Annotated in this window: 44 protein-coding genes and 1 tRNA gene (2 of these 45 running past the window's edge); 26 read left to right on the top strand and 19 right to left on the bottom strand. The window is 61.7% G+C overall.

The window, feature by feature from the left end; all coding sequences use genetic code 11:
* From AC0IW7_RS07075 to AC0IW7_RS07090, 4 genes are all read right to left on the bottom strand, one after another.
* On the bottom strand, positions 1-10,388 hold the 5' portion of the coding sequence (locus AC0IW7_RS07075; RefSeq protein ID WP_471816691.1) for a leukotoxin LktA family filamentous adhesin. The gene continues 7,609 nt to the left of window position 1, outside the view; the window shows 10,388 of its 17,997 coding nt (coding positions 1-10,388); the start codon lies at positions 10,386-10,388; the stop codon falls past the left edge of the window.
* 122 nt (positions 10,389-10,510) lie between these two features.
* Positions 10,511-11,218, bottom strand: coding sequence for a response regulator transcription factor (locus tag AC0IW7_RS07080; protein WP_122491974.1), 708 nt, complete (start codon positions 11,216-11,218; stop codon positions 10,511-10,513).
* A gap of 723 nt (positions 11,219-11,941) precedes the next feature.
* Positions 11,942-12,571, bottom strand: a complete 630-nt coding sequence (locus AC0IW7_RS07085) for a response regulator transcription factor (RefSeq protein WP_122491976.1) — start codon at positions 12,569-12,571, stop codon at positions 11,942-11,944.
* The gene (locus AC0IW7_RS07090; RefSeq protein WP_471816694.1) at positions 12,568-14,988 is read right to left on the bottom strand and encodes a PAS domain-containing sensor histidine kinase; all 2,421 of its coding nucleotides are present in this window, start codon (positions 14,986-14,988) and stop codon (positions 12,568-12,570) included. Before AC0IW7_RS07090 ends, AC0IW7_RS07085 begins: the two co-directional genes overlap by 4 nt.
* A gap of 137 nt (positions 14,989-15,125) precedes the next feature.
* Here AC0IW7_RS07090 and AC0IW7_RS07095 point away from each other — a divergent pair, with 137 nt between their 5' ends.
* Positions 15,126-16,190 carry an alpha/beta hydrolase family protein gene (locus AC0IW7_RS07095; protein ID WP_471816696.1) on the top strand — a complete coding sequence of 355 codons (1,065 nt, stop codon included), beginning with the start codon at positions 15,126-15,128 and terminating at the stop codon, positions 16,188-16,190.
* Positions 16,191-16,401: 211 nt separating this feature from the next.
* On the opposite strand, the gene AC0IW7_RS07100 is transcribed toward AC0IW7_RS07095, so the two are convergent.
* From AC0IW7_RS07100 to AC0IW7_RS07110, 3 genes are read right to left on the bottom strand one after another with little or no spacing between them, the layout of a single operon-like run.
* Positions 16,402-17,175: a TerB family tellurite resistance protein gene (locus AC0IW7_RS07100; protein ID WP_471816698.1), complete on the bottom strand. Its 774-nt coding sequence runs from the start codon at positions 17,173-17,175 to the stop codon at positions 16,402-16,404.
* Positions 17,175-17,846 (bottom strand): N-acetylmuramate alpha-1-phosphate uridylyltransferase MurU, encoded by a 672-nt coding sequence (murU, locus tag AC0IW7_RS07105; RefSeq protein WP_471816700.1) that lies wholly within the window; start codon positions 17,844-17,846, stop codon positions 17,175-17,177. Before murU ends, AC0IW7_RS07100 begins: the two co-directional genes overlap by 1 nt.
* A complete protein-coding gene (locus tag AC0IW7_RS07110) occupies positions 17,843-18,868 on the bottom strand; it encodes an aminoglycoside phosphotransferase family protein (protein WP_471816702.1) in 1,026 nt (341 codons plus the stop codon). The genes murU and AC0IW7_RS07110 overlap by 4 nt, the downstream gene beginning before the upstream one ends.
* A 126-nt stretch (positions 18,869-18,994) precedes the next feature.
* On the opposite strand from AC0IW7_RS07110, the gene AC0IW7_RS07115 reads away from it, so the two are divergent.
* The 12 genes from AC0IW7_RS07115 to AC0IW7_RS07170 all read left to right on the top strand — a co-directional run bounded on the left by AC0IW7_RS07115 (position 18,995) and on the right by AC0IW7_RS07170 (position 33,506).
* On the top strand, positions 18,995-21,715 hold the full coding sequence (locus AC0IW7_RS07115) for an LPS-assembly protein LptD (RefSeq protein WP_471816704.1): 2,721 nt from the start codon (positions 18,995-18,997) through the stop codon (positions 21,713-21,715).
* Positions 21,696-22,988 (top strand): peptidylprolyl isomerase, encoded by a 1,293-nt coding sequence (locus tag AC0IW7_RS07120; RefSeq protein WP_471816706.1) that lies wholly within the window; start codon positions 21,696-21,698, stop codon positions 22,986-22,988. The genes AC0IW7_RS07115 and AC0IW7_RS07120 overlap by 20 nt, the downstream gene beginning before the upstream one ends.
* Positions 22,985-23,971 (top strand): 4-hydroxythreonine-4-phosphate dehydrogenase PdxA, encoded by a 987-nt coding sequence (gene pdxA, locus AC0IW7_RS07125; protein WP_471816708.1) that lies wholly within the window; start codon positions 22,985-22,987, stop codon positions 23,969-23,971. The genes AC0IW7_RS07120 and pdxA overlap by 4 nt, the downstream gene beginning before the upstream one ends.
* Positions 23,972-24,046: 75 nt before the next feature.
* Entirely contained in the window at positions 24,047-24,862 is an 816-nt protein-coding gene (rsmA, locus tag AC0IW7_RS07130; protein ID WP_122451613.1) for a 16S rRNA (adenine(1518)-N(6)/adenine(1519)-N(6))-dimethyltransferase RsmA, read from the top strand.
* Between the two features lie 37 nt (positions 24,863-24,899).
* Positions 24,900-25,280, top strand: coding sequence for a Co2+/Mg2+ efflux protein ApaG (apaG, locus tag AC0IW7_RS07135; protein WP_471816710.1), 381 nt, complete (start codon positions 24,900-24,902; stop codon positions 25,278-25,280).
* The gene (locus tag AC0IW7_RS07140) at positions 25,280-26,104 is read left to right on the top strand and encodes a symmetrical bis(5'-nucleosyl)-tetraphosphatase (RefSeq protein WP_471816712.1); all 825 of its coding nucleotides are present in this window, start codon (positions 25,280-25,282) and stop codon (positions 26,102-26,104) included. The genes apaG and AC0IW7_RS07140 overlap by 1 nt, the downstream gene beginning before the upstream one ends.
* Positions 26,101-26,430, top strand: a complete 330-nt coding sequence (gene glpE / locus AC0IW7_RS07145; RefSeq protein WP_471816714.1) for a thiosulfate sulfurtransferase GlpE — start codon at positions 26,101-26,103, stop codon at positions 26,428-26,430. Before AC0IW7_RS07140 ends, glpE begins: the two co-directional genes overlap by 4 nt.
* Positions 26,431-26,710: 280 nt before the next feature.
* Positions 26,711-28,633, top strand: a complete 1,923-nt coding sequence (locus AC0IW7_RS07150) for a PrkA family serine protein kinase (protein WP_122451616.1) — start codon at positions 26,711-26,713, stop codon at positions 28,631-28,633.
* 135 nt (positions 28,634-28,768) lie between these two features.
* Positions 28,769-30,040 carry a YeaH/YhbH family protein gene (locus AC0IW7_RS07155; RefSeq protein WP_471816716.1) on the top strand — a complete coding sequence of 424 codons (1,272 nt, stop codon included), beginning with the start codon at positions 28,769-28,771 and terminating at the stop codon, positions 30,038-30,040.
* Positions 30,041-30,049: 9 nt separating this feature from the next.
* Positions 30,050-31,615 carry a SpoVR family protein gene (locus AC0IW7_RS07160; protein WP_471816718.1) on the top strand — a complete coding sequence of 522 codons (1,566 nt, stop codon included), beginning with the start codon at positions 30,050-30,052 and terminating at the stop codon, positions 31,613-31,615.
* A 76-nt stretch (positions 31,616-31,691) separates the two neighbouring features.
* Positions 31,692-32,213 (top strand): DUF4136 domain-containing protein, encoded by a 522-nt coding sequence (locus AC0IW7_RS07165; RefSeq protein ID WP_471816720.1) that lies wholly within the window; start codon positions 31,692-31,694, stop codon positions 32,211-32,213.
* Between the two features lie 54 nt (positions 32,214-32,267).
* Positions 32,268-33,506 (top strand): multifunctional CCA addition/repair protein, encoded by a 1,239-nt coding sequence (locus tag AC0IW7_RS07170; RefSeq protein ID WP_471816722.1) that lies wholly within the window; start codon positions 32,268-32,270, stop codon positions 33,504-33,506.
* Between the two features lie 61 nt (positions 33,507-33,567).
* Here the strand turns inward: AC0IW7_RS07170 and folK are convergent, their stop codons facing one another.
* Positions 33,568-34,086 (bottom strand): 2-amino-4-hydroxy-6-hydroxymethyldihydropteridine diphosphokinase, encoded by a 519-nt coding sequence (folK, locus tag AC0IW7_RS07175; protein ID WP_471816724.1) that lies wholly within the window; start codon positions 34,084-34,086, stop codon positions 33,568-33,570.
* Positions 34,077-34,433, bottom strand: a complete 357-nt coding sequence (gene folB / locus AC0IW7_RS07180) for a dihydroneopterin aldolase (RefSeq protein ID WP_471816726.1) — start codon at positions 34,431-34,433, stop codon at positions 34,077-34,079. The genes folK and folB overlap by 10 nt, the downstream gene beginning before the upstream one ends.
* A 74-nt stretch (positions 34,434-34,507) precedes the next feature.
* Between folB and plsY the strand changes: the two genes are divergently transcribed.
* On the top strand, positions 34,508-35,077 hold the full coding sequence (plsY, locus tag AC0IW7_RS07185) for a glycerol-3-phosphate 1-O-acyltransferase PlsY (RefSeq protein ID WP_471816728.1): 570 nt from the start codon (positions 34,508-34,510) through the stop codon (positions 35,075-35,077).
* 3 nt (positions 35,078-35,080) lie between these two features.
* Here plsY and tsaD read toward each other — a convergent pair whose 3' ends face one another.
* Entirely contained in the window at positions 35,081-36,106 is a 1,026-nt protein-coding gene (gene tsaD / locus AC0IW7_RS07190; RefSeq protein WP_471816730.1) for a tRNA (adenosine(37)-N6)-threonylcarbamoyltransferase complex transferase subunit TsaD, read from the bottom strand.
* A gap of 198 nt (positions 36,107-36,304) precedes the next feature.
* Between tsaD and rpsU the strand changes: the two genes are divergently transcribed.
* The 5 genes from rpsU (at position 36,305) to AC0IW7_RS07215 (ending at position 44,732) form a co-directional block, all read left to right on the top strand.
* Positions 36,305-36,520, top strand: coding sequence for a 30S ribosomal protein S21 (gene rpsU, locus AC0IW7_RS07195; protein ID WP_002551877.1), 216 nt, complete (start codon positions 36,305-36,307; stop codon positions 36,518-36,520).
* Between the two features lie 318 nt (positions 36,521-36,838).
* Complete coding sequence (dnaG, locus tag AC0IW7_RS07200; RefSeq protein WP_471816732.1) at positions 36,839-38,845, top strand: DNA primase; 2,007 nt, start codon at positions 36,839-36,841, stop codon at positions 38,843-38,845.
* Positions 38,846-38,912: 67 nt separating this feature from the next.
* A complete protein-coding gene (gene rpoD, locus AC0IW7_RS07205) occupies positions 38,913-40,763 on the top strand; it encodes an RNA polymerase sigma factor RpoD (RefSeq protein ID WP_122491993.1) in 1,851 nt (616 codons plus the stop codon).
* Positions 40,764-40,904: 141 nt separating this feature from the next.
* Positions 40,905-44,639 (top strand): EAL domain-containing protein, encoded by a 3,735-nt coding sequence (locus AC0IW7_RS07210; protein ID WP_471816734.1) that lies wholly within the window; start codon positions 40,905-40,907, stop codon positions 44,637-44,639.
* Positions 44,640-44,655: 16 nt separating this feature from the next.
* Positions 44,656-44,732 (top strand) — tRNA-Ile (locus AC0IW7_RS07215).
* 77 nt (positions 44,733-44,809) lie between these two features.
* Here the strand turns inward: AC0IW7_RS07215 and AC0IW7_RS07220 are convergent.
* The 5 genes from AC0IW7_RS07220 to AC0IW7_RS07240 form a co-directional block, all read right to left on the bottom strand.
* On the bottom strand, positions 44,810-45,610 hold the full coding sequence (locus tag AC0IW7_RS07220; protein ID WP_471816735.1) for an amino acid ABC transporter ATP-binding protein: 801 nt from the start codon (positions 45,608-45,610) through the stop codon (positions 44,810-44,812).
* A gap of 9 nt (positions 45,611-45,619) precedes the next feature.
* Positions 45,620-46,279, bottom strand: a complete 660-nt coding sequence (locus tag AC0IW7_RS07225; protein WP_471816737.1) for an amino acid ABC transporter permease — start codon at positions 46,277-46,279, stop codon at positions 45,620-45,622.
* A gap of 10 nt (positions 46,280-46,289) precedes the next feature.
* The gene (locus AC0IW7_RS07230; RefSeq protein ID WP_463550804.1) at positions 46,290-46,940 is read right to left on the bottom strand and encodes an amino acid ABC transporter permease; all 651 of its coding nucleotides are present in this window, start codon (positions 46,938-46,940) and stop codon (positions 46,290-46,292) included.
* Positions 46,928-47,896: an agmatinase gene (gene speB / locus AC0IW7_RS07235; RefSeq protein WP_463550805.1), complete on the bottom strand. Its 969-nt coding sequence runs from the start codon at positions 47,894-47,896 to the stop codon at positions 46,928-46,930. Before speB (AC0IW7_RS07235) ends, AC0IW7_RS07230 begins: the two co-directional genes overlap by 13 nt.
* A 70-nt stretch (positions 47,897-47,966) precedes the next feature.
* Positions 47,967-48,818: a transporter substrate-binding domain-containing protein gene (locus tag AC0IW7_RS07240; RefSeq protein ID WP_163016475.1), complete on the bottom strand. Its 852-nt coding sequence runs from the start codon at positions 48,816-48,818 to the stop codon at positions 47,967-47,969.
* A 270-nt stretch (positions 48,819-49,088) separates the two neighbouring features.
* On the opposite strand from AC0IW7_RS07240, the gene gcvA reads away from it, so the two are divergent.
* The 3 genes from gcvA to AC0IW7_RS07255 all read left to right on the top strand — a co-directional run bounded on the left by gcvA (position 49,089) and on the right by AC0IW7_RS07255 (position 51,044).
* Positions 49,089-50,054: a transcriptional regulator GcvA gene (gene gcvA / locus AC0IW7_RS07245; RefSeq protein ID WP_471816739.1), complete on the top strand. Its 966-nt coding sequence runs from the start codon at positions 49,089-49,091 to the stop codon at positions 50,052-50,054.
* A gap of 189 nt (positions 50,055-50,243) precedes the next feature.
* Positions 50,244-50,444 carry a YjfB family protein gene (locus tag AC0IW7_RS07250; protein ID WP_471816741.1) on the top strand — a complete coding sequence of 67 codons (201 nt, stop codon included), beginning with the start codon at positions 50,244-50,246 and terminating at the stop codon, positions 50,442-50,444.
* A 99-nt stretch (positions 50,445-50,543) separates the two neighbouring features.
* Complete coding sequence (locus AC0IW7_RS07255) at positions 50,544-51,044, top strand: hypothetical protein (RefSeq protein ID WP_122492006.1); 501 nt, start codon at positions 50,544-50,546, stop codon at positions 51,042-51,044.
* A 60-nt stretch (positions 51,045-51,104) separates the two neighbouring features.
* Here AC0IW7_RS07255 and AC0IW7_RS07260 read toward each other — a convergent pair whose 3' ends face one another.
* The 3 genes from AC0IW7_RS07260 to AC0IW7_RS07270 all read right to left on the bottom strand — a co-directional run bounded on the left by AC0IW7_RS07260 (position 51,105) and on the right by AC0IW7_RS07270 (position 53,405).
* Positions 51,105-51,263 (bottom strand): YqaE/Pmp3 family membrane protein, encoded by a 159-nt coding sequence (locus tag AC0IW7_RS07260; protein ID WP_074939855.1) that lies wholly within the window; start codon positions 51,261-51,263, stop codon positions 51,105-51,107.
* 82 nt (positions 51,264-51,345) lie between these two features.
* Positions 51,346-52,305 (bottom strand): agmatinase, encoded by a 960-nt coding sequence (gene speB / locus AC0IW7_RS07265; protein ID WP_471816743.1) that lies wholly within the window; start codon positions 52,303-52,305, stop codon positions 51,346-51,348.
* An 11-nt stretch (positions 52,306-52,316) separates the two neighbouring features.
* A complete protein-coding gene (locus tag AC0IW7_RS07270; RefSeq protein ID WP_471816745.1) occupies positions 52,317-53,405 on the bottom strand; it encodes an extracellular solute-binding protein in 1,089 nt (362 codons plus the stop codon).
* Between the two features lie 169 nt (positions 53,406-53,574).
* On the opposite strand from AC0IW7_RS07270, the gene AC0IW7_RS07275 reads away from it, so the two are divergent.
* The 4 genes from AC0IW7_RS07275 (at position 53,575) to AC0IW7_RS07290 (ending at position 57,149) form a co-directional block, all read left to right on the top strand.
* Positions 53,575-54,474, top strand: coding sequence for a LysR family transcriptional regulator (locus AC0IW7_RS07275; protein ID WP_471816747.1), 900 nt, complete (start codon positions 53,575-53,577; stop codon positions 54,472-54,474).
* Between the two features lie 80 nt (positions 54,475-54,554).
* Positions 54,555-55,115, top strand: coding sequence for an NADPH-dependent FMN reductase (locus AC0IW7_RS07280; RefSeq protein WP_122492010.1), 561 nt, complete (start codon positions 54,555-54,557; stop codon positions 55,113-55,115).
* 188 nt (positions 55,116-55,303) lie between these two features.
* Positions 55,304-56,059, top strand: coding sequence for a COG4705 family protein (locus tag AC0IW7_RS07285; RefSeq protein WP_471816749.1), 756 nt, complete (start codon positions 55,304-55,306; stop codon positions 56,057-56,059).
* Positions 56,060-56,489: 430 nt separating this feature from the next.
* A complete protein-coding gene (locus AC0IW7_RS07290; RefSeq protein ID WP_471816751.1) occupies positions 56,490-57,149 on the top strand; it encodes an endonuclease in 660 nt (219 codons plus the stop codon).
* A 159-nt stretch (positions 57,150-57,308) separates the two neighbouring features.
* Here AC0IW7_RS07290 and AC0IW7_RS07295 read toward each other — a convergent pair whose 3' ends face one another.
* Positions 57,309-57,671: the end of an acyl-CoA dehydrogenase C-terminal domain-containing protein gene (locus tag AC0IW7_RS07295; protein ID WP_471816753.1), read on the bottom strand. It continues 1,416 nt past the right edge of the window; the window shows 363 of its 1,779 coding nt (coding positions 1,417-1,779); the start codon falls outside the window, past its right edge — the gene reads right to left on this strand; its stop codon occupies positions 57,309-57,311.

The raw sequence follows: 57,671 nt of genomic DNA on the forward strand, positions 1-57,671 counted from the left end.
TCGACCACACCGCCCGACCCGGACACCACGTTGAAATCGGCGCTGTCCGGTTTGATCACGTCACTGCGCGCGCTTTGCTCGTAAGCGCGGGTGGTCACGTAAGAGCCGCCCACCAAGTCGCTGGTGGTGGTCAGGTTGATGCTGTTGGTGGCGTGCGCGCCGCTGGCGCCGAGCAAGGCGGCGTTGATGCTGTTGACGAAGCTGTTGAAGGTCGACAGGTGATACGAAGCCAGATTCACCGCGCTGAACGAGGCGGCCGTGCCGCTATCCCCTACGGCATACAGCGCCGCTTTGGTGGTGCTGTTGTCCCAGGTTTTTGCCACGGCTGCCGCGCCGCTGACCAGGCCGCCTTGGCCCGATACCGAGCTGGCCAGGTTATCGACGCTGGAGTTGGCCGATACGTTGAGCGCCCCCAGGCTGCCGCTAAACACGCCGTTGACCAGCGCTTGGGTGCTGGTGTCGGCGGTGGCTTGGGCCACGGTGGCGCCCACGGCCAACAGGCCGGCGGCGTAACCTTCGGCGGACGCGCGTTGCACCACGTCGGTGCCGGCGGCGAATGTCCAGTTACCGCCGCCCACGCCGACGAAGCGGGTGCTGTTCTGGCTTTGCAACAGGCTGGTGCTTTCGTTGCGGGCGCTGGCGACCACGGCGTTGGCCGACACGCCGACGCCGCCGCTGACGCCAAAACCGTGAACATTGACGGTGTCGTTGGTGCCGTTCTGGGTGATCACGCTATTAACCGTTGCGCTTTTGCCTTGCAGCAGCGCGCCGCCGCCAAAGGTCACGCTGGTGCTGGCCTTGGCCAGCGCATCAATCACCGACGCCCCGGCGGACACCAGGCCGCCCAATGCCACGCTGAGGCTTTCGGCCTTCAGCTGCGGGCTGGCTTCGGCCTTCACCGTCAGCGCGTTGCTGGCCGTGACGCTGGCGTTATTGCCCACCGATACGGTGGCGCTGCTGAGGTCTTTGGCGGTGATCACCGCCGCGTTCACACCCACCAGCAAACCACCGGCAGCGCCTTGCGCCTTGAGGGTCACTGGCGCTTGCGAGGTGGCCGAGAGCGACACATCGGTGCCGCTCAAGGTCGAGCTGGCCGCCACGTTGGTGGTCACGCTGCTGTTATGCGCCGCCACACCCAGCACCAGCCCGGCGCCGCCGAGGCCGCCGGCTGTTACACCGAGGGCTTGCACGTCGAGCGCTTGTTTGTCGCTGGCCGAGGCGTTCAACACGCCGCTGCTGGAGACAGTGCCGCCGAGGTTGGCGTTGACCAGGTTGTTCAGCGTCGCCACACCAATGGCCGCGCCCAGACCAATGCCCAGGCCGCCGGTGCCGGTGATGGCTTTCACCGTGACCGCTGGCGAGGTGTTGAGGTTTTGCGCCACGGCGTTGAGCGTCAGGCCGTTGGTGGTCAGGCTGCCGCCCAGCACTTCGGCGATTACCCGAGCGTTGGACAAGGTGTAGGCGATGCCCGCGCCAAACGCGGCGCCGCCAACCACGGCGCTGCCCGCCAGGTTGCTGGAATAGAGCTTGTCGCTGGCCGTGACGCTGCTGGCGCCGTTGACCTTGACCGTGCTGGCGCTGACGCGGGCAACGGTTTCCTGCTTGTAATTGGTGTTCTGCAGGCGCGACTTCACCGCCACGTTGCTGGTGGCCGTGTTCAGGCGCGTGGTGTCGCTGCTGTTGCTGGTGGTGGTCAGCGTGGCGCGGTCGCCGTTGGCCGGCTGATTGACCGTTTGGTAATCGAGGTTGGCGTTGCTGTGCGAGCCGAGTTTGTCGCTCAGGCTCAAGGTGCCGTTGCCGCCGTTGTCGAGTTCGTCCAGCGGGTTGCTGCCTTCCTGCGTCAGCACGCCGGAACCGAGCAGCAACAGGCCGATGCTGCCGCCCAACGCCGAGTTGCCCGAGAGGCTGGCGGTTACGGTTTTCAGCGTGGCATCCACTTCGCGCTGGGCGTCGACGTTCAACTGGTTTTTCAGGTACGCGGTGCTGTTGAGCAGTTGCGCGCGGGTGGCGCTGTTGGCCACCAATACGCTGGCCGCTGCACCGACTGAAGCGCCGGCGCCGGCCGCCACCGAGCCGCCCACCAACAGCGCATCGAGACGGTCTTTGGCGGTAATGCTCAGGCCACCGGCATAGGTAGAGCTGGTGCCGATATCGGCGTAACCGACGCCGGCTTCGGTGGTGTTTTCCAACATCACCACGGCGGTGGAACCGGCCATGGCCGCGCCGCCGCCCGAAGCGCTGGTGGCGGTGGCGAGAATGCCGGTGTTGGTGCTGGCGTCCACATCGACCTGGCCGCTGCTGGCCACGGTGGTGCGTGCGCCGCCGCTGGCCTGTTCGCCGATCCAGGCGCGAACCAGGCTCTGGTTGCTGGCATAACCGACGCTGGCGCCAGCGCCGACCGCGCCACCGGACAAGGTGGCGACGTTTGGCGCCAGGCGGTTCAGCGATGCCGCGTTGAGCTTCAGCGAACCGACGTCGAGTTTGCTGCCAGTGTTCACCAGTGCTTGCGTGCTGCCTTTAAGAATCAGCACGCCGCCGCTGCCGGCCACGCCAACAATGCCGCCGCCCAGGGTGGTGACGATGTCGCTTGCCGCTTGTGTCGAGTTGGCGCGGACCAGCGTTTGGCCACGGCTGTTGACGGTGGCGTTGCTCAGGCGCGCGGTGGTGGCGCGGTCCATGATCACCGTGTCGATAGCCGCTGCAACGGCTGCGGCGCCCAAGGACACCGCGCCGCTGAACACACCGCCAAAGGTGAAGCTGTGGCTGGACGCGGCCACGCTGACTTGCTGCCCGGCAATGGCGGCGCTGGCGTTGCCGGCGTCCTGGTTGATCTTGGCGTCGTCGATGTACGCCGTGGTTTTACCGCTGACCAGGCTGGTGTTGCTCAGGCCGGAGACGGCAGCGCTGGCAATCGGCACCAGCGACACCGCCGTGCTCAGGCTCAACTGGCCGAGCTGCTGCAAGGAGCCGGCGCGAACGGCGATGCCGTGCACGGTTTCCAGGCCGGTTTTCAGGTCCAGCACCGGGTTGAACTGTTCGGCATCGGCCCAGGCGTTAACGTCGGGCGCGTTGCTGAGAATGCCGTTGTCCACCGACAAGCCGTTGCTGCCGCCGCCCAAGGCGTCGACCCGCGTGGCCGCGCCAGCAATGCCAGCCTCGGTGGTGCTTTCCAGTTGGTTGACCGACACCAGGCCGGCCACGGCGGCTGTGCCGCTGCCGGCAACCACCATGGCGCCGGAACGGATCACGTCGCGGTTGTTGGCGAGCACGCCCACGTCTTCGCTGGCCTTGACCAGCGCGCCGCCGTTAATCAGCGCCTTGGCGGCGGTCTGAATCAGGTTGGTGGCGATACCCGCCGACACCGCGACGGTGCCGGAGAAGCCGGCCGAGATCGACGCCGAGTTGATCGCCGCGTCGGAACCGGCCGTTACCAGCAGTTGCTTGACGGTCCAGGTGCTGAGGTCTTTGTGGCCCGACAGGCGCGCTTCAATCTGGTTGGTGATGCGGTTGACCGCTGCTGCCACGCCGACCGCGACGCTGCCTGCGCCGACCGCGCCGCCGGCCAGCGAGTTAATGGTCGACGCGTCTTTGGCGGTAATCGCTACGTTATCGGCGCTGCCTTTGCTGGTGTCGATGGCCGCCGTGGTGACGGCGCCAATCAGGTTGGTGGTGTTGGAGAACACCGCCGCGCCCGTGCCGGCACCGGCGCCGCTGAGGGCCAGGGTGTCGATTTGCGCGGCGGTCAACGCCGACACAGTGAGCTTGGTGAAATTGGCGTTGGGGTCCAGGGTCAGGCTGCTGTTTTCGATCAGCGCCTTGCGTTCCTGGGTGATCTGCGTGACCGCCACGGCGCCAGCGCCCGCACCGTTGCCGGCGCCTTGCACGTTGCCGGCCAGGGTTTTCACGGTGGCCGTGCCGTCTTCGACCAGCACGTTGACGGTGTCAGCGCCGGTCAGGGTAACGCCGCTGAGCGTTGCCAGGTCTTTGCCTTGCAGCAGGTTCACGGCCACCGAAGCGCCGACGGCGGCATTGCTCGAACCGCCCGCGCCAACGGCGGCAGAACGCACGGTCATGGCGCCGCGCGCTTGCACGTCGAGTTGCTCGGCGATGGTCAGGGTGCTGCCGGAAATGCGCGCGTCGCGGGTCAGGGTAATCAGGCTGTTGGCGTCTGCCGCGCCCACCGACAAACCACCGCTGCCGGTGATGGTGGCGGCCAGGGCGTTGATGGTGCGATTGCCTTCTACGCGCACATCCAGCGAATTGGCGCTGAGGCTGCCGCCGATAACGGAGGCAGTTTCAGTGCCTTTGAGCACGCTGGTGGTGACCGCGCCGTTGACGGCGATATTGCCGCCGCCACCCGCCGTGACGGCGATGGTGTTGATTTCCTGATTGGCGCCGGTGCGCACCACGGCGTCATCGAAACCGGTCACGGTCGAGCCGTTGATGGTGGCGGTGCGGTCGGCGTTGATGATGTTCACCGCCGAGGCGGCGCCGAACGAGCCGTTGCCGCCATAGGTCACGGCGCCGGCCAGCGAGCCGATGGTCAGGCCGTTGCCGCTGCTGGCTTTGACGCTGAGGTCGGCGCCGCCGGTTTGGGTCACGGTGCTGCCGGTGATGCCGGCATAGTCCTGACCCAGAATGACGTTGTTCACCGACGAGATATTCACCGCACCGCTGCTGGCGCCGGCGCCGCCCACGGCGATGCCGTAGATTTCGCCGTCCAGGCCGCTGAGTACGGTGAGATCGCCGCTGAGGTTGACCGTGCTGTTGCTCAGCAACGCGCTGCGGGTGCCGCTCAACTGATTGTAGGCGAACGCGGCGCCAATGGCTGCGCCGCCGTCGGCCAGGGAAATATTGCCCGCCGCCGACCAGATGCTGTTACTCAGGCCCGGCTGGCTGGCGTACACGCTGAGCGCTTTGGCGGTGAGGGTGCTGTGATCCAGCAGCGCCTCGGTGGCGCCCGCGATGCGGTTGTAACTCACCGAACCGGTGAGCGCGGTGCCGCCGGAACCCGCTGCGCCGGCTACGGCCACGCTGCCGATCTGACTTTGTTGCGCGGCCACGATGGCCGCGTTGCCGCTCAGGGTGGCGGTGACATACGCGAGCTGCGCCTGCACGGTCTGTTCGATGTCGGTCAGCGCCACAGCGCCGCCGATGGCGCCTTTTCCGCCGAAGGAAATCGCGCCGGCCAGCGAGTAATAACCGCCGGCTTTCTGTGCCGACAAATCAAGCGTGCCGGCCTGGATGCTCAGCGGTTGCGCGGCGCTGCCGAGAATCTGTGCTTTAACGGTGCCACGGTCGACCACCGCAGTGCCCGAACCCAACGACGCGGCTTTGCCGGAACCGGCAACACCGACCGCAGCGGCCAACACTTCGGTGGCGTTATAGGCGGCCACTTTCAACGCGCCTGTGAGGTTGGTGCTGACGTTGGCCATGCTCGCCAGGTAATCGCTACCGGCGTAGATCAAACCAAACGCGGCGCCGCCTGCGCTCTTGCTGCCAATGGCCACGGAACCGGCGATGCCCAGAATCGCTTCGCCGGACACCTTGCCGTCGAACAGCGAGTGGGTGGTGCCGTCGTACTGGCCGTCGTTATCGGAATCGCTGCCATCGGTGGTGGTGGCGTTAACGTCGATGCTCGACAGGCTGTCTTCGTAGCCGAGGTCGGCGCCCGCCAGGGTACCGGCGGCATTGGTGTCGAATTTGCTGTCCAGGTCGGTAAGGCTGGAGACGCTGCGCGCCTGCACATTCACCGCACCGCCAGTGAGGCTGGACGTTTTCAGACTGCCGCCGCTTGGCGTGTAGCCATCGACGCGGGCAGTGACTTGGTTGTCGAGCACACCGGCGAAAATCGACGCGGCGCCGGATTCGCCCGAGGTCGCGGCTACGCCAAGGGCGGCGAGCAAGGTTTGCGTGGCGCTGTAGGCACCGACATCGAGCGTGGCGAACGCGCTCGCCGTGCTGCCCAGCCATTCGGCTTTGATGGTGTTGGCGATGTAGGCCAACGTCACCGAGGCGCCGACGGCGCTGCCGCTAGCGCCTTTGGCGCCGGCAAACGCACCGCCACCAATCAGCGAACGCGAGCGATCGTAAGCCAGCACTTGAACCGTACTCGGCGCACTGGCGCGGCCGGCGATAGTGCTGTTTTGCACCCGCGCCACGGTGCTGTTGGTGAACTGCCCGTACGAGCCGGAAATGGCTTTCGCATCGTTGGAAACCGAACCCGCTGTCGCAGCGGCCAGGCCCAGGCCCATGGCGATCAGGTCGCCATCGGTGGCGGCGTACACCTTGAGCAGGTCGTTGTTATTCAGGGTGGCGTTTACCACTTCGGCAGTGGTGACGTTGGCCAGGGCGTTGGCGGCAATGGCGCCGGCCAATGCGGAACTGGTTTGCGACTGGTTGCCGTTTTTCGCCAGGGTAATGGCGCCTGCGCCTGAGCCGGCGAACTGGTGCGTCTGGTTCAGCGCCAGCACGTTGACCTTGCTGCCTTTGACGGCCGGGTCGCGTGGGTCGAGCACGATATCGCCGAGGCGCGCGCGGGTGGTTTGCCGCGACACGTTGATGCTCACCGAGCCGGCCACGGCCAGTGACGACTGCGGCACCTCACCGGTACGCGTCGGGTCGTCGTCGAGCATGTTTTTAACTTGGTTCCACTTGGCTTTGGCTTCGCTCAGCACATCGCCTAGCCCCTGCGTGATGGCGCCGAGCAAGGAGGTGGCCTTGCTGGCGGCGCCGCCCGAGGCGTCTTGGTTCGCGGTGGCGGCGTCCTGCTTTTCCTTGTCTGTACGCGCCACGGCGCCGGCCAGGGAAAACGCACCGCTCTGCCCGCTGGATACGGCCTGCATGTCCAGCTCATCGACATTCCAGGTCGACGACACACCCAGCACGCCAGGAATGCTCAGGGCGCGCCACTGGCGGTTGTCGCCAATCAGCGCCTGCACGTCGGTCTTCACATAATTGACCGCGATACCGGCACCCACGCCGGTGTCTTCGGAGAAGCCCAGTGCGCCAGCGGCGCTCCACAGGCCGAGGATGTGCTTGGCATCCATGTCGACGCGATCAGCTTTCACCGTGGCGCCGTTGTTGATCGAAGCATTCACCGTAGTGTCGATCAGGGCCAGCACCAGCGAGCCATTGCCCGCCGCGCTCGGGCCTTTGCCGGCCGACGGGCTGATGCCGATGAGCAGGTCTTTTTCCTTCGCCGCCACCGACACGCTTTTGCTGGTGACCTGCGTGCCGGCGCCAATGCCGGCGACCGCCGAACTGTCGTGCAGCATGATGTTCAGGCCCGCGCCGACCGCGCTGCCTTTCTCGGATTTGGAGCCAAACAAGGCAATGCCGAAGTTGCCCGCCACGGCCAGACGCTCGACGCGGTTTTCGGCCAACAGGCTGACCGGAGCCGCCCAGTTGTTGCTGCCGTTGGCGGGCGTGGTGTTGCTCCAGTTATCGGTTTGCAGCGTCCACAGTTTCAGCAGGTTGCCGGTGGGGCCGAGGTCGCGCCACAGCTCGCTGCTCCACGCACCGGTGCCGGTGGTGGTGAGGCTGCTGTTGTCGCCGACCCAGGCGGCAGCGTTGATGTCGTTCTTCATCACCGACACGGCGCCGGCCAGGCCGAGCTTGTCGGCATCGCCGGTGGCGTTGGCGTATTGGCTCGGCAAGTCGCCTGGGCTGCTCACGGCCTTGGCCATGTCTTTCAGGCCGTTGTACCAATCGCTCAGCGAACTCCACTCGTTCTGGCTACCAAACGACACGGCCGCTTTGTCGTTGATCGGCACTTCGTTTTTGGCGCCCACGCCGATGTGGCTGGCTTTGACGGTGACGTTGTCGCCGATCAGCGCCTTGGTGGTTTGCTGCAACTGGCCGTAAACCATGGCCACGCTCATGGAGCGCGCGGCGGTGTCTTTTTCTTTGACGTTGGAATTGATCGCGCTGGAGGCCGTGTTGCGCAGGCTGGCCTGGTATTGCAGGGCTTGCACACTGACGTCGCCACTGACATCCACGCTCAGCGAGTTGCTGCTCGCCGCGCCCAACAGCGCTTGCGCATTGTGCTCGGCCAGGGTGATCGCGACCGCCGAACCGACGCGCAGTTTGCTGCCATTGGTGGGCTGCGCTTCGTCGAGGGTAATGCCCAGCAGGCTGGTGATTTTCGGCGTGATAAAGCTGATCGAGGGGTTGGTCAGCTTGGAAACCAGGAAGTCGAACGAGCCCTTGCCCACCTTCACTTCGGCCTTGGTGGCTTGCTCGTAAATGATGTCGACGGCGCTGACGTTAAGGTTGCGGCCCTTGCTCAGGTCGGCATTGAACTGCGCCTGGGTGCTGCTCTCGAACATCGACAAGGCCAACGCCGGACCGCCGCTGGCGCCCAGGCCGATGGCGTCGAACGACACGTTGTTTTTCAGAGTTTGCTCGGCCACCGCGCGGGCGGTGATGTCGCGGGTGACGTCAACTTGCGCGCCCTTGTTCACCGTTACGTGGGTGTCGAGATCGGTCACGCCCATGCCAAAGGCAAAGCCCATAGTGGTCAGTGCATTGCCGGCAGCGTCGTGGCTGTTGACCGCTTTGGTGTCCAGGTCGAGGGTGTTGTCGCTGCTGGCTTCGAGCAGCAAGTCATTGCCGGCGGTGAGCTTGGCACCGCTGGCTACTTCCACTGAGGTCTCGCCTTTCAGGCTGCCGTAAGTCAGACCCAGACCAAACGGAATCAGGCTGTTCAGGCCTTCAACTTTGCCGTTGATATTGCTGTCGATTTGCCGGGTGCTTTCGGCGGTGACGCTGAGGTTATTGCCTGCTTTGAGATCGGCGCTGGTCGCGACTTTGACGGTGGCGTCGGAGCTGACAATTTGCAGGCCGATGAAATCTTGCAACGCCAGCAGCTCGCTGAAGTTCGCCGGGTTGGCCGCCAGCATCGACTTGAAATCGTCGCGGTTGTAGGTGTTCAGCGAGTCATACAGCGTGCCGAACGCCGACACGTTGTCCAGACTCAGCAGGCTGCTGGCCCACAAAGGTTTGATGATCGCCTTGCTGCGCGCATCGATGACGATGTCGCGGCCACGGATCAAGCCGCCGACATTCACGCTCGCGGTGGCGGTGGTCCAGCCGGCCAACTGCTGGTCGGTGGCGAAGGCTTGCACGGTCACGTTGCCGGCCTTGCTGGCGTCGGTGCTGTGGCTGGCGTCGAGGGTGGAGCCGCTTTCCAGGGTGACGCTGGCAACGCCCAGGCCGCCGGCAAAAATGGCCCGCGGGGTGGACGGCAACAAATTCAGGTTGGCGGCGGTGGTGTTGTCGTCACCGCAGAAAGTGCAGCTGATGTCGCTCAGCGCTTGCACGGTGATGTCGCCCGCCTTGCCGGCGCCACTGGCGGTGGTGCTGACTTTGGCGCCGCTGGCCACGGTAATGCTCGGCGCTTCGACGATCACGTCACCGGCATCTTTGCCGGCCGCGCCGCTGGTGTTGACCAGCGCGCCGTTCTTCAACTCGACCTTTTTCGAGCTGGCGATTTGCACGTTGCCGCCCGAGTTGTCGGCCATTAGCGCGGCCAACTCACCGCTGACCTCCACGCCGTTCTCGCCGACGATTTTGATCGAGCCATTAGCTTGCGCCAGACCGGTGCCGACGCTCACGCCTTGCAGGTTCACGGTGTTGACGAACACCGTTTCGGCCGCCGAGGTGCCGGCTTGCAGCGAGGCGCCGGAAGCGACCACGGCCGAGGCGGCGAACAAATTGATCGAGCCGGATGTGTTGACCTTCCCCTTGATTTCCACCGTGCCGCTGCCGCCATCGAACTGGCCGGTAGTCAGCGCCGTAACGGCGGCCGTGGCTTCGGCACTGGTGCCACCGTGGGCGATGGTGGCGAGGTTGCGCATGTCGGTGGCGGTCGGCGTGGTGACCACCAGACTGCCGACGTTAACCACACCGCTGGCCCCGACGACCAGACCGTTAGGGTCGGCAAAAATGATGTTGCCGCCAATCTTGCCGGCCGAGATGCCGTTGAGCGTGCCGTTGATTTCGGCCTTGGCGTTGTGCACCAGGTTGACCAGATTCGCCGCGCCCGTGGGCACGTACAAATTCACCGTGTTGCCCTGGCCGACCACAAAGTTGCCGAAGGAGTTGAAGCCGGTATTGCCATGCACCGTGGCGGTGGTGATGTCCGTCACCGTGGCGCTGGTGTTAGCGATGTTGGTCGCCGTGGTCATGCCCGACACCGAACCGATGCCGGCACCAAAGTTGCCGTCGTGCACGGTAATGTTGTTGCCAGCGGCGGTCGCCCATGCCGGTATCACGCCGAGGCTGGCGAGCAGCGCGGCGGTGATACGGTTGGGTTGGAAGCGCGGTCCCAAACTCGCGGCTACAGCCTGTGCTGCAGGGTGCTGGGGGGAATTACGCTTAACCATGACGACCTCGCTGTCGGGAACTTTCCACAACAGGCATTGTCGGTCGGGCGGTCAAACGTGAACTAGTCGTGGTCGTTCATGCTTGTGAACAACCGTTGACAGCCGTCAGCGGCCAGGCGCCATCAGTTTGACATCTCGCCTTGCACCGCCAGCTTATAACCCCGGCCGTAGACGGTCTGGATTAGTTGCGGGCGGTTGGAATTGAGCTCCAACTTGCGCCGCAGCCGGGCCACCAGCGTGTCGACGGTGCGCAAATCCCCGGAGTCTTCGCTCTCAAGACCATGGCGCAAACAGGCGAGCAAATCGTTGCGATTGACCGGCTTGCCCCGCCGCTCGATCAAGCCCACCAGCAAGGCAAATTCGCCCGCCGTCAGCGACACATCGCTGCCCTCTTCGTCGCTGATTCGGCGGCGCAGCAAATCGACTTTGTAAGTACCGAGCAGCACATCCTGATCCGTCTTATCGCCCTGACGGCGACGCAGCAGACTGCGAATTTGCGCGAGCAACACACGCAGGTTGACGGGCTTGGTGATATAGCAATCGGCCCCGGTTTCGAGACCGGCCACGCGGTCGAAATCGTCGTCACGCACAGTGACCAGGATGATGCCGATTTGCGGGCTTTTACTGCGCAGCTGGGCGGCGACGGTAAGGCCGTCGATATCGGGAAGGCCGATATCGAGGATCACGGCGGCGGGCTGATGCCGCTCGAACAGGCGCATGCATTCATGGCCCGAAGGGGTGCTGAGCACTTCATAGCCGGCGTTGACCAGATACAGCGAAACCATCTCGCGGATTTCGGGTGCGTCTTCGACGACCAGGAGTTTTTCCATGCTGAGTGCGCTCGGCTTGTTGTTATGGGGCGCGATTGTGGGGGGTTAGGGGGGAGAAATACTAGATGCGCTGATCGGGGCGGTTGCGCGCGCCTCAACGCTTGTTCTCGTCCGGGATCTGCCAGACGCACCCAGATTCCCGAAAACACATCCGTCATCCTCGCGAACGCGGGGATCCAGAATTTTTCGGCGTATAGACATGTTTGACTACAGAGAATGTACGGCCTGGCTTTCGAATTCTGCGCACCCCTCACGCCTGCGCTCGGCACAAAACTCTGGATCCCCGCTTTCGCGAGGATGACGGTGGTTTGGCCAATCTGCCGGACATACGCCTATTCCCGCACATACATTCGTCATCCTCGCGGACGCGGGAATCCAGAATTTTTCGGCGTACAGACATGTTGGACTGCAGAGAATGTACGGCCTGGCTTTCCAATTCTGCGCATCGCTCACGCCTGCGCCCGGCACAAAACTCTGGATCCCCGCTTTCGCGAGGATGACGGAGGTTTGGCCAATCTGCCGGACCTACGCCTATTCCCGCACATACATCCGTCATCCTCGCGAACGCGGGGAGGACGGATGTATGTGCGGTGTGAAGATGGCTAAAGACGTTGGTCGCAGTATTCCCGTAGGAGCCAGCTTGCTGGCGAACCCTGCAAACGAAGGTCGCGAATTGCTTATCCACCGTTCGCCAGCAAGCTGGCTCCTACAAGAGCAGCGCGGCTAGACCAACTTATGCTCCATCGCATACTTAACAAGATCCGCCACAGACGCCGCGTTCAGCTTCTGCATCAACCGCGCTTTATGCGTGCTGATGGTCTTGTTGCTCAGCGCCAACTGCTGCGCAATGTCGTTAACGTTGGCGCCCTGTACGAGCCGTTCGAACACGGAAAATTCCCGTTCCGATAGCCGCGTGTGCAAGGGCCGCGAGTCGGTCAGGCCGACTTCAAACACCATGCGGTCGGCCAGCTCCGGGTCGATGTAACGCCCACCGGCCGCCACGCGGCGAATAGCGGTGAGTAACAGCGCCGGGTCGCTGTCTTTGGTGGCGTATCCGGCGGCGCCGGCTTTCAGGGCGCGGGCGGCCATCTGCGCTTCATCGTGCATGGAAAGCACGAGAATGGCCGGCGGATTGCTCAGCGCGCGGATGCGCGGAATGGCTTCCAGACCGTTGACGCCCGGCATGGAGATGTCGAGCAACACCACTTCGCATTCGGTATGCCGCAGGGTTTCCAGCAACTGCTCGCCATTGCTCGCTTCGCCGGCGACGCAAAGGTCTTTGGCCAGGCCGATCAGTTGCTTGATGCCTTCTCGAACGATGGTGTGGTCTTCGGCGACCAGTACACGAATCACGGTTCAATCTCCTCGTTGCGTGAGGCCAAGGGAATGCGCACGGTCAGGGTGGTGCCCTCGCCGAGTTGGCTGTCCAGGCGCAAGGTGCCGCCCATCATCAGCACGCGCTCGCGCATGCCAACCAAGCCAAACGAGGCGCTGCGTCCGGGCGTGGCGACAAAGCCGACGCCATCGTCGGCGACGGTCAGGCACAGATCGCCCCCTTCGCGTTCCAGCCGCAGCTCGACAGTATGCGCCTGGGCGTGACGCATCACGTTGGTCAGCGCTTCCTGAAGAATGCGGAACAGGCCGATGGCTTTGGCGTCGGCCAGGGTCGGCAGGTTGTCGGGCACTTGCACGATGCAGGGAATTTGCGTGCGCGCTTCGAAGCGCTGGGCTTGCCATTCGATGGCCGAGGCGATGCCCGCGTCGAGGATCGGCGGACGCAAGGCGGTGGCCACGTCGCGTACCAATTGGAAGAGGTTGGCGATCAGCTTTTTCATGCTGTTGAGACGGTCCTGCAAACCGGGATCGAGCTCGGCGTAGGCCAACTCGCACATGGAGGTTTCCAGTTTCAGCACGGTGAGCACTTGGCCCAATTCGTCGTGCACTTCGCGGGCGATGCGGGCTTTTTCTTCTTCGCGCACGCTTTCCAGGTGGGCGGACAATTCCCGCAGTTGGGCGCGCGAGCCGGCCAGCTCCAGTTCAATGCGTTTGTTGTCGGTGATGTCCCAGGCGATGCCGTCCCAGACCACGCTGTTGTCGTCCAGGCGCCGGGCGATGGCTTTGATGTCGGCCCAGCGCTGCTCACCGTCGCGGGTGAGGATGCGCCCTTGCCAGTGCCAGTCGCGGTCGTGGGCGAAAGCTTCATCTTGCGTGCCGTGGTAGCTGGCTTTGTCTTCGCTGTAGACCAGGCTGCGCAGGCCTCGGTCGGACGCCTGCAACACGGCGGCCGGGTAGCCGACCATGCCTTCGCTGCCGTCGCTGATAAAGGCGAATTCCACGTCGGCGCCAACGTGCGCGCGCTCCAGGCGAAACACCATGCCCGGCACGTTGGCCGCGATGCCTTGCAGGCGCGCCTGGCTTTCTTGCAGCGCGGCCAGGGCGCGACGGCGCTCGGTGACGTCGGTGATGTACACCACCAGGTATTCGGCTTGGCGAAAACGCAGAAAGCTCAGCGACACATCGGCCGGCAAGGTCGTGCCATCGGCGCGCAGCAGCGAGCTTTCGAAGCTCAGCGGCTCGCCGTCGCTGCCCCGTGCCCGCTTCCACAGGGCCAGCCAGCGATCCATGTGCAGGTTTGGGTCGAAGGCGGCCAGCGGCAGTTCAACCACGCCGCCGGCCGGGTAGCCGAGCAATTGTTCGGCGGCGCGGTTGGCGTAGCGCACGTGGCTGTCCCAATTGACCCAGAGAATGCCAACGGTGCTTTGGTCGATGGAAAACTGCGTCAGGCGCAGCGCTTCTTCGGCCGCTTGGCGCAGGTCCAGGGCGTGCCGGGCGCTGAGCAGGTCACGCTCCAGACGGCGCACTTGCCGACGCAGCCAGAATAGGCACGCCACGGCGCCGGCCAGCAGCACGGCGAACAAAGAGGTGAGGTTCTGCCAGAAACCTGGCGACTCGCTCAGGCGCGGGTATTTGATTTGCACCCAACGGTTGTGCAATTGGTCGAGCTGTTTGGGCGAGAGCCCGGCCAGGGCTGTGTCGATGATGGCCGAAAGCTGCGGCCAATCGCGGCGGGTGGCCACACGCAGCAATTGCGGAAAGCCAATATCGCCGACCACGGCCAGCTCGGCGAACTCGGCCTCGCCGGAAAGACGACTGAGCTGGGCTTCGTCGATGACCACGTATTTCACGCGCTCGGCCAACAGATTGCGCAAGGCTTGGCGCTCGTTGTCGGCGCCTTGCAGGTTGAGGTTGGAATAGGAGCTGCGCAGGTAGTCGGCCACCGCACTCGGCATACGCACGGCCACGGGGTCGTTGCTGCCTAGCTGCTCGAAGTCCACCGCAGCGCCGCCCACGCGCGCGCCCACCACCAGTTGCGGCACACGCATGTAAGGGTCGGTGAACAGCCACTGGCGCAGGCCGGCCGGGGTTTGCATCTGGCCGGGCGCGATGTCGAACAAGCGCGCCTGGGCGGCGGCTTCGAGGGAGGGTTGGTCGGGGTAGGTTTGCCAGATCAGGTCGACGTGCAGCGCGGCAGCGAGGTCGTTAGCTAGGTCGATATGGGCCCCGGATAACTTCTGTTGGCGGCGGTCCATTTGCGCATAGGGCGCTTGCAGCACCACGCCGACGCGCAGCTGCTTATGGGCCTCGAGCCACGCTTGCTGTTCGCTGCTCAGCGCCAGCGAGGGCGGGGCATCGCTGAGTGCCAGGCCCGGCACCAGACCCAGCAAGACCAGCAATGCGCAGAAGAAAGAGCGGAGCAACGGACGGCACATCCAGCGAAAACCTCGGGGAGGGAACAACGAGCCGGCCTACCTTACTCCAGCCGGCGCACGCACGGCTAAACCTGCGCCTGACAAATGCACGGCCGCCGATTAGGCTGCACCCATCGCCCTTGTTCAGGACTTGCCCGATGCCGCTGTCGCTTCGCCCATCTCTCGCCTTGGTCTCGCTGCTGCTGATTGGCGCGGTGCACGCTGCCGACGAACCGGCCGCCAGCAAGGAAGGCGAACCCGCTGCGGTGGTGGAACGCGCGCCGCTGGCCGAGCGCAGCGTCGACGATGCTGCCGCCCTGGCCAAACGTGTACCGGCCAAGGAGCAACAAATGCTCACGGCCGGCGATGAGCAGTTTCTGGCGTTGTATAAGTTGGCCAACGTGGGCGAGCCCAGCGGCGTGGTGATTTTAATTCCCGGCGACGGCGAAACGGCCGACTGGCCCCTGGCAATGGCGCCGCTGCGGGAAAAACTGCCCGATGCCGGCTGGCACACCTTGAGCCTGAGCCTGCCCGACCCTCAAGGCGACGAGCCGCCGCTGCGCCCACTGCAAGCCACGCCACCGGTCGAAGGCGACAGCAAACCCGCCGAAACCACCGAGCCCGCGCCGGCCACCACGCCGGAAAACGCCGCCGTGCCGGCCGACAACACACCGCCGCCCAGTGGCATAACCGAGGAACAGCGCACCACCCACGCCACCCGCGTGAGCGCCCGAATCGAGGCGGCCATCGCCTTTGCCCAGGAACAAAAAGCCAAGGCCATCGTGTTACTCGGCCATGGCAGCGGCGGCTACTGGGCGGCGCGTTATTTGGCGGATAACAAGCCCAAGCAAGTCAGCAATCTGATTCTGATAGCGGCTGAAAAGCCGGTCGGCTTTTCGCCAGCGCTGGAGGACCTGGTGCCCGCGCTGAAACTGGCCACGGGCGATTTCTACTACCGCGACCTGGCGGCGGACCGTGACAACGCCACGCTGCGTTCGCAGGCGAGCAAGCGGCAGAAGCATCCGGCGTATATCCAGGTGGCGATGGGCGCGTTGCCGGGGGATCGGGCGACGGAGCAGGAGCAGTTGTATCGGCGGGTGAAAGGGTGGCTGAGCCAGCATGTGCAGGCAGGGGCGGCGCGGCCGGATCGGTCGACGCCGGCGAGTGCGCCGGAGCCTGATGCGGTGCCGGAGCCGGTTGAGCCGGCTTCGCCGGGGATTTGAGGGGTGTTGGGGTTGGGCTTTGTTTTTAGGCTTGGTGCGACGGTTGGATTTTGTCGATCTGAGATTCGAGCTTCGGTCCGAAACTCTGGATTCCCGCCTTCGCGGGAATGACGGTGATAGCTATCCAAACCTCCTTCATTCCCGCGTAGGCGGCGGTCCGACGATTCGGAATCCAGCAATGAAAATGGGGCGCTTCGCTAAAAGCCCGCCCTCACCGAAACCCCCGCTGCTCCTTAACCACCGCATACGCACTGTGCAATTCCCGCGTTTTCTCCGTCGCCTCTAGCACCTTCGCCGGACTCGCGCCCGCGCCCACCAGCTTGTCAGGGTGATGCCGACTCAGCAGCCGCCGATAGGCGTTCTTGATGGTTTGCACATCACTGCCATGGGCCACGTTCAGTAAGCGCAGCGCCTGTTCATAGCTGACCACGCTGGTGACGTTGGTGCTTTTGCGCGGTTCGAATTCCGCGCCCAGCGCCGTCACGGCGTCGCGCCCTATGCCCAACCATTTGCCCCACAGCACGATCAGCTCGCGCTCGGTGCTGGTGGCGCGGCCGTCGGCCCAGGCCATGCGCCAGCAGGCGCGCAGCACTTCTTCGGCGGCGCGCAACTCGCTGCGCAAACGACGCAGCGGCAGGCGTAAGCCGTCCTGGCCGTTTTTGCCGCGGGTGAAGGCGTCGATGGCGCGGCGCTGTTCGCCGTCGGTGAGTTGCAGGCGCTGCATTTCGGCGCGGGCTTGCTGGATGTGTACTTCGAGCACTTGGCCGTCACTCTTGGCCAGGCGACCGAGCAGGACGAACAGCAGGTCTTGATCGGACACGCCCACCGGCCGCGCGCCTTTGAGCCGGCCACGCAAGTCGTCCCAGCTTTCCAGGGCCATGCGCCGGTCCACCACCTGACCGAGCAATATGCCCAGCAAAGCGCCCGGGATACTCGCCAGCGCCAGCCCGGCAGTGGCGCCCACGACGGTCGCTGGCCAGAGCATCAGCCGGCCACCGCGAGCAGCTGTTCCACTTCGGCCAGGCGCTCGTGGGTGCCCACGTCGACCCAATGCCCTTGGAAATGCTCGCCGCTTACGCGGCCTGCGGCCATCGCGTCGCGCAGCAGCGGCGCCAGCTTGAACGCGCCCGCCTGGCAGCCGGTAAACAAAGCCGGCGCCAGCACGGCAATGCCGCTGTAGGTGAGCGTGGCGGCGCCGGGCTGGGCATCGCTGAGCTGGCCGTCGCGCAAGGTGAAGTCTCCGGCGCGATGGTGCGCGGGGTTGTCGATCATCACCAGATGAGCCAGGCCGGTGATGTGTCTGGGAATTGCGCGAAAGTCGTAGTCGGTCCAGACGTCGCCGTTGACCACCAGGAAAGGCTCATCGCCGAGCAAGGGCAACGCTTTGTGGATGCCGCCGCCGGTTTCCAGCGGCTCGCCTTCGGGGGAGTAGACGATGCGCAGGCCGAACTGCGAGCCGTCGCCCAGGTGGTCTTCAATCTGCTGACCGAGCCAGGCGTGGTTGATCACCACCTCGCGAAAACCTGCCGCCGCCAGCGCGCGCAGGTGGTATTCGATCAGGGGTTGGCCGGCGACCGGAATCAGCGGCTTGGGCGTATGCAGTGTCAGCGGGCGCATGCGCTCACCTTTGCCGGCCGCCAGAATCATGGCTTTCATGCGGGTACCGCCTTGGATGCGTGCAGGCTGGCAAACAGCTCGCCGAGTTCAGCCAGTTCCGGACGACGCGCGAGCACCGCTTCTATATAGGAGAAGAATCGCGGCACGTCGCCCAGGTATTTCGGCTTGCCGTCGCGGTGGCAGATGCGCGCGAAAATGCCGATAACTTTGAGGTGTCGCTGTACGCCCATGAGGTCGCTGGCGCGCAGGAAATCTTCGAAGTCGGGCTGCACCGGAATGTTCAAGGCCTGCGCTTGCTGCCAGTAGTGGCTCAACCAGGCACGCACACGCGGCTCGGGCCAGCTGAGGAAGGCGTCTTTGAACAAACTGGTGACGTCGTAGGTGACTGGGCCATACACCGCATCCTGAAAATCCAGCACGCCGGGGTTCGGCTCGCTGAGCATCAGATTGCGGGGCATATAGTCGCGATGCACCAGCACCTTTGGCTGGGCCAACGCGCTGTCGATCAACACGGTGCAGATGCGTTGCCAGGCGGCGAGCTGCGCGTCGGTGAATTCCAGCCCCAGTTCGTGGCGCACATACCAGTCGGGGAACAGTTGCAGCTCGCGGTGCAGCAACGCGTGGTCGTAACTGGGCAACGGCGTGTGCGGCGGCAGTTGCTGAAACGCCACCAGCGCGTTCAGCGCATCGGCAAACAAGGCGTCGGCGTTGTCGTCATTAATGACGTCGAGGTAGGTTTGGCGGCCAAGATCTGGCAGCAGCAAAAAGCCGCGTTCGAGGTCTTCGGCCAAAATTTGCGGAACATTTATTTTTGCCTGCGCGAGCAAACCGGCCATTTTTACGAAGGGGCGGCAGTCTTCCTGAGGCGGCGGGGCGTCCATCACGATGAATGTGCGGCCCTCTGCCTGCCAGCGAAAGTAGCGCCGAAAACTGGCGTCGCTGCTAGCTGCAGTAAGGGTTGCAGGCGGAACCGGGCCCCAGCCGCGCGCGGCAAACAGGGCGGGTAATTGCTCATCGAGCCACACGGACAGCTGTTGCAGGCGTACATCTTCATCAAGCATTACAAGGGTCTCCGACGGCCCTAGCCGTTGTGCGGGTCATGCTTTATTATCCAGCATCTTTTTCAGCCCATCGAGAGGCGTGCGGTCCTAGCGGGCCGATGGCGCGCAGGAAGCCCGGACTACAAGATGGCAGTAAAATACCCCGCGTTTCGTAAAAAATTCCCTCTGCTGGTTACCGGCAGCCTATTGGCTTTGCAACCTGTTGCCACGCAATACGTGGTCGCCGCTGAGCAGTATGACTGCGCTGTGTCGGCTACGGGTGGTTGGGCATGTTCGCCAAAATCGAACACTGCCGTGTTGCCACCTCGCCCGGTGCATAGCGCCGGCGCGGTCAGCTCATTGGCCGGCACCTCGGCCGAGAAGACCAGCACGGTCGCCTCGGGTGAAGCCGTTGCCACTGAGGCCAAGCCTCAGTTGGTGACCCAGAGCAAAGGCAAAGCGTTGAAGTCTCGCAGTGCTGACTACAGTCACCTCGACTGGGTTCCGCGCGACAAGCTCACCGCCGAGCAACTGGCCGAAACCGGCCCGTACTGCTCCGGTGCGTACATCGAGCCGGAACGTCCGGGCATGAAAGACAAAACCGCCAAGAAAGATGCGCCGACCTATGTGTCTGCCAAAGCCTCGCGCTATGAGCAGGAACAACAGGTAGCGACCTTGGCCGGTGATGTGGTGATGCGCCAGGGCAGCATGCAGGTGGAGGCCGACGAGGCCAGCCTGCTGCAAGCTGAAAACCGTGGCGAGCTGAACGGCAACGTGCGTCTGCGTGACAACGGCGCCTTGGTGGTCGGTGACCACGCTCAGCTGCAACTCGATACCGGCGAAGCGCAAATCGACAACGCCGAATACGTGCTGCACAAATCCAGCGTTCGCGGCAACGCGCTGTATGCCAAGCGCCAGGAAGATTCGATCATCCGCCTCAAGGATGGTACGTACACTCGCTGCGAACCGGGCAGCAACGCCTGGAACCTGAAGGGCAACAACATCACCTTGAACCCGGCGACCGGCTTCGGTACCGCGACCAACGTGACCCTGCGGGTTAAAGACATTCCGATCTTCTACACCCCGTACATCTATTTCCCAATCGACGACCGTCGCCAGTCCGGCTTCCTGCCGCCGAGCATCGGCTCGTCCAGCGACACCGGCCTGATGCTGGTTACGCCGTACTACTTCAACCTGGCGCCTAACTACGACGCCACCTTGTATCCACGCTTCATGTCCGAGCGCGGCGTGTTGATGGAAGGCGAGTTCCGCTACCTCACCGAAAGCAGCGAAGGCCAGGTCAGCGCTGCTTACCTGGATGACGGCGACGACGAGCGCAAGGACGAGCCCAAGTACGAAGATCAACGTTATCTGTACAGCCTGAAAAACCAGACCGGCCTCGATTCGCGTCTGCTGGGCACGGTCGACTACACCAAGATCAGCGACCCGTACTATTTCCAGGATCTGGAAACCGACCTCGACGTTAGCAGCCAGACCTTCGTAAACCAGCAAGGCGCGCTCACATACCGTGGCGACAGCTTCGATGCCAAGCTCAATATGCATGCGTATCAGCTGGCCACCGTGACCGACGTGACCCCGTACGACCGTCTGCCTCAGGTGACGTTTGACGGCGTTCTGCCGTTCCAACCGGGCGGTGTGAACTTCACCTACAACACCGAGTTTGTACGCTTCGACCGCGATCTGGACGAGTACGACTATCTCAACACGAGTAGCCCAGATAGCTATCTGACTGGCCTTACCCGCGCAACGGGCGACCGCATCCACTTGGAGCCAGGCGTAAGCCTGCCGCTGAACTGGAACTGGGGTTACGTCAAACCGACGATGAAGTATCTGTACACCGACTACGACCTGGATCTCGATCAGAAAGGCAAGAATGACCTCGCGACTGCCGGCAACGATTTCCAGAACAGCCAGGACCGTGGCGTGCCGTTGTACAGCGTCGACAGCGGCCTGTACTTCGACCGCAACACGACTTTGTTTGGCAACAACTACCGCCAGACCCTCGAGCCGCGCCTGTATTACCTGAACGTGCCGTATCGCGATCAGTCGGACATCCCGATTTTCGACACCAGCGAAACGCCGTTCAGCTATGCCTCGCTGTTCCGTGAAAACCGCTTCTCCAGCAGCGACCGTATTGGCGATGCCAACCAACTGTCGCTGGGCACCAGCAGCAGCTTTATCGAGGAAAACGGCTTCGAGCGCGCCAGCGTTGCGATCGGCCAGACCTTCTACTTCGAAGACCGCAAAGTGCAGTTGCCAGGTATCGAAGCTAAAGACGAAGCCTCGGTGTCGCCGTATGCATTGACCGGCCAATACCGCATCAACCGTGACTGGCGTGTCAGCTCCGACCTGAACTGGGATCCGGACGCCGGCGAAACCCGTTCCGGTAACGTGATGGCGCATTACCAGCCAGAAGCGAACCCCGGCAAAATCGTTAACGCCGGCTACCGCTACCGTAACGACGTCAAACGCTTCAACCCGCAAACCGGGTTATTCGAAGTGGGCGGCGAGGAATACAAGATCGATCAGTCCGACTTCTCGGTTATCTGGCCGGTCGTACCGCAGTGGAGCGCCATCGCTCGCTGGCAGTTCGACTACAACCAGAGCCGTACGCTGGAGGCCTTTGGTGGTTTCGAGTACGACAACTGCTGCTGGAAACTGCGTCTGATCAACCGTTACTGGGTTGAGTACGACGAATTCGACTTGAAACGCGAAGCCAATGGCGACCGCGGGATCTTCCTGCAAATCGTGCTGAAAGGCCTCGGCGGCGTTATCGGCAACAAAGTCGAGAGTTTCCTCGACCAAGGCATCCAAGGTTATCGTCAACGTGAAGACCAAGCTTATTGATTGTCTGCGCCCGCTGCTGCTGGGCGCCATGCTTCTGGGTACCGCGGCACACGCCGACGTGCAGTCCATTGACCGCGTTGTGGCTATCGTCGACAACGACGTAATCATGCAAAGCCAATTGGACGGCCGCCTGCGCGAGGTTCAACAAACCATCGCCAAGCGCGGTGCCGCACTGCCGCCGGAGCACGTACTGAGCCAGCAAGTGCTGGAACGCCTGATCATCGAAAACCTGCAACTGCAGATCGGTGATCGCTCGGGCATCCGCATTACTGACGAAGAACTGAACCAGGCCATCGGCACCATCGCTCAGCGCAACAACATGAGTGTCGAGCAATTCCAGGCGGCGCTGGCGCAGGACGGCTTGTCGTTCAACGAAGCCCGTGAGCAAGTGCGTCGCGAGATGATCATTAGCCGTGTGCGCCAGCGCCGTGTGGCCGAACGCATTCAGGTAACGGATCAGGAAGTGCAGAACTTCCTCGCCTCCGATCTGGGCAAAATGCAGCTTTCGCAGGAATACCACCTGGCCAACATCCTGATTCCGGTGCCGGAAAGCTCCTCGCCGGAAACCATTCAGGCTGCGGACAAACAAGCCAACGCTATCTATCAGCAGCTGAAGCAAGGCGCTGACTTCGCCCAGCTGGCTATTTCCAGCTCCGGCAGTGAAACGGCGCTGGAAGGCGGCGACATGGGCTGGCGTAAAGCCGCTCAATTGCCCTCTCCGTTCGACAACATGGTTGGCGCGCTGGCAGTTGGCGACGTCACCGAGCCAGTGCGCACGCCGGGCGGCTTCATCATCATCAAGCTGTTGGAAAAACGCGGCGGCGACAGCCAGATGCGTGACGAAGTACATGTTCGTCATATCCTGATCAAGCCGAGCGAGATCCGCACCGAAGCTGAAACCCAGCGCCTGGTCGAGCGTCTGTACGACCGCATCCTGGCCGGCGAAGACTTCGGCGAACTGGCGAAAAGCTTCTCTGAAGATCCGGGTTCGGCACTCAACGGCGGCGACCTCAACTGGATTGATCCGAGCACCCTGGTGCCGGAGTTCCAGCGCGTGATGGCCAATACCGCCAGCGGCGAAGTGTCCAAACCGTTCAAGAGCCCTTACGGCTGGCACGTTCTGGAAGTGCTTGGCCGTCGCGCCACGGACAGCAGTGACGAGTTCCGCAAGCAGCAGGCCCTCAACGCTCTGCGCAACCGTAAGTACGACGAAGAGCTGCAAGCCTGGTTGCGCCAGATTCGCGACGAGGCATACGTAGAAGTCAAACTGTGACCCTACCGCGCTTCGCTCTTACTCCCGGCGAGCCGGCCGGCATAGGTCCCGACCTGTGCCTGCTGCTTGCCCAGCACGCCCAGCCTTATCCCCTGATCGCCATCTCCAGCCGCGACCTGCTCACCGAGCGGGCCGCGCAATTAGGCGTGGCGGTTCAGGCGGTGGCGGTCACGCCAGACGCCTGGCCCGACGCCCCCGCACCTGCCGGCACCCTGTACGTATGGGACACGCCGCTACGCAGCGCCGTAACCGCCGGCCAGCTCGACTCGCGCAACGCCGCTTATGTACTCGAAACCCTGACGCGCGCCGGTGAAGGCTGCCTGCACGGCGATTTCGCCGGAATGATTACGGCGCCCGTGCACAAGGGTGTGATTAACGAAGCGGGCATCGTGTTCTCTGGCCACACCGAGTTTCTCGCCGACCTCACCCACACCGAACAAGTGGTGATGATGCTCGCGACGCGCGGCCTGCGGGTGGCGCTGGTGACCACGCACTTGCCGCTCAAGGACGTGGCTGCAGCCATTACTCCTGAGCGCCTGGCACGGGTGACGCGCATTCTGCACGCCGATCTGGTGAACAAGTTCGGCATCGCGGCACCCCGAATCCTGGTGTGCGGCCTGAACCCTCATGCGGGCGAAGGCGGTCACCTGGGCCGCGAAGAAATTGAAATCATCGAACCGACGTTGGCATCGCTGCGTACTGAAGGGTTGAACCTTATCGGACCACTGCCGGCCGATACCTTATTCACGCCCAAGCATCTGGACCACTGTGACGCCGTGTTGGCGATGTACCACGACCAGGGACTGCCGGTGTTGAAGTACAAAGGTTTCGGCGCCGCGGTAAACGTTACTCTCGGCCTGCCGATCATTCGCACCTCGGTCGACCACGGCACCGCTCTGGATCTGGCCGGCTCCGGCAAGATCGACACCGGCAGCCTGCAAGTCGCCCTCGAAACGGCCTATCAGATGGCCGAAAGCCGGTAAGCCGGCCTTTCTTTTGCCGCGTCCTGCGCCTTAACTGGCAGACAGGTCGCCCGCCCCACTAGCAGCAGAGCCACTATGACTGAGCACTACCAACATCGCGCCCGTAAGCGCTTCGGCCAGAACTTTCTGCACGATGCCGGGGTTATTCACCGCATTCTGCGCGCCATTCACGCCCGCCCCGGTGAGCGCCTGCTGGAAATCGGGCCGGGTCAGGGCGCGCTGACCGAAGGCCTGTTGTCCAGCGGCGGCACGTTGGATGTTGTAGAGCTGGACCTGGACTTGATCCCGATCCTCAAGAGCAAGTTCGACAGCAACCCCAACTTCAGCCTGCACCAGGGCGACGCGTTGAAGTTTGACTTCACCAGCCTCAACCCGGCCCCCAACAGCCTGCGCGTAGTCGGCAACCTGCCGTACAACATTTCCACGCCGCTGATTTTTCACCTGCTCGACAACGCCAGCCTGATTCGCGATATGCACTTCATGCTGCAAAAGGAAGTCGTAGAGCGCCTGGCCGCGACGCCGGGCGGTGGCGATTGGGGGCGACTGTCGATCATGGTGCAGTACCACTGCGACGTGGAGCACCTGTTCAACGTCGGATCGGGCGCGTTCAACCCGGCGCCAAAGGTGGACTCGGCCATTGTTCGGCTGGTGCCGCACGCCACCCTGCCCCACCCGGCCAAAGATCACCGTTTACTCGAGCGCGTAGTGCGCGAAGCGTTCAACCAGCGCCGCAAAACCTTGCGCAATACGCTTAAAGCCCTGCTCACCAGCGAGGCCATCGAAGCCGCGCAGGTCGACGGCAGCCTGCGTCCCGAGCAGCTCGACCTGGCCGCCTTCGTGCGCCTGGCCGACAAACTGCACGAGCAGACAATTGCCGCGCCCGCGCACTAAACTCGTTATTCAGCAGTTCGCTAACCGAGCCATTCGTATGTCCGATGCCCGTTATCAGATCGACGTCAACGTCGTGACCCGTTACCTCCCGGAGCAGTCGCAGCCGGACCAGAACCGTTTTGCTTTTGCATACACCGTGACCATCCGCAACAACGGTGAGCTTCCGGCAAAGTTGCTCTCGCGTCACTGGCTGATCACCGACGGCGACGGCCGCGTGCAAGAAGTGCGCGGCCCAGGCGTTATCGGCCAGCAGCCGACCATTGAGGCCGGTGGCAGCCACACCTACAGCAGCGGCACGCTGATGGCCACACGGGTGGGCAACATGCAGGGCAGCTATCAAATGCAGGCCGAAGACGGCAAGCGCTTCGACGCCCTCATCGCGCCGTTCCGCCTGGCCGTGCCGGGGGCTCTGCACTGATGGCGGTGTACGCCGTTGGCGACCTGCAAGGTTGTCTGGATCCGCTGAAATGCCTGCTCGACCGGGTAGCCTTCGACCCCGCCACCGACCGGCTGTGGCTGGTCGGTGATCTGGTCAACCGTGGGCCGCAATCGCTGGAAACCCTGCGTTTCCTCTATGCCATGCGCGAATCGCTGGTGTGCGTGCTGGGCAATCATGACCTGCACTTGCTCGCCGTCGCGAACAACATCGAGCGCATGAAGAAAGGCGACACCCTGAGCGAGATTCTCGAGGCGCCCGACCGCACGGACCTGCTCGACTGGCTGCGCCAGCAAAAACTGCTGCACTACGACGCCGACCGTGACATCGCCATGGTGCACGCCGGCATTCCGCCGCAATGGACGCTCAAGAAAGCCCTGCGCTGCGCTGCCGAAGTCGAAGAAGCGCTGCGCGACGACACGCGTTTCCTGCCCTTTCTGGACGGCATGTACGGCAATGAGCCGGCACGTTGGGACAGCGACCTCAAGGGCGTCACACGCCTGCGGGTCATCACCAACTACTTCACCCGCATGCGCTTTTGCAAAGCCGACGGCACCCTCGACCTGAAAAGCAAAGAGGGCGTTGGCAGCGCGCCGCCGGGGTTCCAGCCCTGGTTTAGCCACAAGCAACGCAAGACGGCCGGGCAGAAAATCATTTTCGGCCACTGGGCTGCCCTCGAAGGGCGCTGCAACGAACCGGGCGTTACCGCGCTGGACACTGGCTGTGTCTGGGGCAATGCCATGACCCTACTCAACGTCGACAGCGGCGAGCGCCACAGCTGCGACTGCAAGGAGACCCCCGTATGAGCGAATTCAAACGCATCCCCCCCGAACAGGCACAGGCACTGCGCGAAAGCGGCGCCGTGGTCGTGGATGTTCGCGATCCGCAAAGCTTCGCCATGGGTCATATCAGCGGCTCGCGCCACCTGGACAATCACTCCCTGCACGATTTCATCACCCAGGCCGACCTCGACGCCCCGTTGATCGTCTCCTGCTACCACGGCAATTCCAGCCAGAGCGCCGCTGCCTACCTGGTCAGCCAGGGCTTTTCCGAGGTCTACAGCCTCGACGGCGGCTTCGAACTGTGGCGCGCCACCTTCCCTGGCGAGATCGCCAGCGAGGCTGAGGAATAATTTTTTTCCGACCCGTCTAGCCCGCGCCCCGTCTGGCTTCTCGCCTTCCTGTAACAAAGACCGACACATCCTTATTGTTTGTCGGTCCTTGACCTCTCCAATTACGAACTATCCTTACCTCAGGCCATCCATACAGGGGAGAGCCGGCACACCGGCTTCCGGGGCTATCGGCAGCGACCTTTAGGTGTTCTGGGGGAATCTCATTTGCTGACTCGTCGGCAGATTGCCAGCACCCGCTCGACCGATCCCGCCCGGCTCGACCATCAAGCGAGGTGACGTCATGAGTATTTTCAGCCACTTCCAGCAACGCTTCGAAGCGACTCGCCAGGAGGAGTATTCCCTTCAGGAGTACCTCGACCTGTGCAAACAGGACAAAAGCGCCTACGCCACAGCGGCCGAGCGCCTACTGATGGCCATAGGCGAGCCGGAACTGATCGACACCTCGCACAACTCCAGGCTGTCGCGAATCTTCTCCAACAAGGTGATTCGTCGATATCCCGCCTTTGAAGATTTTCACGGGATGGAAGAGTGCATCGACCAGATCGTGTCCTACTTCCGCCATGCCGCTCAGGGCCTGGAAGAGAAGAAACAAATCCTCTATCTCCTCGGCCCGGTGGGCGGCGGCAAGTCATCGCTGGCGGAAAAGCTCAAACAGCTGATGGAGAAGGTGCCCTTCTATGCCATCAAAGGCTCGCCGGTGTTCGAGTCGCCGCTGGGGCTGTTCAACCCGGCTGAAGACGGCACCATTCTCGAAGAAGACTTCGGCATTCCGCGGCGCTACCTCAGCACCATCATGTCGCCGTGGGCCACCAAGCGTCTGGCCGAATTCGGCGGCGACATCAGCCAGTTCCGCGTGGTGAAGCTCTACCCGTCCATCCTCAACCAGATCGCGGTAGCGAAAACCGAGCCGGGTGATGACAACAACCAAGACATTTCCGCGCTGGTCGGTAAGGTCGATATTCGCAAGCTAGAAGAATTCCCACAGAACGACGCCGACGCCTACAGCTATTCCGGGGCGCTGTGCCGCGCCAACCAGGGGATGATGGAATTCGTCGAGATGTTCAAGGCGCCGATCAAGGTCTTGCACCCACTGCTCACCGCCACCCAGGAAGGTAACTACAACAGTACCGAAGGCCTCGGCGCCATTCCGTTCATGGGCGTGTTGCTGGCGCACTCCAACGAATCGGAGTGGCACAGCTTCCGCAATAACAAGAACAACGAGGCGTTCATCGACCGGATTTACATCGTCAAGGTGCCGTACTGCCTGCGCGTTAGCGATGAGATCAAGATCTACGACAAGCTGCTGTTCAACAGCTCCCTCGCCAAAGCCCATTGCGCGCCCGACACGCTGAAAATGCTGGCGCAGTTCTCGGTGCTGTCGCGCCTGAAAGAGCCCGACAACTCCAACGTCTACTCAAAAATGCGCGTGTACGACGGCGAGAACCTGAAGGACACCGACCCCAAAGCCAAGTCGATACAGGAATACCGCGACAGCGCGGGCGTGGACGAGGGCATGAACGGCCTTTCGACCCGCTTCGCCTTCAAGATTCTGTCCAAGGTATTCAACTTCGACCCGCACGAAATTGCCGCCAACCCGGTGCACTTGCTGTACGTGTTGGAGCAGCAGATCGAGCAGGAGCAATTCCCGGCCGAGGTGCGCGAACGCTACCTGCGTTACATCAAGGAATACCTGGCGCCGCGTTACATCGAATTCATCGGCAAGGAAATTCAAACCGCCTACCTGGAGTCCTACAGCGAATACGGGCAAAACATCTTCGATCGTTACGTGCTGTACGCGGATTTCTGGATTCAGGATCAGGAATATCGCGACCCGGAAACCGGCGAGATTCTTAACCGCGTGGCGCTCAACGAAGAGCTGGAGAAAATCGAGAAACCGGCCGGCATCAGCAATCCGAAGGATTTCCGCAACGAGATCGTCAACTTCGTATTACGCGCCCGCGCCAACAACAACGGCAAGAATCCGACCTGGCTCAGCTACGAGAAACTGCGCGTAGTGATCGAGAAGAAAATGTTTTCCAACACCGAAGACCTGCTGCCGGTCATCAGTTTCAACGCCAAAGCCAGCAAGGAGGACCAACAGAAACACAACGATTTTGTCTCGCGGATGGTCGAGCGCGGCTACACCGACAAGCAGGTACGCCTGCTGTCCGAATGGTACCTGCGGGTTCGTAAGTCGCAGTAACCTGCTACGTCGGATTCGTCCGACGTCGTTGCCGCAAGGCCTGTTTCCACCAGGCCATATGAGCCGCTCCGGGTCTGCTCGCTACGGTGCTCGCCGTAGCGAGCGCAGCAGGCCTGGGGGTTCTGAGGAGCGTCCATGAGCTATGTGATCGACCGCCGTCTGAACGGCAAGAACAAGAGCACGGTAAACCGTCAGCGTTTCCTGCGACGCTACCGCGACCACATCAAAAAGGCCGTTGAAGAGGCCGTCAGTCGCCGTTCCATTACCGATATGGAGCACGGCGAGCAAATCAGCATTCCCGGCCGCGACATCGACGAACCGTTGCTTCATCACGGTCGCGGCGGCAAGCAAACCCAGGTTCACCCCGGCAATAAGGAGTTCACCGCTGGCGAACGCATCCCCCGCCCGCAGGGCGGCGGCGGTGGCAAAGGCGCGGGCAAAGCGAGCAATTCTGGCGAAGGTATGGACGAGTTTGTCTTCCAGATTACCCAGGAAGAATTCCTCGACTTCATGTTCGAAGACCTTGAGTTGCCGAACCTGGTGAAACGCCAGCTCACCGGCACCGACACGTTTAAAACCGTGCGTGCCGGGGTCAGCAATGAAGGCAATCCGTCGCGCATCAACATCGTGCGCACCTTGCGCTCTGCCCATGCTCGCCGCATTGCGTTGTCCGGCAGCAGCCGCGCAAAACTCCATGCAGCGATTGCCGAGCTTGAACGCCTGAAAGCCGAAGAACCCGATAATTTCGCCGACATTCAGGCCAAAGAAGGGGAAATTGTTCTGCTGCGCGCGCGCATTAAAAAGGTGCCGTTTCTCGACACCTTCGACCTGAAATACAACCTGCTGGTGAAGCAACCGAACCCCAGCTCCAAGGCCGTAATGTTCTGCTTGATGGACGTTTCCGGCTCCATGACGCAGGCGACCAAAGACATCGCCAAGCGCTTCTTCATCTTGCTGTACCTGTTCCTCAAGCGGAACTACGAAAAGATCGAAGTGGTGTTTATCCGCCACCACACCAGCGCCCGCGAAGTGGACGAAGAAGAGTTTTTCTATTCACGCGAAACCGGCGGCACCATCGTTTCCAGCGCCCTCAAGCTGATGCAGGAAGTGATGGAAGAGCGTTACCCCACCAGCGAATGGAATATCTACGCGGCGCAGGCCTCGGACGGCGATAACTGGAACGACGATTCGCCCATCTGCCGCGACATCCTCATGAAGCAAATCATGCCGCTGGTGCAGTACTTCACGTATGTGGAAATCACCCCGCGCGAGCACCAGGCGTTGTGGTTCGAGTACGAGCAAGTCGGTGAGGCGTTTGCCGACACCTTCGCTCAACAACAACTGGTGTCTGCCGGCGACATTTACCCGGTGTTCCGCGAACTGTTTCAGCGCCGACTCGTTAGCTGAGGTAATGCCATGAGCGCTCGAGAGAAGAAAAGAGGCCAGCCCATTTCCACCGGTTCGGAATGGACCTTCGAGCTGATCCGCGCCTATGACAAAGAGATCGCGCGCATCGCCGAAGGCTATGCGCTGGATACTTACCCAAACCAGATTGAAGTGATCACCGCCGAACAAATGATGGATGCCTACGCCTCGGTGGGCATGCCGCTGGGCTATCACCACTGGTCCTACGGCAAGCATTTTCTCAGTACCGAAAAATCTTACAGCCGAGGCCAGATGGGTCTCGCGTACGAGATTGTGATCAACTCCGACCCGTGCATTGCCTACCTGATGGAAGAAAACACCATCTGCATGCAGGCACTCGTCGTTGCGCACGCCTGCTACGGCCACAACAGCTTTTTCAAAGGCAACTACCTGTTCCGCACCTGGACCGACGCCAGCTCGATCATCGATTACCTGGTGTTCGCCAAGCAGTACATCATGCAGTGCGAAGAGCGCTACGGCATCGACGCCGTGGAAGACCTGCTCGACTCCTGCCACGCGCTGATGAACTACGGCGTCGACCGCTACAAACGCCCGTATCCGATTTCCGCCGAGGAAGAGCGCCAACGTCAGAAAGAACGGGAAGAACACCTGCAGCGGCAAATCAACGACCTGTGGCGGACCATTCCTAAAGGCGCCGACAAGGGCAACGACAAAGACGCCGGCCGCTTTCCCGCGGAGCCGCAGGAAAACATTCTGTACTTCCTGGAAAAACACGCGCCGCTGCTCGAACCGTGGCAGCGGGAAGTGGTGCGCATTGTGCGCAAGATCGCCCAGTATTTTTACCCGCAGCGCCAGACTCAGGTCATGAACGAAGGCTGGGCAACGTTCTGGCATTACACGCTGATGAACGATCTGTACGACGAAGGCTTGGTCACCGACGGCTTCATGATGGAGTTCCTGCAGTCGCATACGAGCGTGATCTACCAACCGCCGTTCGACAGCCCGTATTACAGCGGCATCAACCCGTACACCCTGGGCTTTGCGATGTACCGCGACATCCGCCGCATGTGCGAAGAACCCACCGAGGAAGACAAACGCTGGTTCCCGGAAATTGCCGGAAGCGACTGGTTGTCGACGGTGAAATTCGCCATGAAAAGCTTCAAAGACGAGAGCTTTATTCTCCAGTACCTGTCGCCCAAAGTGATTCGCGACCTGAAGCTCTTCAGCATCATGGACGACGACCAAAAAGACGAATTGGTGGTGCCGGCGATTCACGACGAACCGGGCTATCGCATCATTCGTGAAACCCTGGCGGCCCAATACAACCTGGGCAACCGCGAGCCGAATGTGCAGATCTACAGCATCAACCGCCGAGGCGACCGCTCGCTGACGCTGCGCCACCAGCAACACGACCGCAAACCGCTGGGGGAATCAACCGAAGAAGTGCTCAAGCATTTGCACCGGCTGTGGGGCTTCGACATTCATTTGGAAACCGTGCGTGGCGACCAAGTGGTGCAAACCCAACATGTGCCGCCACGGGGCGATACCGAGAACACGGAATACCCGCGCCTGGACCTGGTGATACCGCCGATTTAAACCCCGTCCGTTCGACTGGTTGACCGACGGCAAGCTTGCGTTGAGCATATTGCATCCTTCGCGGAGCTTGCCGTTTATGCCTGTACAGCCGTTTTTCCTGCGCGTTTTGTTCCTCAGCCTGCTGCTTGTCGGCTGTTCAAGCCCGTCGCCGCGAGTACTGGTGGTGCAAACCGCCACGCCGTCGTTGGGGCAGCGCCACACCTTTGAAATGCTGCCGCCAAGCACTAGCCCGAACGGCGAGTTGCCGCCCACCCGCGATTACGCCCAAGTGCGCGCCAACCTGCGTCAGGGCCTGCTAAATCGTGGCTATGTCGAGGCCAAGAAAGCGGACGTGCGCGTCGCCTACACCCTGACGTTGAATGAAGCCCCGCTGGAATTTCGCGTCGATACGCCACCCCCGAACGCCCTCGGCAGCTATCTCGCCGTGCACCGTTTTCAAGATGAGTCCATCACCCTGCGATTGCGCGTTAGCGACCGGGCCGACAAAACCCTCTGGCAGGGTTTGATCACCACAAGCCTGAGTCCCTCATGGCAGCGTGAAGAATTGCTGCGTGCCGCCGTGGTTGCCCTGATGCAGCAAATTCCCGTCAGCCGCTGAGCCTGGCCATTAGCGGCGCAGCAGGTATCCTGTGGCGCTAACGGAGGGTTTTCCATGCAGATTTACAAGGTCGGCGGTGCCGTGCGTGATCGCCTGCTGGGCCGCGATGTCACCGATATCGATTGGCTGGTGGTTGGCGCGAGCGCAGAAGAGATGCTCGCAGAAGGCTTCCGCCCCGTCGGCGAAGACTTCCCGGTCTTTCTTCATCCGCGCACCCAGGAGGAATACGCCCTCGCCCGCACCGAGCGAAAAAGCGGGCGCGGCTACGGCGGCTTTACCTTTTACGCAAGCCCCGACGTCACCCTCGAAGAAGACCTGACCCGCCGCGACCTGACCATCAATGCCATGGCCGAAGACGACGCCGGCAACGTGCTCGACCCCTATGGCGGCCAGCGTGACCTTGAGGCGCGCGTGCTTCGCCACGTATCGCCCGCCTTTGCCGAGGACCCGTTGCGCGTGCTGCGCGTCGCCCGCTTCGCCGCGCGCTATGCGCCGCTGGGCTTTCACGTCGCCGACGAAACCCTGGCCTTGATGCGCAGCCTGAGTGAATCCGGCGAGCTGTCAGCCCTAACGCCGGAACGCAGCTGGAAGGAAATTTCCCGCGCGCTCATGGAAGAACGCCCAGATGTGTTTATTCAGGTGCTGTATGACTGCGGCGCGCTGCAAGCGATGCTGCCGGAAGTACACGCATTGTTTGGCGTGCCGCAGCCCGAAGCGCATCACCCGGAAATCGACACCGGCGCCCATGTACTGAGCGTGCTGCGCCAATGCGCCGAACATGGGCAACCGCTGACCGTGCGCTGGGCCTGCCTGCTTCATGACCTAGGAAAGGGGCTGACCCCGGAAGAAGAATGGCCACGGCATATCGCCCATGAACACCGCGGCGTAAAGCTGATAAAGGCGGTGAACGAGCGCTGCAAGGCGCCACGCGACTGTCAGGAACTGGCCGTTTTGGTGGGCGAATATCACACCCATGGCCATCGCGCGCTGGAGTTGAAAGCGTCGACCTTACTGGAACTGCTACAAACGTTTGACGTGTACCGCCGCCCGCAGCGCTTTGACGAGTTTATTGCCGCGTGCGAAATGGATGCGCGAGGGCGGCTGGGGTTGGAGCAGCGCGACTATCCACAAGCCGCTTACCTGCGCGCCGCCGCCGATGCGGCGCGGGCCGTGAAGGTTCAGCCGTTGGTGGAACACGGCTACCAAGGCGCCGAATTGGGCGAGGCGCTCAAGCGCGAGCGCCTGAAAGCATTGCAGGCGTACAAAGCCGCGCAAATTCCACCTGCTCTGTAGGAGCGAGCTTGCTCGCGAAGCTCTTGCTCTATAACCAAGAGCTTCGCGAGCAAGCTCGCTCCTACAAAAGGCCGGTCGGCGTCAGCTGCTCACCACGCCACTCAAACGCCACCGGCGCCAGCACCTGCTCGATGTGCGCGTCCCGCCACAGCTCGGCATAAGATGTCTGCACACCCGGATGCAACTGCTCCGGCAGCAGCATCGCCAGCGGCCAGAGCACGAACGCGTTCTTGAGAATTTCAGCGCGCGGCAGAATCAGTCCGTCGAAATCGCCCACCAGATCGCCGTACGTGAGCACATCGATATCCAGCGGCAGGCCCTTGCGATTCGGTGCATACCGCCCGTTATCGGCTTCGATGCATTTCAGGCGGCGATCCAACTCGTGCAGCGGCAGGTCGGTTTCGGCCAGCACCACAAGATTGAAAAACGGCCCGCTCTTGATCCCCACCGGCTGGCTTTCGAAGACCGGCGAGCAGCGCATGTTTTGAAGGAATTGAGCCAAGGCATCGAGTCCAGCCGTCAGGTGCGCTTGGCGCTCAACGTTGCTGCCCAGGCCCAGCAGAATGGGGGTCAGAGGCATCCGCGCTGAATCTCCACGCCGACGCCGCCAGTAGCTGCCGGCACGGCGCCGGGCTTGGTGAGTTTCAGGCGTAAACCGGGGATGTTGAATTCGCTCATGAGCATCTCGGCGAGGCGCTCGGCGAACGTTTCCACCAGTTGAAATTGCGCCTGTGCCGCGAACGACTGAATGCGCGCGGAGACCGAAGCGTAGTCGAGCGCTTTGCTGAGATCATCACCCGCAGCGGCCGGGCGATTGTCCCAGGCGAAGCTCAGGTCCAGGCGCAGGCACTGGCGGATGTCGCGCTCCCAGTCATACGCACCGATCACGGTGTCGACTTCAAGACCTTCGATAAACACTCTGTCCAAGCACTCTGCTCCGCCGCACGACAAGGGCGCTGCGCCCCGCTAGAATCGGGGCTCACTCGCCCCGGATGGATACCATGTTCTGGTTGCTGGCGATCCTCGCCTACCTGCTCGGCTCGCTGTCTTTCGCCATCCTGCTCAGCCGCCTGGTCGGCGCTCCCGACCCTCGCGCGGCTGGCTCCGGCAACCCCGGCGCCACCAACATGCTGCGGGTGGCAGGTAAAAAGCTGGCCATCCTGACCCTGTTAGGCGACGTGCTCAAAGGCCTGCTGCCCGTGCTGGTCGCTTATGCGCTGGGCCTTTCAATGCAACATCAAGCCTGGATCGGCCTCGCCGCCGTGGTCGGGCATCTTTACCCGGTGTACTTCAATTTCCGTGGCGGCAAGGGCGTCGCGACTGCGGCCGGCATGCTCCTGGGTCTTTATCCGCCGGCAGCCTTGTTGGCCGCTGCGGGGTGGGGCCTGACCTTCTGGCTGACCCGCACCAGCTCGCTGGCATCGTTGATTGCCACGCCGCTGATCCTACCGCTACTTGCCTGGCGGCAACCCGCTGCGCTGCTGCCCATGTGCGTGCTTACCGGCCTGATCGTGTGGCGCCATCGCAGCAATTTACGCGACCTGCTGGCTGGGCGCGAACGGCATTTCTAAGCGTTAAATCGCTGGCAGTTGTTCCATCGGCCAACGCGCCTGCACCGAGATTTCCGGCCCTTCGTGCTGGCCCGCCATGAGCCGCTGGCAACCGGCGTAGGCGATCATCGCGCCGTTATCGGTGCAAAAAGCCGGGCGGGCGTAAAACACGTTGCCTTTGAGATCACCGAGCATTTTTTCCAGCGACCGCCGCAGGGCCTGATTGGCGCTCACGCCGCCGGCGATCACCAGACGATTCATACCGGTCTGCTTGAGGGCACGCTTGCATTTGATGGTCAGAGTCTCGACCACGGCGGTCTGGAAGGCCAGAGCAATGTCGCTACGGGTTTGCTCGCCGTCGTCGCCAGCATTGCGGCATTGCAGCCACGTGTTCAGGGCGAAGGTTTTCAGGCCGCTGAAGCTAAAATCCAGGCCTGGGCGATCGGTCATCGGGCGAGGAAACACGAAACGCCCCTCCACGCCGTTGAGCGCCAGGCGAGCTATTTCAGAACCGCCGGGATAGCCGAGGCCAATAAGTTTGGCTGTCTTGTCGAAGGCCTCGCCGGCCGCATCGTCCAGCGACTCACCGAGCAACTGGTACTGGCCGATGCCATCGACACGCACCAATTGTGTATGGCCGCCGGAAACCAGTAGGGCAACAAACGGAAATTGCGGCGGGGTTGCTTCCAGCATCGGCGCCAACAGGTGGCCTTCCATGTGATGCACGCCAAGCGCCGGAATGTCCCAGGCAAAGGCCAGCGCTTGGGCGCAGGAAGCGCCGACCAGCAGCGCACCGACCAGGCCGGGGCCGGCGGTGTAGGCGATGGCGTCGATGTCGTGCGTGGCGCAGCCGGACTGCTCCAGCACTTCGCGAATCAACGGCAGCATGCGCTTGACGTGATCACGCGAGGCGAGCTCAGGCACCACGCCGCCGTAGGCTTTATGCAAGTCGATTTGGCTGAACAAGGCATCGCCCAGCAAGCCGCGCTCGCTGTCATACAAGGCAACGCCGGTTTCATCGCAAGAGGTTTCTAGTCCCAGCACGAGCATGGGTTTTCCCTTCAGACTGGGCAATTTCGAAGGCGCGCATGATAATCGCCGCCCTTAACGCCGCCTAGCGGTTTTCGATCAGAGGCTTTGCATTCCTGGCGATGAGGCGTTAACATCCGCAACCCTTAAAAACCGACGTCCTCCAGCTCAGTTTGCAACGAGTACGTCTACCCCGGTAATGAATGAAGGTAGCTCTGGATGCCAGCCGTCAAAGTTAAAGAGAATGAACCCTTCGACGTAGCTCTGCGTCGCTTCAAACGCTCCTGTGAAAAAGCCGGTGTTCTGGCTGAAGTTCGCAGCCGCGAGTTCTACGAGAAACCAACTTCTGAGCGCAAACGCAAAGCTGCAGCCGCAGTTAAGCGCCACGCCAAGAAAGTGCAGCGCGAACAGCGCCGCGCCGTTCGCCTGTACTAATACGCAGACTGACGCCGCCTGTTTTGCCACGCCCGGCCGCAAGCCGGGCTGCCGGCAAAATCGATAGCACAGACGCTTCAAACGCATTAGCGAAGTTATCCAGGTTGTTTAGGCAGCCGCGATAAGCCTCGCTTTTTCGCGTTTTGGCGGATCACATTTTCCGCCCGCCCCGCAATTAAAAGGCCTGTAGAGCCGATCGCCAACAATTGGCATGATTAGCCCCTCGCCGCTTCGTGCGCCGAGACGCGCTTTGCATCTATTTCCGAACACCTGAAATCCCGACAGTAATGCCGGCGATTCGACGACTTCGAGAGCGCCATGGCCGGGCTTATTCCCCAAAGCTTCATTGACGACTTGCTCAACCGCACCGACATCGTCGACGTGGTCAGCTCGCGCGTGCAACTGAAGAAAACCGGGAAAAACTTTAGCGCCTGCTGCCCCTTCCACAAAGAGAAGACGCCCTCCTTCAGCGTCAGCCCCGACAAGCAGTTCTACTACTGCTTCGGCTGTGGGGCCGGCGGCAACGCCCTTGGTTTTATCATGGACCACGACAATCTGGACTTCGTCCAGGCCGTGGAAGACCTGGCCAAAAGCGCCGGCATGGAAGTGGTTCGCGAAGAAGGCGGACGGAGTGGCAACCATAAACCGCGCCAGCCCACCGACTCGCCGCTGTACCCGCTACTGACAGCCGCCGCCGAGTATTACCGCCAGGCGTTGAAAAGCCATCCAACCCGCAAAGCCGCTGTCGACTACCTGAAAGGACGCGGTCTTTCCGGCGAAATTGCCCGCGACTTTGGCCTCGGTTTCGCCCCGCCCGGTTGGGACAATTTGCTCAAGCACTTGGCCACCGACACGCTGCAACAGAAAGCGATGATCGAAGCCGGCCTGCTGATCGAAAACGCCGACAGCGGCAAACGCTACGACCGCTTTCGAGACCGGGTGATATTTCCCATCCGCGACAGCCGTGGCCGTGTCATCGCATTTGGTGGCCGCGTACTGGGCGACGACAAACCCAAGTATTTGAACTCGCCGGAAACCCCGGTTTTTCATAAAGGCCAGGAGCTGTACGGCCTGTATGAGGCGCGCAAAAGCAATCGCGACCTGGATGAAATCATGGTCGTCGAGGGCTACATGGACGTTATCGCCTTAGCCCAGCAAGGCTTGCGCAACGCCGTCGCCACGCTTGGCACGGCCACCAGCGAAGAACACCTCAAGCGTCTGTTCCGCATCGTGCCCAGCGTGCTGTTTTGCTTCGACGGCGACCAAGCTGGCCGCAGCGCGGCCTGGCGTGCCCTTGAAGCCACGCTGCCCAGCCTGCAAGACGGCCGCCGCGCGCGCTTCCTGTTTTTGCCCGAAGGCGAAGACCCCGACACCTTGGTGCGCGCCGAAGGCACCGACGCGTTCCGCGCGCGAATCAACCAACAGGCGCAGCCACTGGCCGACTATTTTTTCCAGCAATTGACGCAAGAAGCCGACCCGCGCTCGCTGGAAGGCAAGGCGCACTTGGCGACCTTAGCCGCGCCGCTCATCGACAAAATCCCCGGCGCCAATCTGAAAACCTTGATGCGCCAGCGGCTGACCGAAATTACCGGCCTGAGCATTCAGCAGTTGAATCCTGCGCCTCACAATCCGGTCAGCGCACCGCAAGCACCCTCGAATTCGCATCCGCATTACGAAATGGACGAGGCGCCGCAATACGACCCCAGCGCTTATTTCGACGCGCCAGCCGACTACGGCCAGGAGCAATACGCGCCGCAGCCTGAGCAAGCATGGCAGCCGAAGACGGGGTTCAAGGGAAAAGGCCAGGGCGGCAAGAAATGGGAAAAAAATTGGAGCAAAAGAGGTGATCGCGACCGCGATGATTTCCCCCGCGGACCGCGCGTTGCGGCACCGGTAGAATCTCCGACGCTTACCGCGCTGCGCACGCTGCTGCATCACCCGCAGTTGGCCGAGAAGGTGGAAGAGGCCAGCCACTTCGCTGCCGAAAACGACACCTATGCGCAATTGCTCGTCGCGCTGCTCGGCGCCATGCAGAAAAATCCGAAATTGCGCTCGCTGCAGCTGATTGCACGGTGGCATGGAACTGAGCAGGGACGTTTATTGAAGGCGTTGGCGGAAAAGGAGTGGCTGATTGACGCTGACAACCTTGAACAACAGTTTTTCGACACTATAACTAGTCTGGCTGCACGCCAACGTGAGCGCAGCCTGGAACATTTGCTGCGCAAAGCTCGTCAAAGTGAGCTCAGCGCAGAGGAAAAAGAGCAACTTCGCGGCCTCCTTAGTCGCACTGCAACTCCCGTCACCCCGACCTCAACTGGCGCGTGAGGTCTCAGCTCTGGTATAATCCTCGGCTTGTTTTTTGCCCGCCAAGACCTTCAGTGGATAGGGTGTTATGTCCGGAAAAGCGCAACAACAGTCCCGCCTTAAAGAGTTGATCAGCCGTGGTCGTGAGCAGGGTTACCTGACTTACGCAGAGGTCAACGACCACCTGCCGGAGGATATTTCAGATCCGGAACAGGTGGAAGACATCATCCGCATGATCAATGACATGGGGATCAACGTATTCGAGAGTGCTCCGGATGCGGACGCTCTGCTATTGGCTGAAGCCGATACCGACGAAGCGGCCGCCGAAGAAGCAGCCGCTGCTTTGGCTGCGGTAGAAACCGATATTGGCCGTACCACCGACCCGGTGCGCATGTATATGCGCGAAATGGGTACGGTCGAATTGCTGACCCGCGAAGGCGAGATCGAAATCGCTAAACGCATCGAGGAAGGCATTCGTGAAGTCATGGGCGCTATCGCCCATTTCCCAGGCACTGTCGACAGCATTCTTTCCGAATACACCCGCGTCACCACCGAGGGCGGCCGTCTGGCCGAAGTCCTCAGCGGCTACATCGATCCGGATGACGGCATAGCCGCGCCGGCCGAAGTGCCCGTCCCGGTTATCAAAGACGGCGCAGCTGCCGCCGAGCCTGAAACCGAAGACGAAGAAGCCGACGGTGACAGCGAAGACGAAGAAGAAGGTGATGGCGGCCCGGATCCAGAAGTTGCACGCGTGCGCTTCGGCGCCGTAGCCGACCAACTGGAAAAAGCTAAAAAGGTGCTGAAAAAGCACGGCCGCGACAGCAAGCAAGGCATGGCCGAACTCGCTGAACTGGCCAGTCTTTTCATGCCGATCAAGCTGGTTCCGAAGCAATTCGATGCGCTGGTTACTCGTGTTCGTGACGCCCTTGAGCGTCTGCGTGCACAAGAACGCGCCATCATGCAGCTGTGTGTGCGTGATGCCCGTATGCCGCGTGCCGACTTCCTGCGTCAGTTCCCGAGCCACGAAATCGACGAAAGCTGGGCTGAGCAGCTGTCCAAAGGCAAAAGCAAATACGCTGAAGCCATTGGCCGCCTGCAAGCCGACATCCTGCGCTGCCAGCAAAAACTGGTTGCCCTGGAAGCTGAAACCGGTTTGAAACTCGCTGAAATCAAAGACATCAACCGTCGCATGTCGATCGGTGAGGCGAAAGCCCGCCGCGCGAAGAAAGAGATGGTTGAAGCGAACTTGCGTTTGGTGATTTCGATCGCCAAGAAGTACACCAACCGCGGTCTGCAATTCCTCGACTTGATCCAGGAAGGCAACATCGGCTTGATGAAAGCGGTGGACAAGTTCGAATACCGTCGCGGCTACAAGTTCTCGACTTATGCAACCTGGTGGATCCGTCAGGCGATCACTCGCTCGATCGCCGACCAGGCCCGCACCATCCGTATTCCGGTGCACATGATCGAGACGATCAACAAGCTAAACCGCATCTCGCGTCAGATGCTTCAGGAAATGGGCCGCGAGCCTACTCCGGAAGAACTGGGCGAGCGCATGGAAATGCCTGAGGACAAAATCCGCAAGGTATTGAAGATCGCGAAAGAGCCGATCTCCATGGAAACACCGATTGGCGATGATGAAGACTCCCATCTGGGTGACTTCATCGAAGACTCCACCATGCAGTCGCCCATCGACGTTGCCACGGTAGAAAGCCTCAAAGAAGCGACCCGCGAAGTACTGGCCGGCCTCACTGCTCGTGAAGCCAAAGTACTGCGCATGCGCTTCGGCATCGACATGAATACCGACCACACCCTCGAAGAGGTTGGTAAACAATTCGATGTAACCCGCGAGCGGATTCGGCAGATTGAAGCCAAGGCGCTGCGCAAGCTGCGTCATCCAACGCGTAGCGAGCACCTGCGCTCCTTCCTCGACGAGTAATTCGTTACCCAACGAAAGCCCGTTACTGAAGCGCAAACAAAACCCCCGGCCTGGTCCGGGGGTTTTGCTTTTTGGATGCTGGCAACCCGCCACACAGCTACACTCGGCACATCAATCCCCACGCTGTTTTGAGGCCGGGTCATGCCGCGACTGCTTGCCACTCTTCTGCTGTGCTTGGCCTATTGGTGTGCACCCGCCCAGGCATTCACCCTGACCTCAGAGGAGCAGGCCTGGCTTGAGGCCCACCCAACCTTGCGCATGGGCGTCGACGCCACCTGGCCACCCTTCGAATACCGCGACGAACAAGGCCGATATCAAGGATTGGCCGCCGACTACATTGCCCTGATCGAAAAACGCCTAAACGTAAAAATGGAGACGTACGAGCCCAGCACCTGGAGCGAAGTGCTTGAGCAAGCCCGGGCTGGCAACGTCAACCTCTTACCCGGCGCCATGTCCACACCCGAGCGCCAGGGCTACCTGAGCTTCACCCGCCCCTATCTCGACTTCCCCATCGTGATCCTCGCCCGCAACGGCGGAGCCCAACCTCACGAACTCAAAGACCTGTACGGGCTGAAAATCGCGGTCGTGGAAAACTACGCGCCGCACGAAATTCTACGAAGCCGCCACCCGGATCTGAACTTGCTGCCCGTCGCTAATGTCGCCGCGGCGCTGCAAGCCGTGGGCACGGGCCAAGCTGACGCACTGGTGGGCGACCTCGCCTCCAGCGTCTGGGGCTTGCGCCAGCTCAAACTCGAAGGCATCGCCATCACCGGCGAAACGCCCTACCGCTACCAGCTATCAATGGCCGCGCCGAAAGACCAGGCGATTTTGGTCAACATCCTCGACAAATTGTTCGCCGACATGAGCAGCAGCGAAATCGAAGCCATGCAGGAACACTGGCTCGGCGGCGTGCTGGACCAACGCAGCGTGTGGCGAAAAACCCTGGTGGTTGCCGTACCGGGCCTACTCGCTCTGCTGCTCGTTCTGATTATCGTGGTCGCTGTAAACCGGCGCCTGAGCAGTGAAATCAACCGACGCGCTGCTCTCGAATTGGCGCTTCGTAACAGCGAACAGCACTACCGCAGCCTTGTGGAATGCTTGTCGGCAGTCACCTGGGAAGCCAGCCGTGAAGACTTCTGCTATTCCTACGTCTCGCCCCATGCCGAAAAACTGTTTGGCTACCCGCTGAGCGACTGGCAGACCCCAGGCTTCTGGGCAAACGCGCTGCACCCGCAAGACCGCGAACGCACCCTCGCCTACCGCCGTCAGGAGACAGACGCCGGCCGCGACCACACCGTTGACTACCGCATGTACGCCGCCGATGGCCGCCTGGTCTGGATTCACGACATCGTCACCTTGATCGAACACCGAGGCGCCACCGTGCTGCGTGGCGTGATGGTTGAAGTCACCGAAACCAAACAGATCGAGCAAGCCCTGCGCCTTTCTGAACAGAAATTCGCCTCCGTGTTTCAGCAATGCCCAGACGTGCTGATCATTGCCCGCCGCGACGATGGTCGCTTGCTGGAGGTGAACCCTTCCTTCGAGCTGCACACCGGCATTCCCGCCGCCGAGGCCATCGGCAAGAACGGCACAGAACTCAACTTGTGGGGCACTGCCGACGCGGGTCCAACCGTCTTGCAACGGCTGCAGCACGACAGCCTGCGCAACCTCGAAATGCTCTTCCGCCGCCAAAACGGCGAGTTCTTTACCGGTCTTATTTCCGCGCAACAATTCCAACTTGCCGATACGCCAGCGCTCGTCATCGTGGTGCGCGACATCAGCCAAGTGAAGAAAACTCAGGAAGAGCTGCAATCCTCCGAAGAGAAATTCGCCAAAGCCTTTCACGCTTCACCCGACGGCTTGCTGCTTACGCGCATGCGCGACGGCCTGATTCTGGAGGTGAACGAAGGCTTCTCCAGCCTGACCGGCTACACCAGCAGCGACGCCACCAACCAGTCCACGCTCGGCCTGGGCCTGTGGCACAACCCGCTCGACCGCAGCACCGTGATGCAACAGCTGCAAGAAATCGGCACCGTGCGCGATTACACCGCGGCTATTCGAGGCAAGAACGATGAGCTGCGCTTGTGCGAAATTTCGATGCAGAGCATGCAAATCAAAGGCGAACACTGCGTACTGACCATCGCCCGCGACGTCACCGAACGCACCCGCACCCAAGAGAAACTCCAGCTCGCCGCCACCGTGTTTGAGAGCACGGCTGAAGGCGTGCTGATCACCGACACCCAACAGCGCATAACCGCCGTCAACCGCGCCTTCACCGAAATCACCGGCTACAGCGAAGCCGAAGCGCTCGGCCGTTCCCCGCAACTGCTCGCCTCGGGACAACATGACAGCGCCTTTTACGCCGCCATGTGGCACCAGCTTGATGCTGCCGGTCACTGGCAAGGCGAGATTTGCAACAAACGCAAAAACGGCGAGCTGTATCCGCAATGGCTGACCATCAGCGCCGTGCGCAACGATGACGAACGGATCACCCATTTCGTCGCCGTGTTTGCCGACATCACCTCACTCAAACACGCCCAAGACAAGCTCGACCACCAAGCCCACCACGACTCCCTCACCGGCCTGCCCAACCGCCTGCTATTCGAAAACCGCCTTCAAGCCATGCTTGCCGACGCACAAACCACGCCGTGCCTGGGCGCCGTGTTATTTCTCGACCTGGACCGCTTCAAACACATCAACGACAGCCTAGGCCACCCCGTCGGCGACCTGCTGCTGCAAGACACCGCGCAGCGCCTGCGCAACCAACTGCGCGACATCGACACCGTGGCACGGCTTGGCGGCGATGAATTCATCATCCTGCTTCCTGGCCTGCATGAACCGGCGGATGCCGAGCGCGTAGCGGCGAAATTACTCACTTGCCTGAGCGCACCGTTCCAAGCAGATGGTCACGAATTCTTTATCACCGCCAGCATTGGCGCGAGCCTGTTCCCCCAAGACGGCAGCGACGTCGCCACCCTGATCAAAAACGCCGACGCCGCCATGTACCGCTCCAAAGCCAAAGGCCGCAACCGCGCCGAGCTCTACACCAGCGACCTAACCCAGCAAGCCACCGCCCGCATCGCCCTGGAAAACGAACTGCGCCGCGCCATCGAACGCAACGAACTGAGCCTGCACTACCAACCCAAACAATCGCTCGCCGACCGCCAGATCGTCGGCGCAGAAGCGCTGCTGCGCTGGCACAGCGCGGTCTTCGGCAACGTCTCGCCGGAACGCTTCATCTCACTCGCCGAAGACAACGGCCTGATCCTGCCCATTGGCGACTGGGTGCTCGCCCAGGCCTGCCAGCAAATGGGCGAATGGCAGCGCCACCACCTGCCGTTCGGCCCGATGTCCGTCAACCTCGCCGGCGCCCAACTGCGCCAACCGCGCCTGGTGCAGCGCATCGCCGACCTGCTCGCCGAACACCAATTGCAGCCCCACATGCTGCAACTGGAAATCACCGAAAACTTCATCATGAACCAGACCGACGAGGCGCTGACCATCCTCCACGACCTCAAACGATTGGGCGTCTTGATCGCCATCGACGACTTCGGCACCGGCTATTCGTCCCTCAGCTACCTGAAACGCCTGCCGCTGGACACCTTGAAAATCGACCAATCCTTTGTCCGCGGCCTGCCCGACGACCCCCACGACGCCGCCATCACCCGCGCCATCATCGCCCTGGGCCGCAGCATGCAACTCACCCTGGTAGCCGAAGGCGTAGAAACGCCCGCACAAGAGCGCTTCCTCATCGAAGAAGGCTGCGAACAGATCCAAGGCTTCCTCCTCAGCCGCCCGGTAACCCCTGACAAGTTCGCAAGTACTTTCCTAAGCCCGCGCCACGCAATTGGCACACAGCAAACCGCACCGGTATAATCCGCCGCACTTCTGAGGGCCTATAGCTCAGTTGGTTAGAGCAGAGGACTCATAATCCTTTGGTCCACGGTTCAAGTCCGTGTGGGCCCACCAAATAAAAAGCCGCGCTTAATGCGCGGCTTTTTCGTTTCTGCGGATCTCTGCGGCATTCGTCCCTTCCGGCTTCCTAGTTACCCCACAAAGCCCACATTCCTCTCCGCCCACGTCGCCAAAAAGCTTTTCAACAGCGCCGACTGCGGCCGGTTGAACAGGTCCGCCGGCGCTCCTTGTTCTTCGATCATTCCATTTGCCAAAAACACCACCTTGTCGGCTACCTGCGCGGCAAAGCCCATTTCATGGGTGACGATGACCATGGTCATGCCATCGGCGGCGAGGGTGCGCATGACTTTTAGCACTTCGCCGACCAGTTCCGGGTCGAGCGCTGAGGTGGGTTCGTCGAAGAGCATGATTTTCGGCTCGCGGCCAAGCGCCCGGGCGATGGCGACGCGTTGTTGCTGGCCGCCTGAAAGGGTGTTGGGGTAGGCGTCGATTTTGTGGGCCATGCCGACTTTGTCCAGGACTTCGAGAGCTTTGGCCTTGGCGGTTGCGGCGTCCATGCGGCTGACTAGGCGCAGGGGTGCCATGACGTTTTCGAGCACGGTTTTGTGCGGCCACAGGTTGAATTGCTGGAACACCATGACGACGTTGGCGAGGTCTTTTTGCACGACCCATTCGGGAAGCCGGGTGAGGTTGCCGGCAGGGTCGGAGCCGTAGCCGATCAGCCGGCCCTGCACTTGCACCTCGCCGCCGTCGTAGGTTTCAAGAAAGTCGATGCAGCGCAGCAGGGTGCTTTTGCCCGAGCCTGAGCCGCCGATGATGCACATCACTTCGCCTTTGTGCACATCCAGACTGATGCCTTTGAGCACGGCATTGGTGCCGAAGCTTTTCTTCACGTCCACCAGTTTGATGACCGGTTTGCCTAGTTCACGCATGCAATATCCTCAGGTTCCAGGCAGGTAGCGCCGAGTGCGCCGTTCCAGCAGCCGCGCGGTGCGCGCCAGTGCGAAGGTGATCAGCCAGTAGGTAAGGCCTAGAAACAGGTAGGGTTCGATGAAGGAAAAGGTCTCTGTGGACATGCGGCTGGCGGCGCTCATCATTTCCGGCACGGTGATGATTGAGAGAATGGCCGACTCCTTCACTAGCAAGATGGTCTGGTTGACGATCGACGGCAGGATCAGGCCGAGCATGTGGGGCAGTTTTACGTGGGTTAGTACTTGCCAGCGGGAAAATCCCAGGTCGCGGGCGGCCTCGATTTGCCCTGGCGGTACGCTCAAGAAACCGCCGCGAAAGATTTCTGCGAAGTACGCGGCGCTGTAGAGCCCCAGACCGCCGATGCCAACTTGCAGTGCGCTGAGTTCGATGCCAATAAACGGCCCGCCGTAGAACACCAGGTAGATCTGCACCAGAAGCGGCGTGCCACGAAACAAGGTGAGGTAGAGCTGGTAGACCAGGCGCGTCAGCCAGTTATTCAGTTGTCCGAGCAGGCACAACAGCAAACCCCACAGAAGCCCGATCAGCAGCGCGCCGGCGCTGGCCAGCAGCGTAAAAAGCAGGCCTTGCAGCAGCAGCGGGCCGTAGCTCACATAAAGGTGCAGGTTCATAGGCCGTCCATCAGCGCGTGCTCAGCCGCTTTTCCAGGTACTTGCCGCCGTGGCTGACGCTCAAGGTCAGCAGCAAATACAGCAGGCCTGCGGCGGTGAAGAACTCCAGCGGCCTATAGGTGGTAGAGGAATAGGTGTGGGCGATGCGCATCAATTCGGTGACGGCGATGGTGGAGATCAGCGACGAGTTTTTGATGATGTCGATGGTTTCGTTTACCAGCGCCGGAATCGTTGCACGCACCACTTGCGGCAGTTGCACGTGCAGGAGGATCTGCCAGCGGTCGAGGCCGATGTCCCAGGCGGCCTCGGTCTGCCCACGCGGCAGGGTTTCAAAGCCGCCGCGCAAGATCTCGGCCTGGGAAGCGCCGCTGTTGAGTGCCAGAGCAAGAATGGCGGCGGGTAACGCCGGCAGGTTTATCCCGATCAGCGGCAACATGAAGAAGATCACGGCCAGTTGCACCAGCAGGGGCGTGCCGCGCAAGGCGCTGATGTAGAAGCTTGCGACGGCGCGCGCGACCGGGTGGCCTGACACGCGCGCGACCCCGGCCAGCACGCCGATGCCGAACCCGAGCACGATGGCCAGCGCGGAAATCCAGGCCGTCATCCATAGGCCATGCAGTAGCTCGCCCCGGTAGCCGAGCACGACACTCAGGTCGAACATGCGCGCGCCTCAGCGCCACCTTGGCGGCGCTGCCAGGCCACGGCGGTCACGCACAGCAACTCGAACAGCATCGTGGCGCCCACCAAGGCGGTGTTGCCGCTGGGGTCGAAGGGCGGTGAAACCTCCACCACGTCGCCGCCCACAATGTCGAGGTCGGCTAGCGAGCGCATCATTTGTTGCGCCTCGAAGGTGGTGAAGCCACCAATTTCCGGTGTGCCCGTGCCGGGTGCGTACACGGGGTCGAGGCCGTCGACATCGAATGTGACGTACACCGGACTGTCGCCCACCACGCGGTGAATTTCGGCTATTACCGCTGGCAGCCCCAGTTGATAGAACTCTTCGATGCTGACCACACGCATGCCGCTGTCGTAGCTGAACTTCCAGATATCGCGGTCGGTGATGCTGCCGCGAATACCGATCTGGATGGTTTTCAGCGGGTCGATCAGGCCTTCCTCGGCCGCCACTTTAAAGGGCGAGCCGTGGTGGAAACGCGAGCCCAGGTAGAAGTCTCCGGTGTCGCAGTGGGCGTCGAAATGCACCAGCGCCAACGGGCCGTTTTTCGCCAGGGCTCTTAGCACCGGCAGGGTTACGGAGTGATCACCGCCCACCGACAGCGGCACGATGCCGGCGGCGCACAGTGGTTCGTAGAAAGCCTGGATCGCGTCATGCGCCGCGGTTAATTCAAAAGGGCTTTCCGGTACGGCATCGCCGACGTCGGCGACACGGCAAAGCTCGAATGGGGCAACGCCGGTGGCCTGGTTGATGATGCGCATAAGGCTCGACTGGTTGCGCACTTCACGCGGGCCGTGGCGCGCGCCGGGACGATTGGTAACGCCGCCGTCGAAGGGAATGCCTACCAGGGCGATGTCTACATCCGCCAACTGTGGGCTGAACGGTGTGCGCATGAAGGTCGCGATGCCGGTGTAGCGCGGCTGGGTTTTCGGATCGGCGCTCATGGCCTGGCTCCAACAGGAAGGTAAACCGGGCGGCCAGCGCAGCAGCCCGGACAGAGGCGGATGCGCTGCGTTAATTCAGCGGCTCGGGCAGCACGCCCTCAGGCACATCCATGGTGAAGCCGAACCACTTCATCTGCAGCTCGGCGAGCTTGCCGCTCTTCTGCAGCTTGAGGATTCCGGCGTTGAAGAAGGCCACCAACGATGCTGACTCCGCCTCTTTGCGTGCCGCCCAGGCGTAGTAGCTCTTGTCGCCGAAAGGCGGTTGCACAATGGCGAACATGTCCGGGCGCGATTTCACCACCGAAGACAGGTTGGGCAGGGCCTGCGGCACGATGTCGACACGGCGTGAAGCCAGGGCGGCGTAGGCCTCGTTGTAGTCGGTGAATTCCTTTATGTCGGCGACTTTCTGTCCCTTGGGTGCCAGCACTTCTTTCTCGAATTTGCGTACCGCCGCGCCCTGCGCAGAGCCGGCTTGCACGCCGATGATCTTGCCTGCCATGTCTGCCGGGCTGTTGATGCTGTCGTCCGCCTTGCGTTTGAGGATGGCGACCGAAGCGTCGGAAATGGGGTTGGTGAATGCGTACGCATCGAGGCGTTGGCGGGTGATCATCAACGAGGTCACAACAATGTCGTACCGCTTGGCGTTCAAGCCGGCGAGGATGCTCTGAAATGGCAAGTCCAGTTGCTTGAGCTTCACGCCGGGCAAGTCTTTGAGAATTTCGTCGAGCATGTCTTTGCCGTAGCCGACGATCTTACCGTCTTCAAGCATTTCAAACGGCGCGTAGCGCGCTTCGGTGGCGACCACGATTTCGCCACGGCTCTTGATCTCGTCAAGGAGGTCAGCCTGGGCATGGGCGGCGGCGAGTAACAGGCCCGCCATGCACAGCAGTTTTTTCAGGGGAGAAACGGTCCTGGGGGTCATACGCACATGCTCCGGCGGTGGACGGCTTGGTTGGAAGGCTGGAGTCATCTTCGAGCAGCGGCTCGGGGCGCAACAAACTGTATCTCCTAATAACCATGCATAAGGTGGGCTAATGCCCCATGTTGGCGCAGCGCCTTTTCAGTAAGCAGGACGTGGCCGGCCGGCCCGCTCGCTCCGACCGGTGCTCAAAGGCTTGGCACGTTGCGTGCTCAGGTTAAGTCTCGCCAGAGCCCACCAACACGCGCGCTCTATTTCGCCCTAGGAGCTTGTGTGTCCATTCGCCTTCCGCCACTTGAAGCGCTGCGCTATTTCGAGGCCGCTGCCAGGCACCTGAGCTTCACGCTGGCCGCCGATGAGTTGTGCGTGTCACAAAGCGCCGTGAGCCAGAAAGTCATTCAGCTGGAAGATCGCCTGGGCTACAAACTGTTTGAGCGGCGCACCCGCCAACTGCAGCTCACCGAGCCCGGCATCCAGTTGTATCCGACGGTGCATTCGGCGCTGGAGATGCTCAGCGAAACCCTGGGGGATATCGACACCCGTAGCCAGCAAAGCAAGCTCACGGTGTATTGCATGCCGTCCTTTGCTAACCGCTGGCTGATGCCGCGTCTGCACGACTTCCATAGCAAGCATCCGCACATTGCGCTGCATCTGATCGCCGAGTTTGCCGAGCCAAACTTCCATAACGAAATCGTCGATATCGGCATTTGCCACGGCAAGGCAGAGCAACCGGCAACGGAACAGCATCTGCTGTTTCGCGACTATATCTACCCGGTAATCAGCCCGGCGCTGCTGCAGCAAGTAGACCTGCGGGAACCCGGCGACCTGCGCCGCACCGTGCTGCTGCACGATTCCCTGCCCCACGCCAAGCTCGCCACATCCTGGCAAAGCTGGTTAACGGAACGGGGCGTGCGCCATGTGGATTGCAGCGGTGGCTACCGTTTCAACCAGGCGGATTTAATAGTGGGGGCGGCGCTCAACGGCCGAGGCGTGGCCCTTGGGCGTCACGTTCTGGTGGCCGGAGACGTGGCGCGCGGGCGGCTGATCCCGTTGTTCAACGACGTGGTCGAGGATGACGGCGTCTATGCCGTATTTCTAAAAAAACTGGCCAACCGCCCGCAGATTCAAGCGTTCTGCACCTGGCTGCAGGAGCAGGCGCTGGAGTTCCAGCACCAGCAAAGCGTCGAGCGCATTACCGGCCCCGCCCAGGCGTTGGCGGCAGGTGCTGAGCGCCTATAGTGCTTGCTCCGTGCGGCATCCCAAGTTCACAAACCCGTCCCTTTGCGCCCCACGACAAACGGCCCCTCCAGCCCCCTCCTCCCCTGCCGATAACCCCTGTTCAACACTGCCCGCCCGCCGCATCTGGAGTTGAACTAAGCGATGCGCGGATCAGTCGACTTTGTAGGATGGAAAAATCCGGAGGTCTGTATGGATATTTCAAGCGTTGCCGCAGCCGCTTCGAGTGCGCAGATGGCCAAGACTGCTTCTGATGTGTCGATCAAGATTCTGAATAAGACGTTGGATATTCAGTCGGAAAGCGCGATGGCGCTGATTGAGGCAATTCCTGAGTTGTCGGCGCTGCCGAGTAATCCGCCGAATCTCGGCAACTCTGTTGATGTAATGGTCTGACGGCAGAATTGGCTTAGTGTGTGGGGCATTGCCTACACTGGGCTTATAACAAGACACCCGTAATGACTGATCTGCCCTCATCGGCAGCATGGAGCGAAGATGACTCAGGACAATGCAAAACCAAGCTGGCATCAGCAAGTGGCCGACGATCTAGTCGATCCGGTGATGAAGGACCTGGCCTGGCACGGTCGAACCACTGACTGGTTTTTGCAGGATCTGGTGCGGCTGACTAACGAAACCGACCTGCAGGTGGGCGTTACCTTGTCCACGCCAGCGGGCATGATTTCCGGGATCTTGATCAGCGTTGAGCAGTATTTCCAGCTGTTCGGTGAGTCATTTTCCAGCTCGTGGCCAGCGGCTGATGCCGATCGGTTGCGCGCGCACTATGCCGAGTTGGGCAAGTCGCGGTTGCCGAAGTCCGATGGCGAAACGCCGCCGCCCGTGCAGTATCTGCATTTGAAAGACGCAAAGTTGAGTACGCCCTCCGGGCAAATGCCAGCGAGCGAGGGCTTGCTGTGGCGCGGCACCATTGCGTCGATTTCCGGTTTCTCATTGGGGCTGTTAGCGGACGACGCCGGCGACATCCAGCCCACGCTGTAACAGTTGCCCAGAAACGCAAAAGCCCCGCTCGCTGCGGGGCTTTTTTGTGCCGAAACGGTTTTAGCGCTTGGCGATGATGTACACGGCGTGAACGATGCCCGGAATGTAGCCGCACAACGTCAGCAGAATGTTCAGCCAGAACGCGCCGCCAAAACCGACCTGCAGGAAGACGCCCAGTGGCGGCAGCAGAATGGCAATCAGGATGCGGATCAGGTCCATGATTCAGGTTCCTTTTAAAGTGGAAAAACGTACCCCATAACCGACCTGCCGCGCTCGTGTCTGGTTCAACCTAAGTCTTTTCTTAACTTTTGTGCGTATGTTTCGCCGCGTACAGGCAAAGCATTTCCATGGCGATGGTCGCGCCTGCGAGCGCGGTTATTTCCGCGTGGTCGTAGGGCGGCGCCACTTCCACGACGTCCATGCCCACCAGATTGATGCCGCGCAAACCGCGCAGAATTTCCAGCGCTTGGTGGCTGCTCAAGCCGCCGCACACCGGCGTGCCGGTACCGGGGGCGAAGGCCGGGTCGAGGCAGTCGATGTCGAAAGTCAGGTACACCGGATGGTCGCCGACGCGCGCGCGGATTTGTTCGGCGATCTGCTCGGGCGTGTGGCGATGTACGTGGGGGGCGTCGAGTACCTGGAAGCCCAGCACGTCGTCGTTGGTGGTGCGCAGGCCGATCTGTACGGAGCGCGCCGGGTCGACCAAACCTTCGCGGGCGGCGTGGAAAAACATGGTGCCGTGGTCGATGCGCTGCACCTCCTCGTCGGGCCAGGTGTCGCTGTGGGCGTCGAAGTGGATCAGCGACAGCGCGCCGTGTTTTTTGGCGTGCGCTTTGAGCAGTGGGTAGCTGATGAAGTGGTCACCACCCAAGGTCAGCATGGCGCAGCCGGCGGCGAGAATTTCATCGGCGTGGGCTTCGATGGCGCCAGGGGTTAGCTGCGGCTGGCCATGGTCGAAATCGCAGTCGCCGTAGTCGATCACGGCCAGCTCGTCGAACGGGTCGAATTCCCAGGGGAAATGCCGGGCCCAGGCCATTTGCGTGGAAGCGGCGCGAATGGCGCGCGGGCCGAAACGCGTGCCGGGGCGATTGGTGGTGGCGGTGTCGAACGGTACGCCGCTGACGACAACATCCACACCGCGCAGGTCGCGGCTGTAGCGGCGGCGCATAAAGCTTGTGATGCCGCCGTAGGTCGATTCCGCCGCCGTGCCGTACAGGCTCTCGCGGGTAAGCGCCTGGTCGTTGCGTGAGGCTTGGTCCATTGCGGTGCTCCTTAGTAGTGGGTGCGAAAGGCGGTCCACAGGCGTGTGCGTTCACGCTGCGCGGCCAGCGGTTGCAGGCGTTCGCTGAACAGCCGCGCGCGAATATCGGCGGGCGGGTAAATGTCGGGGTCGGCCGCAACGGCGGGGTCAACCAGGGCGGTCGCCGCGCCGTTGGCGTTGGCGAAATACACGGTGTTGGTCACTTCGGCGATGGCTTCGGGCCGCAGCATGTAGTTGATGAACGCCAGCGCTGCTTTGGGATGCGGGGCGTCTACCGGAATGGCCATGGTGTCGAACCACACCAGCGTGCCCTCGCGCGGAATGCGGTACACCACTTCAAAGGGCTGCTTGGCTTCCACGGCCCGGGCGGCGGCGGTGGCGGCATCGCCGCTGTAGCTCAGGGCCAAGCAGATTTCGCCTTTGGCCAGGTCGTCAATCTGCCGGCCGGACGCCACGTAGCGCACGTTGGGCTGCAGCCCGGCGAGCAGTTGCTGAACCGCTTTCAAATCGGCCGGTTCGGTGCTGTAAGGGTCGTGGCCGAGGTAGTTGAGGGCGATGCTGATCACTTCTTGCGGCGAGTCGAGCACCGCGATGCCGCAGTCTTTGAGCTTGCTGGCGTACTCGGGTTTGAACAGCACATCCAGGGTGTTGAGCGGCACGTCGCTGCCCAGCCGTTTAGTCACCGCTTCTTTATTGAGCCCCAAGCCAACTGTGCCCCAGGTGAACGGCACGCCGTAGCGGTTGCCGGGATCGGAGGTGGCGAGTTTGGCCAGCAGCTCCGTGTCTAGATTCGCGTACAGCGGCAAGCTGGCGGCGGCGATGGGCTGCAGGGCTTTGGCCTTCACGGCGCGGGCCAGGCCGCTTGAGGCGGGAAACACCAGGTCGTAGCCGCTGCCGCCGGTGAGCAATTTGCTGTCCAGGGCTTCCGGGCTGTCGAACACGTCGTACTTGATCTGGATGCCGGTCTCGGCCTGGAAGCCTTTTAGCGCTTGTGGGCCGATGTAGTCGGACCAGTTGTAGATGTTCAGCGCCTTGTCTTCGGCATGCAGATGCAGCGGCAACGTGGCGGCGAGCACTAAGGCGCAGGTGGAAATTCGCATGGTTCAAGCTCCTCCGGCAGATAACGGTGACCGCGCCTCTCGCAGGGGCGCCTCGCGTTCAGCGGCGCCAGGAGGCTCTGGATGGGTGGATACTGCGCCGGCCTTTGCGTTGAATAAATGCAAAGTGATATACGCTGACATAGCCCTCTATCAATGTTTGGATTCCCCCATGCTCAGCCAGGTACGTGACCTCGATTTACAACTGCTGCGGCTGTTTATGACCGTGGTGGAAAGCGGCGGGTTTAGTGCGGCGCAGGGCGAGTTGGGCATCGGCCAATCGACCATCAGCACGCAGATGGCCAAGCTGGAAACGCGCCTTGGCTTTCGCTTGTGCGAACGCGGCAAAGCCGGCTTTCGTCTGACGCCCAAGGGCGAAGAAGTGGTGCTGGCGGCGCGCAAGCTGTTCGCGGCCATCGAAGTGTTCAAGGGCGAAGCGCAGGGCATGGCGGACAAGCTATTGGGCGAGCTGCGCATCGGCATTTCCGAGGCGCTCGACCCGAACACCCTCAACCGCCTCGGCAGCGCCATTCGCTTGTTTCGCCAGCGTAACCAGGCGGTGCACATCGAATTGCTCAGCGCCACGCCGGCGGAGCTGGAGCGTCGCTTGCTGCACGATCAACTGCACTTGGCAGTCGGTTATTTTTCCGGCGCTCAGGCGGCGATTGAGCATCGCCCGTTATTTAGTGAAGAACAGGCGCTGTATTGCGGCCGTGGCCATCCGCTGTTCGAGCGCAAGACGCTGCGCCTGGAAGACTTGCAGGACCAGGACGGCGTCGACCACCCCTACCGTTTTTTCCAGCTGGACGAACCCTGGCAGTCCTCCATCAGCAGCGCGCGCAGTGAGCAGGTTGAGGGCTCGCTGGCGTTCGTGTTGTCGGGCGCGCACTTGGGTTATCTGCCCACTCATGTCGCCGCGCCGTGGGTCGCGAGTGGCCAGCTGCGCGCGGTGCTGCCGCAAAGCCTGGGCTTTGCCGTGCAGTTCCATGTGGGCAGTCATCGCGGTCGGCAGCCCAGCGAAGCGCAGAACGCTTTTGTCGCCGACTTATTTAGCGTGTTCGGGGTCAACTGACCGGTCTGTCACAGGCGTTTAAGCGACAGCTGGCTATAGTTGCAAGCTGTTCATCCGTTCGCCTCAACCAAGGAGTCACCATGAGCAAAGTTCACCGCGTCGCCGTGCTGGTCGGCAGCCTGCGCAAAGCCTCGATCAACCGCAAACTGGCCTTGGCATTGGCTGAGCTGGCGCCCGCTTCGTTGAAGTTGGAGATTGTCGAAATCGGCGATCTGCCGCTGTACAACGAAGACATCGACGTCACGCCCGCCCCGCCCGCCTACACGGCTTTTCGCGACCAGGTAAAAGCCGCCGATGCGCTGCTGTTTATCACCCCGGAATACAACCGTTCGGTGCCGGCGCCGCTGAAAAACGCCATCGACGTCGGCTCGCGCCCGTATGGCCAAAGCGCGTTCAGCGGCAAGGCCGGTGCGGTGGTTAGCGCGTCCCCCGGTGCGGTCGGTGGCTTTGGTGCTAACCATCATTTGCGCCAGTCCATGGTCTTCCTCGACGTGCACATGCTCCAGCAACCGGAAGCTTATCTGGGCGGCGCCGGCAGCTTTTTTAGCGAAGACGGCACCTTGAGCGATGGCATCAAACCGTTCCTGCAAAAGTTCATCGACACCTACGCCCAGTGGGTTGCGCTGCACAGCAAGGGCTGATGCGCCACGCGGCGGCCTGTTCGCAACGAGCCGACCGCCACGCCTTCCACGAATTTTTCATGTGCCGTTGACCTTCTTTTCACCCTCGCCTTTGCATCCTGCGCTCGGAAACATGCCGTAACGACTGTCCAATGGGGGCTCGTCCGGCGTGCGCACTCGTACTCCCACGCCTCTCAGGATGCACGCCGATGAATAAACTTCCGCAGATCACCCTGGCCTTCTGGGTGATGAAAATTTGTGCAACGACGCTGGGCGAAACCGCCGGCGACTTGCTGTCGATGACCCTCAACGTCGGCTACGCCATCAGCTCCATGATTTTGATCACCGCGTTTCTGGTGACGCTCATCGGTCAGCTCAAAGCCAAAACCTATCACCCGATGCTGTATTGGCTGGTCATTCTCTCGACCAGCACGGCGGGCACCACGATGTCCGATTTCATGGACCGCACCCTCGGCCTCGGCTACGCCACCGGTTCGGCGCTGCTCGTTACCTTCCTGGTCGTGACCTTAGCCATCTGGCGCTGGAGCGAAGGCTCGCTGTCGGTAGACCGGGTTAACACCACCAAAGGTGAGCTGTTCTACTGGGTTGCCATCCTGTTCTCCAACACGCTGGGCACGGCGCTTGGGGATTTCCTGGCGGACGATTCGGGGCTGGGCTTTGCCGGTGGCGCGCTGTTGATCGGCGGGGCAATTGGCCTGGTGGTGCTCGCGCATTACTACACGCGCCTCTCGTCGGTGCTGCTGTTTTGGTTGGCGTTTGTGCTGACTCGCCCGTTCGGCGCGACGTTGGGTGACGTGCTGACCAAGCCCCACGAAAAAGGGGGGTTGGACTTCGGCACTATCGGTTCGTCGGCCGTGCTAGCGGCCATTCTGGTGGCGCTGGTGATTACCGCGACCGTGGTCAGAAACCGTCGAGCGCAGCAAAACACCCTGGGAATGGCGTAGCCGTCAGACGTTTCGAAAAGCACCGGCCTTGCGCCGGTGTTTTTCATTACGCTCAACAAAGCGCAGCGAAAACAGAAAGGCAGAAAAAAGAAAACCCCGCCGAGGCGGGGCTTTGCAGACTGTGTCCTGACATCCGTAGTCATCCACCATCCTGGTGGAAATCCAGCGTATCCGTGTTGGTTCCTTGGCGCTTCCGTGCACAACGTCCATGTGCAACAGAATAACGAGGCGTTATTACCTGCGGTAGCGGCGATAAGCAGCACGCTTTGTAAGCTTTGGCTTACAAAGGTTTAAACCATGCCTTAGGTCTGCTTTATTTTGTGAAGGGGCTCTTGTTAGACTCGCTTTGTCCTACAAAACAACAAACACTTCATCGCGGCGTTGACCACTCGGTTTCTCCTTCCCATGCAGTTCCTGGGGTTCAAGTCTCATGCGCGCAGTAGCAGTTGCCCTGGCTGGTTTATCGGTTTGCATGAGTGGCGGCGCCTCAGCCGGCGGACAAAACCAGCTGGCTGACCCCAAGATCGCCGTTGACCAATTCTTCTGGAAGCAGCTCTACCCCAAAGGCGGCACCACGCTCTACTGCGCCAAGCCCTTCGTGGGCGAACGCGGCCAGGTGGCCGCGAGCCTGGTGTACACGGCCAAGCAAATAAAGTCGGCCTTGCGCTGCGTCACCGATAGCCAGTGCGCCGAAGCCAACCCGCAATATCCCTATATGTTGAGCGACCTGCACAACATGTACCCCGCCCTGACCCTGGTCGAACTGGCACGCCGCAACGCGCAATTCGGCGAATTGGGCGATGACGTGTCGAGCAAATTCAGCGATATCGGCTGCCAGCTCAAAGCCAGCTTCCAACTGATCGAGCCGCCGGATTCGGCCAAAGGCAACGTAGCGCGGGCGATCTTCTACATGCGCAGCGAGTACGGCTTGCCGGTGGTGGGCCAACTGCAAATGTACAAGCGCTGGAGCCAGCTCGATCCGCCGGACGCCGAGGAAAAAGCGCGCAACGACCAGATTGAAGCGCTGCAAGGCACGCGCAATCGGTTTATCGACGCGCCGGCAGCGGCGGAACAGCTGACTCAGGAGTAATCCTGACCCTGTGGCGCAGTTGGGCGGCATTTCGATCTGCCGCGATGCTTGTGGACCTGCCAAGCCCAATCGAGGCTAAAGCCTCTCCTACAAAAGCGATCTGGCTACGATAAAAAAAGCCCCGCATCGGCGGGGCTTTTTGTTAACGCGAAACGACCATCAGAACTGCGCAGCATCCAGCAGGTACAGCGACTCGCTACCGGCTTTTACCGACGCTGTCAGCGAGTGAATACGCGGCAGCAGACGGGCGAAGTAGAAGCGTGCGGTGCCCAGTTTGCTGGCGTAGAACTCGTCCTGGGTTTCTTTGCCCAGCGCTGCGCGCGCCATCAACGCCCACATGTAGGCGTAAGCGGTGTAGCCAAACACGTGCAGGTATTCCACCGACGCCGCGCCGATTTCGTTCGGGTTCGACTTGGCGCTGTCGAGCAGCCAGGCGGTGAGGTCGTCGAGGTTGGCGATGGCCGCTTTCAGCGGTTCAACAAACTCGGCCAACTCGCCGTTGGCGCTGCCGATGAAGGCTTT

It is taken from the genome of Pseudomonas sp. AC229, assembly GCF_979254655.1.

Coding starts and splice junctions, on each gene's coding strand:
- AC0IW7_RS07080 (WP_122491974.1), bottom strand. CDS start 11,218: ATGGAAAAACTCCTGGTCGTCGAAGACGCACCCGAAATCCGCGAGATG.
- AC0IW7_RS07090 (WP_471816694.1), bottom strand. CDS start 14,988: ATGTGCCGTCCGTTGCTCCGCTCTTTCTTCTGCGCATTGCTGGTCTTG.
- AC0IW7_RS07095 (WP_471816696.1), top strand. CDS start 15,126: ATGCCGCTGTCGCTTCGCCCATCTCTCGCCTTGGTCTCGCTGCTGCTG.
- AC0IW7_RS07100 (WP_471816698.1), bottom strand. CDS start 17,175: ATGCTCTGGCCAGCGACCGTCGTGGGCGCCACTGCCGGGCTGGCGCTG.
- murU (WP_471816700.1), bottom strand. CDS start 17,846: ATGAAAGCCATGATTCTGGCGGCCGGCAAAGGTGAGCGCATGCGCCCG.
- AC0IW7_RS07110 (WP_471816702.1), bottom strand. CDS start 18,868: ATGCTTGATGAAGATGTACGCCTGCAACAGCTGTCCGTGTGGCTCGAT.
- AC0IW7_RS07115 (WP_471816704.1), top strand. CDS start 18,995: ATGGCAGTAAAATACCCCGCGTTTCGTAAAAAATTCCCTCTGCTGGTT.
- rsmA (WP_122451613.1), top strand. CDS start 24,047: ATGACTGAGCACTACCAACATCGCGCCCGTAAGCGCTTCGGCCAGAAC.
- apaG (WP_471816710.1), top strand. CDS start 24,900: ATGTCCGATGCCCGTTATCAGATCGACGTCAACGTCGTGACCCGTTAC.
- AC0IW7_RS07140 (WP_471816712.1), top strand. CDS start 25,280: ATGGCGGTGTACGCCGTTGGCGACCTGCAAGGTTGTCTGGATCCGCTG.
- glpE (WP_471816714.1), top strand. CDS start 26,101: ATGAGCGAATTCAAACGCATCCCCCCCGAACAGGCACAGGCACTGCGC.
- AC0IW7_RS07150 (WP_122451616.1), top strand. CDS start 26,711: ATGAGTATTTTCAGCCACTTCCAGCAACGCTTCGAAGCGACTCGCCAG.
- AC0IW7_RS07155 (WP_471816716.1), top strand. CDS start 28,769: ATGAGCTATGTGATCGACCGCCGTCTGAACGGCAAGAACAAGAGCACG.
- AC0IW7_RS07160 (WP_471816718.1), top strand. CDS start 30,050: ATGAGCGCTCGAGAGAAGAAAAGAGGCCAGCCCATTTCCACCGGTTCG.
- AC0IW7_RS07165 (WP_471816720.1), top strand. CDS start 31,692: ATGCCTGTACAGCCGTTTTTCCTGCGCGTTTTGTTCCTCAGCCTGCTG.
- AC0IW7_RS07170 (WP_471816722.1), top strand. CDS start 32,268: ATGCAGATTTACAAGGTCGGCGGTGCCGTGCGTGATCGCCTGCTGGGC.
- folK (WP_471816724.1), bottom strand. CDS start 34,086: ATGCCTCTGACCCCCATTCTGCTGGGCCTGGGCAGCAACGTTGAGCGC.
- plsY (WP_471816728.1), top strand. CDS start 34,508: ATGTTCTGGTTGCTGGCGATCCTCGCCTACCTGCTCGGCTCGCTGTCT.
- tsaD (WP_471816730.1), bottom strand. CDS start 36,106: ATGCTCGTGCTGGGACTAGAAACCTCTTGCGATGAAACCGGCGTTGCC.
- rpsU (WP_002551877.1), top strand. CDS start 36,305: ATGCCAGCCGTCAAAGTTAAAGAGAATGAACCCTTCGACGTAGCTCTG.
- dnaG (WP_471816732.1), top strand. CDS start 36,839: ATGGCCGGGCTTATTCCCCAAAGCTTCATTGACGACTTGCTCAACCGC.
- rpoD (WP_122491993.1), top strand. CDS start 38,913: ATGTCCGGAAAAGCGCAACAACAGTCCCGCCTTAAAGAGTTGATCAGC.
- AC0IW7_RS07210 (WP_471816734.1), top strand. CDS start 40,905: ATGCCGCGACTGCTTGCCACTCTTCTGCTGTGCTTGGCCTATTGGTGT.
- AC0IW7_RS07220 (WP_471816735.1), bottom strand. CDS start 45,610: ATGCGTGAACTAGGCAAACCGGTCATCAAACTGGTGGACGTGAAGAAA.
- AC0IW7_RS07225 (WP_471816737.1), bottom strand. CDS start 46,279: ATGAACCTGCACCTTTATGTGAGCTACGGCCCGCTGCTGCTGCAAGGC.
- AC0IW7_RS07230 (WP_463550804.1), bottom strand. CDS start 46,940: ATGTTCGACCTGAGTGTCGTGCTCGGCTACCGGGGCGAGCTACTGCAT.
- speB (WP_463550805.1), bottom strand. CDS start 47,896: ATGAGCGCCGATCCGAAAACCCAGCCGCGCTACACCGGCATCGCGACC.
- AC0IW7_RS07240 (WP_163016475.1), bottom strand. CDS start 48,818: ATGACCCCCAGGACCGTTTCTCCCCTGAAAAAACTGCTGTGCATGGCG.
- AC0IW7_RS07250 (WP_471816741.1), top strand. CDS start 50,244: ATGGATATTTCAAGCGTTGCCGCAGCCGCTTCGAGTGCGCAGATGGCC.
- AC0IW7_RS07255 (WP_122492006.1), top strand. CDS start 50,544: ATGACTCAGGACAATGCAAAACCAAGCTGGCATCAGCAAGTGGCCGAC.
- AC0IW7_RS07260 (WP_074939855.1), bottom strand. CDS start 51,263: ATGGACCTGATCCGCATCCTGATTGCCATTCTGCTGCCGCCACTGGGC.
- speB (WP_471816743.1), bottom strand. CDS start 52,305: ATGGACCAAGCCTCACGCAACGACCAGGCGCTTACCCGCGAGAGCCTG.
- AC0IW7_RS07270 (WP_471816745.1), bottom strand. CDS start 53,405: ATGCGAATTTCCACCTGCGCCTTAGTGCTCGCCGCCACGTTGCCGCTG.
- AC0IW7_RS07275 (WP_471816747.1), top strand. CDS start 53,575: ATGCTCAGCCAGGTACGTGACCTCGATTTACAACTGCTGCGGCTGTTT.
- AC0IW7_RS07280 (WP_122492010.1), top strand. CDS start 54,555: ATGAGCAAAGTTCACCGCGTCGCCGTGCTGGTCGGCAGCCTGCGCAAA.
- AC0IW7_RS07285 (WP_471816749.1), top strand. CDS start 55,304: ATGAATAAACTTCCGCAGATCACCCTGGCCTTCTGGGTGATGAAAATT.
- AC0IW7_RS07290 (WP_471816751.1), top strand. CDS start 56,490: ATGCGCGCAGTAGCAGTTGCCCTGGCTGGTTTATCGGTTTGCATGAGT.